This window comes from Pseudomonas viridiflava, assembly GCF_900602065.1.
Lineage (GTDB): Bacteria > Pseudomonadota > Gammaproteobacteria > Pseudomonadales > Pseudomonadaceae > Aquipseudomonas.
Window position 1 is genome coordinate 1 of the sequence record NZ_UWFN01000116.1, and the last position, 57671, is coordinate 57671.

At 53.7% G+C, this 57671-nt stretch carries 45 protein-coding genes and 12 pseudogenes; 29 read left to right on the forward strand and 28 right to left on the reverse strand.

Annotated elements, in window-relative coordinates:
• From EE949_RS30020 to EE949_RS05240, 5 genes are all read right to left on the reverse strand, one after another.
• On the reverse strand, window positions 1–192 hold a 192-nt coding region (locus EE949_RS30020), incomplete at its 3' end, for a VOC family protein (RefSeq protein ID WP_346773478.1).
• An 856-nt stretch (window positions 193–1048) separates the two neighbouring features.
• Complete coding sequence (locus EE949_RS05225; RefSeq protein WP_122663303.1) at window positions 1049–1804, reverse strand: NADPH-dependent F420 reductase; 756 nt, start codon at window positions 1802–1804, stop codon at window positions 1049–1051.
• A gap of 114 nt (window positions 1805–1918) precedes the next feature.
• Complete coding sequence (locus EE949_RS05230) at window positions 1919–2635, reverse strand: nitroreductase (protein ID WP_122663304.1); 717 nt, start codon at window positions 2633–2635, stop codon at window positions 1919–1921.
• Between the two features lie 30 nt (window positions 2636–2665).
• Window positions 2666–3097 carry a MarR family winged helix-turn-helix transcriptional regulator gene (locus tag EE949_RS05235; protein WP_162873816.1) on the reverse strand — a complete coding sequence of 144 codons (432 nt, stop codon included), beginning with the start codon at window positions 3095–3097 and terminating at the stop codon, window positions 2666–2668.
• 206 nt (window positions 3098–3303) lie between these two features.
• Window positions 3304–4062 (reverse strand): SDR family oxidoreductase, encoded by a 759-nt coding sequence (locus EE949_RS05240; protein ID WP_122663305.1) that lies wholly within the window; start codon window positions 4060–4062, stop codon window positions 3304–3306.
• 100 nt (window positions 4063–4162) lie between these two features.
• On the opposite strand from EE949_RS05240, the gene EE949_RS05245 reads away from it, so the two are divergent.
• Complete coding sequence (locus EE949_RS05245) at window positions 4163–4783, forward strand: TetR/AcrR family transcriptional regulator (protein WP_162873815.1); 621 nt, start codon at window positions 4163–4165, stop codon at window positions 4781–4783.
• A gap of 224 nt (window positions 4784–5007) precedes the next feature.
• Window positions 5008–5223, forward strand: a complete 216-nt coding sequence (locus EE949_RS05250; protein WP_122663306.1) for a hypothetical protein — start codon at window positions 5008–5010, stop codon at window positions 5221–5223.
• A gap of 295 nt (window positions 5224–5518) precedes the next feature.
• Here EE949_RS05250 and EE949_RS05255 read toward each other — a convergent pair whose 3' ends face one another.
• From EE949_RS05255 to EE949_RS30125, 4 genes and pseudogenes are all read right to left on the reverse strand, one after another.
• Window positions 5519–5704 (reverse strand): hypothetical protein, encoded by a 186-nt coding sequence (locus EE949_RS05255; RefSeq protein WP_122663307.1) that lies wholly within the window; start codon window positions 5702–5704, stop codon window positions 5519–5521.
• Window positions 5705–5727: 23 nt separating this feature from the next.
• Window positions 5728–6066: a TetR/AcrR family transcriptional regulator gene (locus EE949_RS05260; RefSeq protein ID WP_122663308.1), complete on the reverse strand. Its 339-nt coding sequence runs from the start codon at window positions 6064–6066 to the stop codon at window positions 5728–5730.
• Between the two features lie 930 nt (window positions 6067–6996).
• A complete protein-coding gene (locus tag EE949_RS30120) occupies window positions 6997–8064 on the reverse strand; it encodes a methyl-accepting chemotaxis protein (protein WP_431194213.1) in 1068 nt (355 codons plus the stop codon).
• A gap of 30 nt (window positions 8065–8094) precedes the next feature.
• Window positions 8095–8712, reverse strand: a pseudogene (locus EE949_RS30125) (MCP four helix bundle domain-containing protein); the annotation flags it as partial.
• A 491-nt stretch (window positions 8713–9203) separates the two neighbouring features.
• Between EE949_RS30125 and EE949_RS05275 the strand changes: the two are divergent.
• The 6 genes and pseudogenes from EE949_RS05275 to EE949_RS05300 all read left to right on the forward strand — a co-directional run bounded on the left by EE949_RS05275 (window position 9204) and on the right by EE949_RS05300 (window position 14162).
• Window positions 9204–10568, forward strand: a complete 1365-nt coding sequence (locus EE949_RS05275) for a chemotaxis protein CheA (RefSeq protein WP_122663310.1) — start codon at window positions 9204–9206, stop codon at window positions 10566–10568.
• 46 nt (window positions 10569–10614) lie between these two features.
• Window positions 10615–11187, forward strand: a complete 573-nt coding sequence (locus EE949_RS05280) for a chemotaxis protein CheW (protein WP_346773482.1) — start codon at window positions 10615–10617, stop codon at window positions 11185–11187.
• Window positions 11184–11429, forward strand: a complete 246-nt coding sequence (locus EE949_RS05285) for a hypothetical protein (protein ID WP_122663312.1) — start codon at window positions 11184–11186, stop codon at window positions 11427–11429. Before EE949_RS05280 ends, EE949_RS05285 begins: the two co-directional genes overlap by 4 nt.
• Window positions 11430–11440: 11 nt before the next feature.
• Window positions 11441–11809 carry a response regulator gene (locus EE949_RS05290; protein WP_122663313.1) on the forward strand — a complete coding sequence of 123 codons (369 nt, stop codon included), beginning with the start codon at window positions 11441–11443 and terminating at the stop codon, window positions 11807–11809.
• A gap of 613 nt (window positions 11810–12422) precedes the next feature.
• Window positions 12423–13052 (forward strand): annotated as a pseudogene (locus EE949_RS30130) (methyl-accepting chemotaxis protein); the annotation flags it as partial.
• Window positions 13053–13163: 111 nt separating this feature from the next.
• Entirely contained in the window at window positions 13164–14162 is a 999-nt protein-coding gene (locus EE949_RS05300) for a helix-turn-helix transcriptional regulator (RefSeq protein WP_122663315.1), read from the forward strand.
• A 636-nt stretch (window positions 14163–14798) separates the two neighbouring features.
• On the opposite strand, the gene EE949_RS05305 is transcribed toward EE949_RS05300, so the two are convergent.
• Window positions 14799–15068 carry a DNA-binding protein gene (locus EE949_RS05305; RefSeq protein WP_431194212.1) on the reverse strand — a complete coding sequence of 90 codons (270 nt, stop codon included), beginning with the start codon at window positions 15066–15068 and terminating at the stop codon, window positions 14799–14801.
• 154 nt (window positions 15069–15222) lie between these two features.
• Between EE949_RS05305 and EE949_RS05310 the strand changes: the two genes are divergently transcribed.
• Window positions 15223–15600, forward strand: coding sequence for a histone-like nucleoid-structuring protein, MvaT/MvaU family (locus EE949_RS05310; RefSeq protein WP_122663316.1), 378 nt, complete (start codon window positions 15223–15225; stop codon window positions 15598–15600).
• Between the two features lie 180 nt (window positions 15601–15780).
• Here the strand turns inward: EE949_RS05310 and EE949_RS30135 are convergent.
• Window positions 15781–16308 (reverse strand): annotated as a pseudogene (locus EE949_RS30135) (methyl-accepting chemotaxis protein); the annotation flags it as partial.
• Between the two features lie 333 nt (window positions 16309–16641).
• Window positions 16642–17778, reverse strand: a pseudogene (locus EE949_RS30140) (HAMP domain-containing protein); the annotation flags it as partial.
• A gap of 648 nt (window positions 17779–18426) precedes the next feature.
• On the opposite strand from EE949_RS30140, the gene EE949_RS05320 reads away from it, so the two are divergent.
• The 8 genes and pseudogenes from EE949_RS05320 (at window position 18427) to EE949_RS29395 (ending at window position 24073) form a co-directional block, all read left to right on the forward strand.
• Window positions 18427–19401 (forward strand): helix-turn-helix domain-containing protein, encoded by a 975-nt coding sequence (locus tag EE949_RS05320; RefSeq protein WP_122663318.1) that lies wholly within the window; start codon window positions 18427–18429, stop codon window positions 19399–19401.
• A gap of 29 nt (window positions 19402–19430) precedes the next feature.
• Window positions 19431–19868, forward strand: a complete 438-nt coding sequence (locus EE949_RS05325; protein ID WP_122663319.1) for a hypothetical protein — start codon at window positions 19431–19433, stop codon at window positions 19866–19868.
• 33 nt (window positions 19869–19901) lie between these two features.
• A pseudogene (locus EE949_RS29775) lies at window positions 19902–20159 on the forward strand (methyl-accepting chemotaxis protein); the annotation flags it as partial.
• Window positions 20160–20383: 224 nt separating this feature from the next.
• Window positions 20384–21145: pseudogene (locus tag EE949_RS30145) on the forward strand (MCP four helix bundle domain-containing protein); the annotation flags it as partial.
• Between the two features lie 135 nt (window positions 21146–21280).
• Window positions 21281–22009, forward strand: coding sequence for a methyl-accepting chemotaxis protein (locus EE949_RS30150; RefSeq protein ID WP_431194214.1), 729 nt, complete (start codon window positions 21281–21283; stop codon window positions 22007–22009).
• Window positions 22010–22598: 589 nt separating this feature from the next.
• A pseudogene (locus EE949_RS30155) lies at window positions 22599–23036 on the forward strand (HAMP domain-containing protein); the annotation flags it as partial.
• A 168-nt stretch (window positions 23037–23204) separates the two neighbouring features.
• Window positions 23205–23891: pseudogene (locus EE949_RS30160) on the forward strand (methyl-accepting chemotaxis protein); the annotation flags it as partial.
• Between the two features lie 41 nt (window positions 23892–23932).
• Window positions 23933–24073: a hypothetical protein gene (locus EE949_RS29395; protein WP_162873813.1), complete on the forward strand. Its 141-nt coding sequence runs from the start codon at window positions 23933–23935 to the stop codon at window positions 24071–24073.
• A gap of 612 nt (window positions 24074–24685) precedes the next feature.
• Here EE949_RS29395 and EE949_RS05340 read toward each other — a convergent pair.
• Window positions 24686–25044: pseudogene (locus tag EE949_RS05340) on the reverse strand (site-specific integrase); the annotation flags it as partial.
• 185 nt (window positions 25045–25229) lie between these two features.
• Here EE949_RS05340 and EE949_RS05345 point away from each other — a divergent pair.
• Window positions 25230–25684 (forward strand): annotated as a pseudogene (locus EE949_RS05345) (GNAT family N-acetyltransferase).
• Window positions 25685–25686: 2 nt separating this feature from the next.
• On the opposite strand, the pseudogene EE949_RS05350 reads toward EE949_RS05345, so the two are convergent.
• Window positions 25687–25836, reverse strand: a pseudogene (locus tag EE949_RS05350) (transposase domain-containing protein); the annotation flags it as partial.
• A gap of 72 nt (window positions 25837–25908) precedes the next feature.
• Between EE949_RS05350 and EE949_RS05355 the strand changes: the two are divergent.
• Together EE949_RS05355 and EE949_RS05360 are read left to right on the forward strand one after the other, a co-directional pair.
• A complete protein-coding gene (locus EE949_RS05355) occupies window positions 25909–26652 on the forward strand; it encodes an AraC family transcriptional regulator (RefSeq protein ID WP_162873812.1) in 744 nt (247 codons plus the stop codon).
• A 137-nt stretch (window positions 26653–26789) separates the two neighbouring features.
• Window positions 26790–27686 carry a DMT family transporter gene (locus EE949_RS05360; RefSeq protein ID WP_430735886.1) on the forward strand — a complete coding sequence of 299 codons (897 nt, stop codon included), beginning with the start codon at window positions 26790–26792 and terminating at the stop codon, window positions 27684–27686.
• 279 nt (window positions 27687–27965) lie between these two features.
• Here the strand turns inward: EE949_RS05360 and EE949_RS05365 are convergent, their stop codons facing one another.
• From EE949_RS05365 to EE949_RS05380, 4 genes are all read right to left on the reverse strand, one after another.
• Window positions 27966–29414: an NAD(P)(+) transhydrogenase (Re/Si-specific) subunit beta gene (locus tag EE949_RS05365; RefSeq protein ID WP_122663323.1), complete on the reverse strand. Its 1449-nt coding sequence runs from the start codon at window positions 29412–29414 to the stop codon at window positions 27966–27968.
• On the reverse strand, window positions 29411–29737 hold the full coding sequence (locus EE949_RS05370; protein ID WP_122663324.1) for an NAD(P) transhydrogenase subunit alpha: 327 nt from the start codon (window positions 29735–29737) through the stop codon (window positions 29411–29413). The genes EE949_RS05365 and EE949_RS05370 overlap by 4 nt, the downstream gene beginning before the upstream one ends.
• An 11-nt stretch (window positions 29738–29748) precedes the next feature.
• A complete protein-coding gene (locus EE949_RS05375) occupies window positions 29749–30870 on the reverse strand; it encodes a Re/Si-specific NAD(P)(+) transhydrogenase subunit alpha (RefSeq protein ID WP_122663325.1) in 1122 nt (373 codons plus the stop codon).
• A 187-nt stretch (window positions 30871–31057) separates the two neighbouring features.
• Window positions 31058–32122: a LacI family DNA-binding transcriptional regulator gene (locus EE949_RS05380; protein ID WP_122663326.1), complete on the reverse strand. Its 1065-nt coding sequence runs from the start codon at window positions 32120–32122 to the stop codon at window positions 31058–31060.
• A gap of 133 nt (window positions 32123–32255) precedes the next feature.
• Between EE949_RS05380 and hisD the strand changes: the two genes are divergently transcribed.
• From hisD to EE949_RS05395, 3 genes are all read left to right on the forward strand, one after another.
• Window positions 32256–33563 carry a histidinol dehydrogenase gene (hisD, locus tag EE949_RS05385; protein ID WP_122663327.1) on the forward strand — a complete coding sequence of 436 codons (1308 nt, stop codon included), beginning with the start codon at window positions 32256–32258 and terminating at the stop codon, window positions 33561–33563.
• A 107-nt stretch (window positions 33564–33670) separates the two neighbouring features.
• A complete protein-coding gene (locus EE949_RS05390; RefSeq protein ID WP_122663328.1) occupies window positions 33671–35062 on the forward strand; it encodes a GntP family permease in 1392 nt (463 codons plus the stop codon).
• Window positions 35063–35235: 173 nt separating this feature from the next.
• Window positions 35236–36018: an SDR family NAD(P)-dependent oxidoreductase gene (locus EE949_RS05395; RefSeq protein WP_205504712.1), complete on the forward strand. Its 783-nt coding sequence runs from the start codon at window positions 35236–35238 to the stop codon at window positions 36016–36018.
• Between the two features lie 86 nt (window positions 36019–36104).
• Here EE949_RS05395 and EE949_RS05400 read toward each other — a convergent pair whose 3' ends face one another.
• From EE949_RS05400 to EE949_RS05445, 8 genes are all read right to left on the reverse strand, one after another.
• Window positions 36105–37067, reverse strand: coding sequence for a 3-hydroxyacyl-CoA dehydrogenase (locus EE949_RS05400; RefSeq protein ID WP_122663329.1), 963 nt, complete (start codon window positions 37065–37067; stop codon window positions 36105–36107).
• Window positions 37060–37977: an N-acyl homoserine lactonase family protein gene (locus EE949_RS05405; protein ID WP_122663330.1), complete on the reverse strand. Its 918-nt coding sequence runs from the start codon at window positions 37975–37977 to the stop codon at window positions 37060–37062. Before EE949_RS05405 ends, EE949_RS05400 begins: the two co-directional genes overlap by 8 nt.
• A 16-nt stretch (window positions 37978–37993) precedes the next feature.
• Entirely contained in the window at window positions 37994–38572 is a 579-nt protein-coding gene (locus tag EE949_RS05410) for a hypothetical protein (protein WP_164666704.1), read from the reverse strand.
• Between the two features lie 45 nt (window positions 38573–38617).
• Window positions 38618–39868 carry a sugar ABC transporter substrate-binding protein gene (locus EE949_RS05415; protein ID WP_205504711.1) on the reverse strand — a complete coding sequence of 417 codons (1251 nt, stop codon included), beginning with the start codon at window positions 39866–39868 and terminating at the stop codon, window positions 38618–38620.
• Window positions 39869–39923: 55 nt separating this feature from the next.
• Window positions 39924–40970, reverse strand: coding sequence for an ABC transporter permease (locus EE949_RS05420; RefSeq protein ID WP_122663332.1), 1047 nt, complete (start codon window positions 40968–40970; stop codon window positions 39924–39926).
• Window position 40971: 1 nt separating this feature from the next.
• Window positions 40972–41934 (reverse strand): ABC transporter permease, encoded by a 963-nt coding sequence (locus tag EE949_RS05425; RefSeq protein ID WP_162873811.1) that lies wholly within the window; start codon window positions 41932–41934, stop codon window positions 40972–40974.
• Window positions 41931–43478, reverse strand: coding sequence for a sugar ABC transporter ATP-binding protein (locus EE949_RS05430; protein ID WP_206335692.1), 1548 nt, complete (start codon window positions 43476–43478; stop codon window positions 41931–41933). The genes EE949_RS05425 and EE949_RS05430 overlap by 4 nt, the downstream gene beginning before the upstream one ends.
• 3338 nt (window positions 43479–46816) lie before the next feature.
• Window positions 46817–48841 (reverse strand): M10 family metallopeptidase C-terminal domain-containing protein, encoded by a 2025-nt coding sequence (locus EE949_RS05445; protein ID WP_122663335.1) that lies wholly within the window; start codon window positions 48839–48841, stop codon window positions 46817–46819.
• Window positions 48842–49410: 569 nt separating this feature from the next.
• On the opposite strand from EE949_RS05445, the gene paoC reads away from it, so the two are divergent.
• From paoC to EE949_RS05460, 3 genes are all read left to right on the forward strand, one after another.
• Window positions 49411–51621: an aldehyde oxidoreductase molybdenum-binding subunit PaoC gene (paoC, locus tag EE949_RS05450; RefSeq protein ID WP_122663336.1), complete on the forward strand. Its 2211-nt coding sequence runs from the start codon at window positions 49411–49413 to the stop codon at window positions 51619–51621.
• Between the two features lie 40 nt (window positions 51622–51661).
• The gene (locus EE949_RS05455; protein WP_122663337.1) at window positions 51662–52576 is read left to right on the forward strand and encodes a LysR family transcriptional regulator; all 915 of its coding nucleotides are present in this window, start codon (window positions 51662–51664) and stop codon (window positions 52574–52576) included.
• 271 nt (window positions 52577–52847) lie between these two features.
• The gene (locus EE949_RS05460) at window positions 52848–53975 is read left to right on the forward strand and encodes a mechanosensitive ion channel family protein (RefSeq protein ID WP_122663338.1); all 1128 of its coding nucleotides are present in this window, start codon (window positions 52848–52850) and stop codon (window positions 53973–53975) included.
• Window positions 53976–54104: 129 nt separating this feature from the next.
• Here EE949_RS05460 and EE949_RS30165 read toward each other — a convergent pair whose 3' ends face one another.
• Both EE949_RS30165 and EE949_RS30170 read right to left on the reverse strand, forming a co-directional pair.
• Window positions 54105–54719, reverse strand: coding sequence for a methyl-accepting chemotaxis protein (locus tag EE949_RS30165; protein WP_431194215.1), 615 nt, complete (start codon window positions 54717–54719; stop codon window positions 54105–54107).
• Window positions 54693–55460, reverse strand: a pseudogene (locus tag EE949_RS30170) (PAS domain-containing protein); the annotation flags it as partial. The pseudogene EE949_RS30170 and the gene EE949_RS30165, both read right to left, overlap by 27 nt.
• Before the next feature lie 306 nt (window positions 55461–55766).
• Here EE949_RS30170 and EE949_RS05470 point away from each other — a divergent pair.
• The 3 genes from EE949_RS05470 to EE949_RS05480 all read left to right on the forward strand — a co-directional run bounded on the left by EE949_RS05470 (window position 55767) and on the right by EE949_RS05480 (window position 57636).
• Entirely contained in the window at window positions 55767–56090 is a 324-nt protein-coding gene (locus EE949_RS05470; protein ID WP_122663340.1) for a hypothetical protein, read from the forward strand.
• A gap of 89 nt (window positions 56091–56179) precedes the next feature.
• Window positions 56180–56620: a tryptophan-rich sensory protein TspO gene (gene tspO / locus EE949_RS05475; RefSeq protein WP_122663341.1), complete on the forward strand. Its 441-nt coding sequence runs from the start codon at window positions 56180–56182 to the stop codon at window positions 56618–56620.
• 146 nt (window positions 56621–56766) lie between these two features.
• The gene (locus EE949_RS05480; RefSeq protein ID WP_122663342.1) at window positions 56767–57636 is read left to right on the forward strand and encodes an alpha/beta fold hydrolase; all 870 of its coding nucleotides are present in this window, start codon (window positions 56767–56769) and stop codon (window positions 57634–57636) included.
• Window positions 57637–57671 lie beyond the last annotated feature (35 nt).

Sequence of the window (57671 nt, forward strand, 5' to 3'; positions counted from 1 at the left end):
GGGGGGGGGGGGGGGAGGGGGGGGGGGGGGGGGGGGGGGGGGGGGGGGGGGGGGGGGGGCGACGCGGTTGGCATCGACCACTGTGTCGTAGACGATAGCTGCATCGAAGGCCTCGTGAAAGAACCGGGTTGCTGCCTCAATGTCTGGAACCGTTATGCCTACATGATCTATGTCACGTACATTGCTAGACATTGCGCATTCCGCCCTATGGCCGATCCAAGAAGGAGTTGATCAAAGGGCTCAACGCTGGAGCGCACTCCTCTGGGACCCAATGGCCGCAATCTGGCAACACGTGCGATTCAACGTTAGTGGCGTAGCGGCGGATGTTCTCAGGCTGCTGAACACCGAACCCGCCGTTACCCCCACCGCCAACCGCGAGTACAGGCATTGTCAACTTAGTAGCCACCAGCTTCTCGTTCTGCTTAATCGATTGGGGAAGCGCACGGTAATATTCAAATGCGTGGTGGAAGGTCTGGGGCTTAGAGTATGACCGCACGTAACGGTCTACCAGTTCGTCAGTGAACACCGCTTGGTTGCTGGCATGGTGAAGAATGAAATGCGTCAGAAACAATCGCTCGTTTCCTTTGACCATTGCGTCGGCCAGCTCACCGGAGGCTGCGAAGAAACTGTGGTGCCATCCAGGTGCCTCTCCGGTCGCGGCAAAGGCTGGCAGCGAATAGATAGGGCCTTTTTTTCGCAGTCCACCTTGCCCTGGCAAAGCCATCTATACCCTGAAACTTCCGCCAACTCGGCAAGCGAGCGGGGTAGCTGAGACTAGCATGAGGTCAAAGTCGAAGAGTGGCTGGTGCATCAACGGTCATCAGGTGCGGGCATGGGATTGGATTGACCGAAAACCTACTAGTGATGGCTGGAAGAGATTGGTGCGCTTGGACCGTTCTGAAGTTTCCACGCCGATTTTTCCATGAGAGGGCTTCATTTTTCAACGAAGCCTTAGCTTGGTGTTCCCACGACGCCTCATTTTATAAGATACAAATGCTGGTTTCGCGCCTTGATTGACGGGGCGGATAATAAATAAAGATCCCGCATGTTAGGCCGTCATGGCGCGATTGGTAGCAACAATTTGCTCATGGGTGAACTGGCTCCCCGGCGCCATAAACCTTGCCATAAGTGCCTCTCGGTTTTGAGGTGCTCTCTCCTTGTCCGCCACTTGCAACGCCAATTTCAGCTGCGGCAGTGTCAACTCGGTGCAGTAAGCGGGTGTACCTGGTTGCTGACGCCATGAGTCTTCAAGGTCACCAGCAGCGAGTGCGATAAAGCCTGTATCTTCAACAAGACTCTGCGCGACCGTCTCCGCTTTCAAATTTCCCCCAGCTACAGGCAGCGCTATGCGCGTTGGGGATCCGTCTGGTTGGCCTTTGTCGGCAAGGGTCGCGGCGAGGACAGCGTTCCATGCCTTAACAACCGGGTGGCCAATTTTCTCGCTTACCCAAACGCTTTCTGGCATGCCGTCATCGACCTCCTTGATTGCACCGTCGCGTCCCGGATAATAATTGGACGTGTCAATGATTACAGTTTTTTCCGGAAGATTGCTCAGGGTCTGTTTGAGGTCAGGGTAGCTTGCGAAGGGGATCGAAAGGATAACGACATCGACCTCAGACACCGCCTGTTCCTTAGTGACCGCACGTACGCCGATTTCATTGGCAAGGTTCTGAAGGCTTTGCGGGCTCTTCGAGTTCGCCAGTTTAACTTCGTGGCCGCACGCAGCGAGCTTACGGGCAAGGGTAGCCCCAATATTGCCGGCACCAATAATTCCGATTTTCATTTCAATAACCTCGTTACCTATAGCTAATAATTCAGTGACTTCTAGGCTGGTGGCTCGAATGAGTTGAACGTATCAAGAGCCGCTGCAATCCAGGATTTGCACTCATGTCGCCTGCCTCAGGGAGATATGAGTCATTCAGCAATGAAAGGTCACGCTGTCGGTGATCGGCACACGATCCATATGCATGCGGTTGCCTGGAGCGCTCTCGTCCGGGTAGCCGAATGAGATCCCAAAAAGCATTTTCATCTTTTCAGAAATGCCCAGCGCTTCTCGGATCGTAGCGGCATAGAAACCAAGGGAGGTTTGCGGGATGCCGCCTAATCCTCGTGCAGCAAGAGACAGTAGAAAGGTCTGCCCGTACATACCAACATCACCAGCAGTTCGAACACTGTCACCAAACACCGGCATGAATAAAAAAGCCGCTTGGGGAGCATTGAAAAAGGACAAGTTCAAGGCTGCCGCACGCCGGCGCCCGTCTTTGTCTTCTCGCATCACCTCCATAGCTTCGTAGTAGGCTTTGCCTTGTGAATTCTTACGATCTCCATAGACACCGTAAAAAGCATCCATATCGAACGAAAAGTCTGGGGTGAATTCGCCTGCATTATTTTTCGCATGGAGAACTTGCGAAAGCTCTTTTAGTTTCTGGCCACGAACGATGTGCACATTCCAAGGCTGTGTGTTGCAGTTGGAGGGAGCGCACTGAGCATCCTTGAGCACTTCTTGAATGATGTGATCGGGCACAGAAGTGTCAGTAAACCCACGGAATGAGCGCCGCGTACGAGCCGTTTTTTGAAATCTAAGGGTGGCATCTGCTGCTGTATCAGCATCGAATCTAGACGTTGAAATAGCCATGATTTCCTCTTTTTGCAAACGTGAAAATATTCAGTCGATTGCCGGATGACCGAGCGCATCGAGTGTTTGTCGAAGCTCATCGATACCCTGCTCATCAAGCTGGCAAGCTGACTTAATTTTGCTAGTGATTCCCCGGATGTCAGCTTCCAACATGCGGCTGTTAGGCGTCAGGTCGATCATCACGCGGCGCTCGTCGGCAGGATCTCGTGTGCGACTGACGAGATCGGCACCCTCAAGCCTTTTCAGTAATGGCGTTATTGTTCCAGCATCCATCGCAAGCCGAGCTCCGAGGACACCCACAGTTATTGGGGAGCCATTCAGAAGCTCGAGGATGACCAGGTACTGAGGGAAGGTGAGGCCTAACGGCTCCAAGTAAGGTTTGTGCAATCGCACCATCCTGTTTGCCGCCGCATATAGCGCAAAAGAGAGCTGCATCCCTACGTGTTTCCGATTGGAGGTCATTATATAGCTCGCTATTGTATAGTGCGCTATATAATGATGAAGACAGTCTCTACCGTCAACCGCCGTTGCTTGCCTTCGACGAATGGCTTGTCTAATCAATTCAAATAGGGAATGCATACCGAGGGTGTGGAGTGGGCGCGAGGTCAGGTAGGCAGACGCAACCTGGCTACCTGAGCGCGAGAAGTGTTACCCACAAAATCAACGTCTCACTCTGCCGGTGGTTTGTATCCCGCAAGCATTTTCAATACGTCACCATGTGATCCGCTCGCTTCAGCAAATCGTAATGGCTTCGCGCGTTCAACGACGAGTTCAGACGGGGTCGGAGAGAGCTTGAGCAGTTCGAAGATTTCATCCAAAAACTCCTCCAGAGGCATAGCGTTTTCATCGTTTTCCTGCCCAAGCAGTGTGGTACGTACCCCCGGCGGCGCAAGCTCAATCACTTCAACCGACGAACCCTCAAGTTGCACTCGAAGACTTTGAGTGAACGAGTGAACTGCCGCTTTGGTTGCGCTGTAGGTCGGTGTAGCTGGCAGCGGTACGAAGGCTAACGCCGAGCTGACGTTCACTATCGTTGCATCGGGCTGCTTGAGCAGATGCGGAGTAAATGCGTAAACCATACGAATCGTGCCGAGTAAGTTCGTCGTCACGATTTTTTCAGCCGTGCCGAGGCTGCCTGGATCAATCAAATCCTCCCAGAGCATGATCCCGGCGTTGTTTATGAGAACGTTCAGGTTCGGGTGGCTGATCGTAAGCGCTTCGCTGCTACGCTGGATGGATTGCGGATCGGATACGTCCAGCACCACCGATTCAACACCCGGATTTTCCGACGTTATCTTGTCGAGCAGAGCCTTGCGACGTCCCGCGATGATGACTTTGTTGCCCGCATTGTGCAGCCTGAGGGCCAGACCAAGACCGATGCCTGAGGTGCCGCCAGTAACCAGAATCGTGTTGCCAGTGCTGTTCATAGTAAACTCCAGAAACGCCGTATAAGCGGACAGTTGTCCGCATTAGCAACCGTACCGGACAAATGTCCGCTTAGCAATGCAGTTAAGGAAAATCTTGTTCATGACTGACGAGTTGGTGATGCGTTCTGACGCCAGGAAAAACCGGGAACGTATTTTGGCGGTCGCGGTAGAAGAGCTGACAATCGATCCTGCGATTCCGTTAAGCACGATTGCGAAGAAGGCAGGGGTAGGGCAGGGCACGTTCTATCGCCACTTTCCTACCAGGGAGAAGTTGGTATTCGAGGTCTATCAATTCGAAATGCAGCAGGTGGCATCCTTGGCGGAAGAGCTACTCGCGGCAAAGCCACCTAAGGAAGCCCTCCGAGAGTGGATGGACTGTCTCGCTGAATACGCAATGACAAAGGCCGGTCTCGCTGCTGCGATTCAACAAGCTGCGTCTGTTTACGAGTTTCCAGGGAAGTCTGGATATGCTCCAGTCCAGACAGCTGCAGAGCTGCTTTTGAGGGCAAATGAAAAGGCCGGAACGATTCGTAGCGGAATTACTAACGACGACTTTTTTCTAGCCATCGCCGGAATATGGCAAATGGATGCCCAGACAGACTGGCGCCCCCGTCTCGCCAGATTGATGAATCTGGTAATGGATGGTCTATGCGCCGGCAGCCCCGAAAGCCTGAAACAAAGTAACGCCTGGCTGGCAGCTCATGAGCTTCATAAGCCTTGAACTAATCTTCAAGCCCGTTACCAAGGTGTGCACGCCTTCATCTGACAGCGTGCACCTACATGTCTATGCAGTCTTTTCCAGTATCTGGTAGCGCCGGTCCATATCTAATACAAGTGGCTTTTTTGACCTGAGTGGACACTTCGGAATAAACGTTATACCCACTAGGTTTAAAGCCAACCGCACTACCGGTCTAAGCTCATATCTCAACCCACGAGGGTTCCGATATGACCGACAAGCACGCAATGGAACTGAAGCAGGCGCTAGTAGCTGTATTCGCAACAGCAGCGAGCATGGGTATCGATATCGACGAGCTGTCAGAGCAGGCGGCGAGTGATCTAGGCGAAGAGGAGGCGGGGTGGATCGATCAGTTCAAGCCAGGTGCGGTGCATGAGATTCGATACTGCCGCGACTTGGTGAGGGGTGATGTAGACTGCCCCTGATACGAGCCCGTATGGAGTGGTCTAGGCTAATGAATTAGCAGTTTTACTGCTCGCTTAATCTAGGGGCCAGCTCGTCGCCTCTGTTTGACTGCTGCGCAATTTGGAAAAATATCTAGCATCTTACCGCCCATTTACATTCACGCTGACCAGTCGTTTGCGTTGCTATTGACCACCTGTTTGCATTCGACTTGACCAGTGAGTTGCATGAGTCATGACCGCTCCGCGATTCGGAGCAAAGGCCGCTACGCTTGCAGGCGTCTACAGTTAGGATATGCGTAAATTCCCGCAGGAAAGTTCAGGTGCGGCGCATACCGTCCAACATCAAGGCCAGCATCCTCTTGGGGGTAGACACGCTGGTCTCGCCACCCGTGCCGCTTCGAAGCGCGGTCAGCATGGCAACCAGCGAACCTATATCGATGATCGTGACCGCGGGCTTGCAGAGACCCGCCTCGATAGCTCGCACCAGGAGCGGGCTCATCATCTCAGCGAAACGCCTGCGCGCCGCTATAAAGCCGATGTGGTTCGGATCGACGACGCCGCAGCAGGTGGCAAGCGCGAAGTGCTTCTCGATCTGACTTGCGTAGAATCGAGCACCCGAAACATCGCATCATGATCAGTTTGTTGCGCTGCAAAGCACTCCAGATTGTCCATGGATCGCTCCAGCAGTGCCTGGATCAGCGCGTCACGATTGGGGAAGTGACGGTAGAGGGTGCCCTGACCCACACCGGCCAACTTGGCGATCAGGTTAAATGCGACGTCGACGCCATGCACTGCCACTGCGGACTCCGCCGCCGCCAACAACTCCGCACGATTGTGGATCGAATCTTTTCGCTCAATCTGCATGCAATTAATATCGCATATTTTCGCACCATCTGCATTCAATTAAAGTGGACAATCGTGTCCGTTTAAACAATAGTAATGTTTTGGCGCCTTTTGATCGGCGCATCACATGCAGGAGAGAATGAATGCAGGAGTTCCGTATCCGCTCAACTTACCGGGATTGATGCGTTTGACAGGAAATAGTGATCTGACAATAAGCGATGGTGTCCACACGTCACGTGCACACCATCACCCACAATGATTGGATTTTGAAGGTGCGTTCGCCGGGCGCTTACCAACCATATACAGCTTTGCCATCAGACGAATTCAGCCCATGCGCGAGCTCAGTAAGACTCGCTTAACCGATATTTATGCAATGAGCCCACGGCATCTCACAGTCACTGCGAAGTGGGCTGGCGAGGTGCCACAGAGTATATTAAAGCCCCAAGAGATTGTGGCTGCCTGCCGGCACTTTTTTACGGATGAGAACATCGAAAAGCTGACGCACTTAGGTGCAATTCGGACTTCGACCGCTGCTAGGCGCTCGAGCACTTGCCGCCAGAGAGGCGGGAAGTCCTTGGACGGGTCAACTAGGTGAACTAACTTGATGGAGCTGGCCGTACGCACCCATACTCTGCGTCACCAGGTGCTAGAACTCGGCCTCTCCGCGCGGCAGCGTTTCGAGATCTGCAATTTTCAATGGAAGCAAGCTCTTGGATTCGCGAAGGATGCTCTGGATTTGCGCTGCCGTCCCAACCGCCAAGCCGCCACTCGTCACGCCAAGTCAGGAGGCGCGCGGCCGTAGTCTTTTATAGCGTACGCTCAAATACCCAAGGACAAATAGTTGGTTAATTCTGGAAAAAAAAAGACCGGGCTGGATGTTAGCAAATCTTGCCCGGCCGTTAGCTTCAAGAACGGTCTCCAATCGATAAAATCCTAAATCATCCTGACTTATTAGCTCAGTCGGAAACGGCCTACAATAGCACTAAGTTCTGTAGCCAAACGCGATAGCTCTTTACTTGCTTCCTTCGTATGAGCAGCGCCTTGAGCTGACTGAGCAGACAGGTCGCGAATATTTACCAAATTGCGATCTACCTCTCTCGCTACATGCGCCTGCTCTTGCGATGCGCTGGCAATAACAAGGTTAAGATCGTTGATTTCATTTACAGCCGAATTAATTCTACCCAGCGCTTCGTTGGCGCCTTCTGCAATGCTAAGTGTTTTTGTTACAAGTTCAGTGTTGCTGAGCATAGAGCCGACGGCAAGCTCGGTGCCACTCTGAACATTAGTTACCAAGCGTTCTATCTCAGTAGTTGATTGTTGTGTGCGATGGGCAAGCGCGCGGACCTCATCGGCTACCACCGCGAAGCCTCGACCTGCTTCCCCGGCTCGCGCTGCTTCGATCGCAGCGTTTAATGCCAGTAGATTTGTTTGTTCTGCAAGACCCCGTATGACATCTAGAACCTTACCTATATCACGAGACTGCTCCGCCAAGACCCCCAGCAAATTCGACGTCTTCGCTATATCGCCCCCCACATTGTCGACTGCTTTAGAGGTCTGCCTAACTAATGCCATACCCTCATCGGTTGCGCCGGTAGCGCTTCCTGAGGAACGAGCAGTATGTTCAGCATTCCGAGCCACCTCTTCGACGGCACTGGTCATCTCATTCACAGCCGTTGCAGCCATATCCAATTCATCATTTTGCCGCTTCATGCTACTAGCACTAACTTCAGTAACTGTCGTCAGTTTTTCTGCAGCGTCAGAGAGTTGTGCCGACGAATTAAAGATTTGCTGTAGCGTTTGTCTTAGCTGTTGCTGCATTACGCCTACTGCGAATGCAACACTTCCTTCATCGCCTTTCGAAACTGTGATTGATTTCGTGAGATCCCCTTGAGCAATATTGCGAGTGAAATCAGCTACCATACTAGGCTCGCCGCCGATTGACCCAATAATACTACGCGTGGTGAATAGTGTGATAATAACGCTGAGCACCACTATCAATAGCGTCGTAGCTAAGGCCATTGTGCGAGTGAAATCAGCGCTTGCTAATTGCTCCTTATACCTTTGGCCCGCTTGATTCTTACCCAGTTCGCGCATCGAATGAAGCGTCTGAAAAACCCGCTCCGCAAAAGGTTTCACTTCTTCGCGGTTAACCTTTGCAGCACCAGCAATATCACCCGACTCAATAACAGCCGTTTGATGGCGCATACCATCACGCATTTTTTCATAATCACTTTTAAGTTTTTCAGCATCATCACTTGAAGGCGCGCCGGATGATTTCCCTGCCAGCGAAGAAACTAAACTGTCAATCTGAAGAAATGAGCTTTCGTTCTGCTTTTTCCATTCTGGAATCTGCACGGGATCACCGATTGCGATCATTCGTAGAATATTGATATCCGCCCTGGTGAGAAGCCCATCAATACCGTCTACTTTTTCCATATTAGCGAAATCCTGATTAAACAACGCTCCCGTATTATCAGTCGCCACTTTCATCTGATAAATAAGATAAGCCGACAACCCAAAGAAAGCAGCAATGATAATAAAAGTGGAGAGCATCAACCGCCACTTAACGGTTAACCCGGAACGAACCATATGATTGCTGTTGGTCATGATCTTCTCCTGGCGAAGCATCACTGGATGATGGGGCGTTTCACGCTGAGCACGTGACATTTATTATATCGACGAACGATGAGCTATCTTGAGCTTAAAAGCAATCATGCCCAAAAAAATCTAAGCGAGCTAACTCAAAGTGGTTTTGACAGAATTTCCATTCTGTACCTTCCATGACGCATGCCGCTATAGAGAAAAAAATATTTTTATAGCGTGGCAAATATTTATTGATCAAACAGACAAAAAACGCACCAGGTTTTGAATGGGGGCATCAAACCCGTGCGACGCTTTGTTTGCTAGGTAGTGATCGTCTGCTTGCTTTGTTGGGCGCTGAGTGAACGGTTAATAATGTAAATTGGCGTTGTGTTTTTAAGAAAAAGCGAAAACTTAAAAAAAAACGAAACTTAATTGTACAAAAGTAGATTGATTGCATCGTTTTTTGATTGACGGATGAAAACCTCAGCCACAAAATGATACCAAAATGATATCGCGGCTTGATTTGGGAAATATTTCCTCGGCATAGTTTGGTAGGAGAAAGGTGGCTCTTCGTTTTGTTTCACGTAACGCGTTCTCAGGAAATCGCCGGTTTGCTACGGGCGTTGTTGCCTGACGTTCCTGACCCAGACGAGACGCTGAACGAAGGCACCAGTTTCTTTGAAGGCGCCGAGATTGACAGTCGGGAGCACGTCCTGGCATTTCGCGAAGAGGAGAGGGCGGCAGCATGGCGTGCAGCCTCGAAGGGATCTGCCCTGTTTGTTGTCATCTATCGTCCCGATACCGACAGCTTCTATAAAGGCGAAGACCCCTTTTACAGCGCGCGCCATACACCGGGACTGATAGCCGGAAAAATCGTCGCAGATACGCCTTGGCCTCCCCTCGCAACATTCGACTGTTATCAATCCGTGCTCGAGTTCCGAGTGCTGCTTGCGTCGCCACGCCCTGAGATTGAGGAGCATTTTCGCTATACCCCTGAACAAGTAGAAATCATTGCAGTGGCGCCTGCCGCATTGATCATTCCGGAGGGCGACTGCAGCGGCAGTCCGGCGTCTGCAGCGTTCATCAATGAAGCGATTGATCTGCTCAATAAAAAAGACTTGGCGCGTTTGCATGATATCGCTTGGGCAATGTTGCAGCTTTGTCCGCCAGAACAATGGTCTGCGTCGGTACTGCGATGGGTGTTGCTGATCATCGAAACCGCACCTGAGGCAACGGCGCAGATACAGGCATTGATCCTCGCTCTGGAGAGTCTCGAGTTGCCTGATCTGACACGCTTACCGGCTCCCGACGCCCCCGTGGTACCTGCAACTGATGTCGAGCACGAATCGAGCAAAACCGACCGTGCTTATGGGGGGGGGGTAAATGGCAAACTGTTAAAGGTTGATCAAGCGAAAGTCGATGTATTAATGGACCTGATCGGCGAGATGGTCGTTGCAAAAAATTCGCTTCCCTACCTTGCCAACCGTGCCGAGAGCGAGGTCGGTGTACGGGAGCTTTCACGAGATATAAAAGCGCTGTACGCGCTCATTAATCGCATCGCTGAGGATATGCAGAACACCATCATGCAGGTGCGCATGACCCCGATATCGTCAATCTTCCAGCGCTTTCCTCGCCTAGTTCGCGATATTTCACGAAAGCTCGACAAGCAAGTTGAGCTGGTGATCGAAGGGGAGTCGACCGAAGCGGACAAAAACATCGTAGAGGCGCTCGCCGAGCCGTTGATACACATCGTGCGCAACAGTCTCGACCACGGACTTGAAACACCAGAGGTCAGAGCGCGTTCAGGCAAACCTGCGCGCGGAGTCCTCAGCATTCGGGCACGTCAGGAACCGGACCGCTTCATTGTCGAAATCAGCGATGACGGCCAAGGCATCGACCCTTCCAGAATAAAGCGTAAAGCCTTTAAAAGGGCTGATTGATCAGGATCAACTGGAACGTTTATCCGGCCAGCAAGCGCTGAACCTAATCTTCTCCGCCGGGTTTTCCACGGCTGAAGTTGTGACCGATCTTTCGGGCCGTGGTGTAGGGATGGACGTCGTCAAAAACGCGATCGATAAACTCAGCGGTTTGGTAGAGCTTTCCAGTGAAATCGGACGCGGCACGACGCTGCGGCTAACGTTGCCATTGTCGATGGCCATAAGCAGCGTAATGATCGTTGAGGCGGATCAGCAGATATTTGGTGTGCCCATGGACGGCGAGGTTGAAACGGTAAGAATCAACACTAAAGACATACATAGCATTAAAGACAAGAAAACGGTCATTCTGCGGGACCGCATCGTGCCACTTGTCAGTTTGCATTCATTGCTGTCACTGACGGCTGAACCTCTTGTTAACGAGGAGGGCGAGCTGGCAGTGTTAGTTATAAAAGTCAATCACGAAGTGGTCGGGCTATTGGTGGACGTTTTTAGCGAGGTGGTGGATGTGATTCTCAAACCTATGCCCGGAGAACTCGAGAAAATTGACTGCTATTCGGGAAGTGCACTGCTCGGCGATGGTTCTATTCTAATGGTGCTCAATCCAAAGGAGTTATTTTCATGAGCATTGTCTATGAGAAGAACAAGGCGACGTTTACAGGCTTCATCAGCATTGAAGAAGCGGACCAACTGCTGGCATGGGTGCACGCCCACCCCAATGGCAAACTTAATTTTGAACACTGTGAACACCTCCATACCGCCACTTTGCAAGTGTTAATGGCCGCAGCCTCTCTGAACGTGCTCAGTTGGCCATCGGATACGCCGTTCGCCTCATGGCTAAAAGGTTCACTCAACGTAATTGGATAAGGATTAATGACATGGCTAAAACTATCTTTGTGATAGATGATTCGAGTGTAATGCTTGCGAGCGTCAAGCAAAATTTGGAGCTGGCCGGTTTCACCGTAGAAACAGCCAAAGACGGACTTGACGCTTTTCAACGTGTCAAGGGCGGTCTTAAACCAGACTTGATTATCACCGACATTAATATGCCCAACATGAACGGCATCGAGTTCATTCGAAACGCACGCACGGTACTCCGTTTCACTCCGATTTTGGTGCTGACCACCGAGAGCCAGACGGTTAAACGTGATGAAGCCAAGAAACTGGGGGCCACCGGCTGGCTGGTAAAACCCGTCAGTGGAGGCGACTTGCTAAAAGTGATCAAACAAGTACTGCCGGGCACTTGAGGCAGAGGGAATGGACATGAATCATGCTGCAGACTCAAGCCGCAGTCTTGAAACCCGAGTGAGCCGATTGCGCCAAGTTGCAACCGTCGGGCTCCTTGTCATCGGGGTGTGCGCAATAGCTGCGATGCTGCAACCTGGCAACATCGAGCTGTTCGGGCCGGGCATCGCAGTTCTTTGCCTTTTGGTGGGTGTTCTCCTCTGGACATGCATTAGCGCCATTGGCACGCAAGCGACTCAACTGATTGCATCCTTAGAGCAGTTGAGGGCAGCCGTGCCTGCGTCGCAGCGTTTTTGCCACCAACTGGCGGAGGTCATCAATACCGATCAGCAACTTGAGAGAAAGGTGCAAAAAAATCTCGATGATGTGATTCGCATCACTAACGAAGCTGCGCATCACATCATCGGGCGCGTGGGAGGTTTGGCTGCTACGGCAAACCAACTGGTTGAATACCTGGAAAAGGCTAAGTTTGGCGGGAACCTTGAAGAGGAAGTCAAGGAGCGTTCAAGCGCTGTCGAGAATCTGGTCCGCATGTTGAAGGGCAGGCTCGAGTCTGACCTTGAAAAGGTCTTCAGCATGACTCAGAGTATTCTGACCATGACGGGTAAGACTGCCGTGATATCTGCCATTGCTGACCAGACCAATTTACTCGCGCTCAATGCGGCCATCGAAGCTGCCCGCGCCGGTGATGCTGGTCGTGGCTTTGCCGTGGTTGCCGGCGAAATTCGCAAGCTTGCCCAGGATGCCGCAAGTGCCGCGCAAGATATTGAATTTTCGATGTTGAAAGCACGCGCGGCACTTGAAGAGGGGTTTGATGACGGGTACAGAAAACGGGTGGAAAGTGATACCCACGAGGCACAACGAGTTCTTGAAACCATCCAGAAACTCGGAGGGAATTACATGGAAACTCAGGCGTTCTACAATGCGTTGATGGCTGTCATGACAGAATGTAACACCGAGCTCGTGCAGGGTATTAGTGAGCTACTGGGAGATGTTCAGTTTCAAGATGTGATTCGACAGTCCATAGAACGCATGCAGGCGATACGGCATCAGCGTGACAGCATTTTTGAACGGACAGCAAAGCAATTGAGCGCCTTGGATTTATCGATGGTAGACCTGCCATCGTTGAAGGAGGCACTGAATAAACTGCGCCTCGAGTTCGGGCAAGAAGAAGAGCGTCATCAGTCGGCAGGTGATGACTTGAGAAGCGCGGGTACACCAAGTTTAAAAATAGAGCTTTTCTAATGGTACGTCTTTGGTAGTTATTTATTGCGCCCGAAACTTGATAAGCAATAAAAAGAAAAACACTTTTCTGGGTTGCCTTAGTTTCTGTTTTATTGATGGGGGCTCAAAGCAATGATTAAAAGTCATTCAAATATCATTATCAGTAGCGCGGAATCGGCGTGGGCGCATTTCGCGGACAATAATACGTCGGTAGTCATAAGGCCTGGAGAAAACGGTTCCTTTGATTACCGAAAGAAAATCTGTTTTATCGGCAGTTTTTTTGTCAGCTCTTCCTACACGTCAAGTGGTTGGGGGTTTGAAATGACGAGTGAAACTGATGGATTTATGCTCTCCCTGCCGAAGTGTGGATTAAGTGAGTGGGTGACAAAAACAGATAGGCTAAGCCACACCACAGGCTCCGTGTTAGTGTTGGACAGCCAGCTGATAACGTCGGGGGGATTTTCGATGGGCACTCAAAACAACACGGTGTTCGTTCCGAATTTAATTCTGGTCGAAGAACTTTCCATGTGCCTGGGGTTTCCCGCACGTCAGAGAATAAGCTTTAAAAATCATCAAAACCTCAACAGAGAAGCTAATGCGCTTCTGAGTTACCTGATCTCTTCGGTTTTACTAGGTGCAACAGGTACAGCACCGTTATTGAAGGCACCGCTAGCGGTTAAAAACCTGCAGCAGGCGTTGATCACTGCCATGCTTCACGTACTGCCAAATAATTATTCCAAGCTTTTGCTGGATGATTCGACCGTTATTCCGCCTACCCCCAAGCTGATTAAGTCAGCCATCAGCTTTATTATGCAAAATTCGGAGTGCCCTATCACTTTGAGTGATATTGCAAAGCACTCCTCGGTGAGTGTGCGTGCGCTACAGTTGGGATTTAAGAAATATAGAGGTATGACGCCGCTTGAATACATTAGGGGGGTCAGGTTAGAGAGTGTCCACCTGGCATTGTCTGACCCTTTAAACTTAATGACAACCAAAGAATTGGCCCTCAAAGCTGGTTTTACTAACTACTATCTATTTTCAAAATATTTTTATCAAAAATATGGCGTTTTCCCCGATAAAATCAGGGAGCGAGCGAAGCTTCAATCTCCTGTTATCGATAACAAGACGTAGGCGCTTAGGGAGGGGAAATTGGATATTACTTTCGTCTGCGGCGGATTGGCCCTCAGATGTATCGGTAACTAGGATAAACGCCTCGAGACAAGGAGAATCATGGATGAGCGCTACCGCAGCCTACCACCTGCGAGCGCCGGTCGTGCAGAGTGGAGTGGAAATTTAGAAGGTTCCTCTCGGAGCCCAGTCCACGCCATTGGTTTACCTACCGGTGGCAAGGAACAAGGTGGGCATGAATCAGACCACCGCAGCCGATGCATATACCTCCGGTGCTACAGCTTTTCTCTCACTTCAGAATTTGGTTATTCTCCAATCGGCACATATTGTGAAGCTCAACGCTACCCTCGCAGTCGCGTTGGGCTTTCTTGACGGGGAGCAGCGCCAGAGGCTGCTTCGGAGATCCAACCACAGAGATCTAGCAGAAAGGTCGGAAGCTCATTACCCATCACCGGCTTGTCAACTCTCGAGAGTGACAAGAGGTCATGAAAACACGCATTCGCGGGTGTGATTGGCCTTAAGGCATTTGTAGAAAACCGTCTGCAAAGTTTGATTGATTCCTAAAGAAGGTTGCCTGCTAATCAATACGTCAAAAATTGTGTTGATGTCTCCAGCATCCAACCTACTTTGAGACCCAGCCTAGTTACCGGGCCCCCGAATTGCAGAGTGACTGTGCGAAGTGGGAGTTAATATGTCTTTCCCGGACAAGTCTTCCTTGATGCCTAGTGCGACTGCGGCGTCATGCGCTTTGCCGCGCAGGCCCTTTTTACGACCATCAAGCAGTTGGTAGCAAGTAGCTGCATCCAAGTCATGGGCCTGCGCGAAGGCCTGCACTGAAACCCCATGACTTTGTAACCAAAGCTTGGCTTCAGCGGGTGTTCGTAATCTACTCATAATTGATACTTCCATCTGATGATCATTTTTTCAAAGCAGTCAGAGTGCTCAGATATTTCGCCAGACGTTGCGATGAAAGGAGCCCTCATGATTTCCTCGGATATTTGATGACTGACCTGGTTGCATCCCTTAGTATCCCGACGCACTAGCTCATAATCTAAGGATCACTATGTCTCGTTTAGCTGAATACCGAAAGCTCGAACAACAACTAGCCGCCCAGCTCGCAGAGCTAGAGTCGATGAAAAGTGATTCTGGGCTCCAGACTGAAATGGAGTTTGAGACCAAACTGCTCGGTCTGTTGGCTGAGTACGGCTACAGCCTTCGTGACGTAATCGGCCTGCTGGATCCGATTGCAGCTACCCGTCGCAAATCTTCGCCCCTGCCTGCGCCTGTAGAAAAAGGTACTCGTAAGGCACGTGCGATGAAGGTTTATAAGAATCCGCATTCGGGCGAGATCGTTGAGACGAAGGGCGGGAACCACAAGCTGCTGAAAGCCTGGAAAAATGAGCATGGTTCGGATGTTGTAGAGTCTTGGCTTTCTAAGTGAATTACAGTTAGCAGAAGCAAAGGCCCTTGATAGGGCCTTTTTTTAGCAGTCCACCTTGCCCTGGCAAAGCCATTTATACCCTGAAACTTCCGCCGACTCAGCAAGCGAGCGAGGTCTGTTTACAAGGACGTGGAGCATCCTTAGGGTAATGTGTAGTTAACGGCAGGCTCGACATCCGATTTAGCTAACCTTGAAGCGCTGAACTAGCTCAATCAGTCGATTGTTCGATTCGGACAGCGCCACCGTACTTCTTTCATTGCTGGATCCGCCCTCTACTAGTTCCTCGACGATGTGCCGGACAGCGATGATGTTGCGGCTGATTTCTTCGGACACAGCGCTTTGCTCTTCGGCCGCTGTAGCGATTTGCGTGCTCAGATCGTTGATGCGCACCACTGAATTGGTCATATCATCCAGCCCTGCCGTAACGGCAGTGGTCTTGCCAGCCGTTGCCTGACAGCTCTGACGAGTTATTTCCATCGCTGCGACAGCATCACCTACGCCTTGCTGCAGGTTACCGAGCATCTTATTTATTTCCGAGGTACTAGCCTGAGTGCGGGCGGCGAGGGCGCGAACTTCATCTGCTACAACGGCGAAACCACGGCCCTGTTCACCGGCGCGAGCTGCTTCGATCGCCGCGTTGAGCGCCAAGAGGTTGGTTTGCCCAGCGATTTCGCCGATTACTGTCAGCACTGCGTTGATGCTTTTGGCGTCCTGCTCCATCGACTGCACCTTGCCGGTGGCCGAGTCGACTTCACCGATCAATGCGGTCACGCTGTCCGAAGCGTCCGCCACTACTGATTTGGAAACCTGGGCGTTTTCGTTTGCTGACTGAGTGAATCTCGCAGTCAGTGCTGCGCTGCGAGCCACTTCGTCAGCGGTGGAGGACATTTCGGTAATTGCAGTCACCGCCTGATCGGTTTCATTGGCGTGGCGGATCAGAATCGCATTGGTAGCACTCGCCTGGCTGCGCAATTGGTCAATGCCGCTCGCGATGTCACGGGTCGAGCTACTGACTTCAAGCATCATGCGTTGCAGGTAAGCGATGAAATGGTTGACCGACTCTCCCACCTGGTCGACTTCGTCATTGCCTTTAACGGTAATACGGCGGGTCAGGTCGGCATCCCCAGCGGACAGCGTATCGATACTGTTTTTGAGCACTATCAGGCGGTTCATCAGCTTGCGTAACGCGAAAATCATCAGCAACAGCAGCACCAGAACCATAGGGATCTGCAGCCAGGCCAATGTCTTGAGTACTGCGACGCTCTGGCTTTGCAGCAGCGCCGTATTTTGCGAGACAGCCAACAGCCATGGAGTGCCCGCGACCGGTATCAGGAATAGGGTTGACTCTTCGCCGTCCTTGTTCTGATATGTCAGGCGTGCAGTGCCGGTGCCTTTGGCGGCCAATGCCGCCTTTATGCCGTTGATGAAAGGTGACTGTGCTGCCAGTTCGGAGATGTTGCGCAATACTATCCTGTCACTGCTACCCGGCACGTTGGAGAGTATCTTGCCGTCCGCCTCGATGATCATGATCCGGCCGTTTACTTCCTTCTCCTTGGCTTCGACCAGTTTGTTGAAAAAGCCCAGTGTCACGTCGATAGTTGACACGCCCCATGGTTGGCCATTTTTAGTGATAGCCATCGCGCAGTTGGTGCGCGGCTCTGGGCTGGCCGCATCTTGATATGCAGGTGCCCACGCGCATTGACCTGCTGGGGAGTTCAAGCCGCCCTTATACCAGCCCTGTTCAAAATAGTTGAGCGATTCTGCGGAGTTCCAGTGAGTGTTGACGACCAACTTGCCCGATGCATCCCGGTGGTAAAAGGTGCTGTGCTTGGTACGCCCTGGCGTACGTGCATTAGGCAAAGGCCAGATCCCACCACCGAATATCTTGGCTTCACCGTACTGGTTGACCATCATGGGCAGCAGCCGGTCTATATCATCGCTGGCTAGCTGCGACACGAGTTCTGTAATTACCCGGGCCTGCGCCTGCACACGGGCAAGTTCGGTCTTGATCTCATTGCTGATGTCGGCGGCCTTGACGGTCAGCATGTTTTCATCAGTTGCCGTCAGCCTAGGAGACACGAAATGGTTGATGCCTAAGATCGTCAGGACGATCACCACCCCAATGAATCCAATGAAGGTTGCGGTGTAGCGGGCTTGAACTGTCTTGATCGAGGCCATTTCTGTATACCTGCGGCATAGCTAAAGGGTTGAGTTAAGTATTTTTAAGTGCGCTGAATAGTGCTCATTTGAAATAAATCTTTATTTAAACGCTTTGTTCAGCTGCTTCCGCCGCGCCTAATTTGATTTTGAATTCCTAAGCTGAAGCTCTGAGCTGATTATTGCGCATGACGTTAATTCTCTCCGATCATCCCATGAGAATTCGGCCAGCAAAAGAGATTTTAGGATGCGGGTCGTGGTTTTTTTTGTAAGTCTCAATAAAAAAGCATTAAGGATGAGGCCTTTAAATAAAACGAAGCTTTTAAAAGAAAACGAAAATTAATTTTAAGCGACGCTGTGAAACTCATCGATTACTGATTGACGGATGAAATTCTCACGCACTTAATGACGTCATGGCTTCTATCAGCGAAATTTGCTAAACATGCAGCCAGCCAGCACGAAATCCAGTACATGAACAAGGCTATGTGCGAGAGCAGATCAAGAAGCAGTTATACGATAACCGACAAGAGGGGTGATCCATTGGCTGAAGAAAAAATTTCGTTTTTGAATGTGCGTGCGTTTTTTTTGTTGTGGGCTTACCAGTTATAAGGCAGTTTGTATTAAGGGGCCAGATCATGTTTTTGCGGGAAACCTATATGAGGGAAAGTAATGCGAGCGCATTATTACTTTAGCTTGAAAACTCAAGATATCGACGTACTGGGTGAGCGCCTCAGCGTTTGTGATGAAAAAAAGGTTGTTAGACCGGTATCTCAGGGAAGTTTTGATTATGCCACTTGTTTTTGTATGCTTGGAGATTCATTTGTAAGCTCCTCCTGCAGCGGATCAGGCTGGGCATACGAGAATTTCGGCGAGATGGACGGTGTAATGTTTATGATGCCTGAAGTGGGGGCGATCAGTTGGAAAAGTTTCGGTGGAAGTCAGCTGGTGAAGCCAGGGCAGGTTGCTTTGACTGATTATCGATACAGCGACAGCGTGAGTTACGAACCAGGGGTCAAGTATAGAACCGTATATATTGATAACGCGGATTTATTTAAAGGGCTCACAATGCTGCTAGGTCAACCTCCAAAAGCGAGAGTGTATTTTAGTGGTGTTAGGGGAACTAGTGTTCAGCGTGACTTCATGACTAATATTGTCGACAATGTGATTTCGTATGCTAGCAGCGCATCACTGCCTATTGCGGGGGTAACAGCGGGTCTAAAGGAAAGTTTAGTTGCTTTTGTTTTGTATGGCTTCGCGAATAATTATTCGCACATTTTAAATGACCAGAGCTCGGTTTTGATACCTACACCCTACACCATAAAAAAGGCTGAACTGTTTATGATTGAGAGCCTGAGTCGTGATATCACCGTCAGCGAGATTGCTTTACAGGTCGGCATCAGCATTAGATCCCTCCAAATGGGATTCAAGAAATTCAAAAACACAACGCCGATGAGATTCCTTAGAGGGATACGGCTACAGAGATCACGCGAAATGTTAGCGAGTGCTGAGTGCAAGCAGACACCATTGGAAATAGCCATGGCTTGCGGTTTCACCAACTACCAGCTTTACCAGAAATACTATTTCTCGCTGTATGGGGAGCGCCCAACAGATCTTCTAGCTTGTAAAGGCAAGTCTTGTCGATAATTCCTATGCCGAGGGGGAGGGAGGCTGTCATGGTTATTTCAGAGCTGTTGGCGACACTTAGGATTGCCATCGATAGGTCTATCGTCGAAGCCGATACTATTTTTGATAGTTCGTGTCGATTACTGGATGGAACTGATACGCTAGGTAGGGTGTTGAAGACAGCATATTACTGTGAATTATCAACTTTAGAGCGTGAGAAGTTTAGATTTTTTTACGAGGCCGAGTACTCCTCGCTTAAAACACTGATCTGGGAGCAGGAAAAGCCATTAATTGATGTGCTTGGAAAGTGTGGCGTACACCTTGATAAGGCGAGAATGGAGTTGACAGCGCTTATCGGTCAATCTAACGTTTGGAGAGCTCATCGGGTAGAACTGATTAAAATGGTTAAAGATATCGACGCTGCGTGCCAAAAACTTCATCTGGCAAGTATTCAATACTCAAAGTTTTACGGTTTGTTTCAGGCATAAATTCCAAAAAAAACTAGGGCGCCCGCCCATCGACTAGCTGAAGGCGCAAACGAAGCGCTGAACAAAATCAACACAGCTGTAGATGAGATCAACGGACTAAACCAAGTCATAGCAAGCGCTTCGCAAGAGCAAGCGCATGTAGCGCGGGAAGTTGATCGCAATCTCGTAAATATTCGAGATCTAGCGATCCCATCCTCAGAGGGGGCGGCGCAAACAAGTAAATCGGGCCTCGAGTTATCGCTGTTGGCTGAGAAATTAAGCGGGGTCGTGGGCCGGTTTAAATTGCTTTGAACTGACCAGTAAATAAGGCTTCAGTGCCCTGGCGACTAGTCACAACCCGAGGCGGGCATGATGCATGCCGACGCCGCTAGCGAAAAGTAGGACGTGCGCCATCCAGTGCAAGGAAGCTCTATAAAGCTCCTACGTGAGAAAACGTAGAACTTCTACCTATAGACTATGGCTACCAGCACTGAGCGGATGCTTCAGCAAGCCATTGCTCTTCTCGAGATTAGAACATGTTTACTAACCTAACCATTCGCATCCGTTTAGCCCTTCTCGTGATAGCGCCGCTTCTGGTGCTGATGACGGTCATCCTCATCGCTTCGATCAACGCACAACGTATAAATAATAGTGTTGAACGCCTTTTCTTCGACAGGATGAAGCCTATTAGCCAGTTGAAGATCGTGTCGGACAGCTATGCAGTCACCATGGTCGATACACTTCACAAATACCGTGCCAGTTTGATCAATGAGGCGCGCCTGAACCAAGAATTCGAGTCCGCGACGCGGTGGGGAAACGAGGCTTGGAAGGAGTACCGGGACACCCAACTGACAGATGAAGAGAGAACCTTGGCCGGCGAGGTGGACGGCACGCTGCAAAGCGTAAACCAAGTCTCCCAGACGTTCATCCGAGCCGTAAACGACGGTAGCTTACGGACGATGGACGCTCAGCGTTTTAATAAAACTCTTTATGACACCTTCGACCCACTGGGGGCCAAGCTTTCCAAGTTGATTGATCTACAGCTGAGTGAGGGCGAGGCGCTCTATGTAGCGTCTGATTTACAATACCAGAAATTGGTGAAAACGTTTTTAGTAATCGGCGCAGCATCGCTAGTGGGCCTGCTGCTCGCAGCTGTGCTAATCAGCGTCTCCATCCTCCGTCCTCTTTCGGGGCTGCGTGGTGTCATCACAACGGTCCAGCAAACCTCGAATCTCACCCTGCGTGCCAATGAGGTCGGTCGGGATGAAGTAGCGGATACCGCCAGGGCTTTCAATTCCTTGATTCAACATCAACAGGCCCTGATTCTTGATCTGTCCGCGACGGCGACACAGCTGTCCAGTTCCTCCGAGGAGATGAACGCGATCAGTGACCAGGTCAGCCAAGCAGCAACGCGTCAAGGAGACCAAACTCACATGGTCGCCGCCGCTGTGCATGAGATGAGCTTGGCGGTTCAGGAGGTGGCAAGCAATGCGCTTTCTACCGCAAGCAGTGCAGCTAATGCGGACCGGCAAGCTCAGGAAGGTGGTCTGCTGGTACAGACGAGCGTTGAGTCTGTGCAGGAAGTATCAGCCTCTGTGACTCAGGCTGCTGATGTGATCGACAGCCTGCACACCCAAAGCGGTGAAATTAGCAAAGTGCTAGGGGTGATTCAGAGCATTGCGGCACAGACTAATCTGCTGGCCCTAAATGCTGCGATTGAAGCTGCCAGAGCCGGCGAAGCGGGACGCGGCTTTGCGGTTGTTGCCGACGAGGTCCGTGGCTTGGCAAGTAATACCCATACTGCGACAGAGACGATAAGGAGCATGATTCAGGCACTTCAAAGCAGCGCTAGTGCGGCGGTTGCGGTAATGCAGGAGTCACGGGAGCACGTTAAGAATTGTGTTCAGCGGGCCAGCGATGCGGGTCAAGCTCTGTTTTCTATCACTAGCGCTGTTAAAGAAATTGCCTCTGGCAACGAGCAGATATCGACCGCAACAGAGGAGCAGACCTCAGTCGCCAACGAGATTAGTCAGAACGTCACTCAGCTCAACAACAGCATCGGTGAGGTAGTCAGCGGCGCTCAGCAGAGTCTCGCCGCCAGCCGCGAGCTGGCACAAATGGCGAACCGGCTGCATAAACAAACACAGCATTTTGTGGTGTAGTTAGGATTAAGCGAGACTGCTTGATCGACAGCCACGCTGCAGTGTTCCCATCGCCTGAGTTTCATACGGTAAGCCGCTGCACCTTCAAGACCGCGAGGTTCGGTTGATGCCGGAAGGGCTAGAATAGCTAGGAGAATCGGCCAGCGCGCCCACGGGCGTGCTGGCTGCTGCCATCAAGGGCGATAAATGCGTCCGGGTTACTTTCAAATGAAGGTGTGTTTTCGAACGTCTCAATTCTCCTCGCCTAGCAAGTATCCCCAACTAGGCGTTAGCACGCCCTTAACAAACTGGAATATCGAGGTTGTCGTCTATGTCGCACGGATTTGCACTCAAACATCTGACGGTCACCAGAAAACTGGGATTGGGATTCGGATTGTTAATGGCTTTGGCCATATTACTCGCCTTGACCGGCTTCTATGGACTACGTGCCGATGGGCAATCCTTGAAGCGGATCAATAAACTTGGCAGTCTGTTCGATCAAACTGTCTTCGCGCGCGACGCCAATTTCGTCTATGCCTTGACGGCGGACTCAGAGCAGCTTGCCAAGCACGATGCCAACCTTAAAACCATGCAACAGATACTCTCCGGCATGTTGGATGATATTCGCTCTGGTGGTTGGCCGCTGGAGGATAGGGATCCAATAAAACGCTTGGACGAAAAACTGCGAACCTACATCGGTACACGCAATCAGGAACAGGCGAGGGCAGATGTCACGCAATCCGTGCTCAAACTGAATGAATCTCAGTCCTCCCTGCAAAATGAAATCAATGAGTTGTATGCCGCCGAAGAGATTCGCGCCAAGACGAGTGTGGATCTCGTTATCGCGATTCTTGGGGGCGTCACATTATTTGCCTTGGCACTGGGGGGGCTGATTTCCTGGATTATCGGCCGCCAAATCGTGATCCCGTTGCAACAGGCTTTGCAGGCTTCGGAACTTATTGCCAACGGCGATCTGACCGTGGAACTGCAAAGCGATCGCGCCGACGAATTGGGCCAGCTTCTGCGTTCGATCAACAACATGACTCAACGCCTGCGCGACGTTATCTCGCAGATCGGCAGCAGCTCGCATCAGCTTGCCGCATCCTCAAGCCAGTTGGCGACTATCACGACACAGACGCAGGCCGGTATCGACAGCCAGAAAAGCGAAACCGACCTCGTAGCATCTGCAATGAGTGAAATGACGGCCACCGTGACGGAGGTGGCTCGCAACTCAGAAGATGCAGCGGGTGCGGCAAAAAAAGCCGACCACGAGGCCAGCAATGCATTGGAAGTATCGCAGCAAGCAGTGGCCCAGATAGAAACACTGGCCCGCGATGTAGGCATGTCAGCCGAGTCGATGACCCGCCTTCATCAGGAAAGCGAGCGTATCGGCGGCGTGCTCGATGTTATCAAAACAGTCGCAGGGCAAACTAATCTGCTGGCGCTCAACGCAGCCATTGAAGCAGCCCGCGCCGGTGAGGCCGGTCGGGGTTTTGCTGTGGTCGCCGACGAAGTGCGCAGCCTGGCGCAGCGTACTCAACAGTCATCGGAAGAAATCGAAAATCTGATTGAAGGCTTGCAGAGTATCGTCCAAGAAAGCTCGCGAATGATGCAAGCGAGTGTGCAACAGACTCAATCGACCGTCACCGGAGTGCGCAATACCGGGCACGCCTTGGCAACCATCACGCAACAGGTATCAGACATCCAGCAAATGAGCATGTTGATTGCAACTGCTGCGGAAGAGCAGACCGCTGTGGCAGAAGAGATAAACCGTAGCGTTTTGAGTGTTCGTGAAACCGCCGATCAGTCGGCGACAGCCAGCGCCGAGATCGCGGCCTCCAGTGTTGAGATGGCTCAACTCGGGGGAGAACTGCAAAGCCTAGTTAGACGATTCAAGGTGTAAGGCGCGAGCAACTCTATTGGTATGGTCAAGGCGGCGGGCATATGTACGTGACTACCAAACAACCGAGTGACGGTGTGCCGGTTAAGCTGCGCTCCGGTGCTCAGGCGGGAACCCAGTTGGGTGACGTCGCTCCTGTTGAATATGCCGCCTTCCACCGTGCTGTTGGTGACTTGCACGGATGAGTTGATGTCCTGCCTACCTTCACGGAGAGATCGTTGCCTGTTGTGGCTGATTGAAAACTGACCTAGCCCGTCGATCGCAATTTGATCTTGGGCGGATTGTGGATTCCAAATTTCATAACCGTATCCTCCTGCTCGAAAGCTGACTGGCAGCAGCTGAAAACTTGGGGCAGTTTTCGCCAAAAGGAAAGCGTTTATAAGGTTATTTTCGGTCAGCGGAACAGGCAGGTAACTGCCATCCCTACCGCAATCCAAGAACCTACCAAGGGTGAAAAGTGATTGATGCAGGAAACGTCCTAAAGATCGTGTGGATTTTTCATTAAAAAATGACGGGAGTAATGCAAGGGGCCGGAGAGCATACACTTCGAACCCGGCCAATAAGGCAGATGGTGTCCGCGTATTGGCTAATTTGGAGGGCGATCAGGAGAGGGGCTGGCCGGACGTTTACGAAAAGTGTGCAAATTCGCACAGAAGGCTAGAACGGGTGACACTTAAATTTAAGTGCACACCATGCCTTGGCTTTGCGGAATGGGTAGATGACTTGGTCGGATGGTTCAATCACTACATTAGACGTCGCACGCGGAACGCTTTAGGGAACCTACCGCCCGGGTTTGATCAACTGCGTTCCTTCATCGGCAGACGCTTGATTGAGTGAGCTCTTTTTTCATCTTCGGAGTTGTAGTACACATTTTGCGTAATGCTTAGGCTGTTATGCCGAAGATCAACCTGCAGGTCCTTCATATCTCGATACGGAGCATCGAAAGTTGCTGAAGCTTGACGCAACCAGTGGAGTGAAGCCGTGCGCAGCCGACTGACATCCTCGTCAGCCCAATTCTCAGCCTGCATACGCTCTAAAGCACGGTCAAATACCTCTTCAGCAGCCACCTGACATGTCGATCTGACAGACCGGCGCGTTCGCGCTGGGTGGCAATTAAGGGCGTGGTTTCCCTGAAGCCGGGTAGGGGAGATAGGCCTTAATGTAAGCGCCCCCGACACAGACACATATATGCCCCCGAACTCGCTGACATTTGTCGGAGTGCTTTCGAAGAGGAATTGTACTGGCGTTCTAAGCCGTTACGCCGCTGCTGGCAAGTAAGCGTCCGGGTAAGGCACGTTGCGATGAGCTGGGCTGTGATCAATAAAGATTGAGGTTCCCAACATGGAATGTCAGGTTCGCCTCGCAAAAGGCGGAGATACAGCAGCGATTAACCGTGTAGTGACTGCTGCTCTGCGTGAGTCAAACTCACAGGATTACTCACCTGACGTTATCGCTCAGGTGGAATGGAGCTTTGATCCTGGAGCCGTCAGCGCACGGCTCGATAAGCGCAAGATTTTCGTAGCCTAGCTAGGCGAAAATATTAGCTGCACTGCAAGTCTCGACCGTGATGTTGTTAGAACCGTTCTCGTTGATCTTTGTACCAAGGTAGCGGTATCGGTCGGCAGCTGATGAATGTCATTCATGCTACTGCTGCCAGTACTGGTGTTGGAGCTTTGCGGGTGCCGTCGTCGATTACAGCGGAGAATTTTTACGCTGCGCTGGGTTATCAGAAAATTCGCGACGAGTTTTATGGGGCTGAGCGCACCATCGTTATGGAAAAACGGCTTGAGGATTAGTCCTAGCCTTTCACCCACTTATGCGGCAGCAATTCAGTGATTTCACTCGCCCGCTGCGTCGGCAGCCGCGTGAGCACATCCTTTAAGTAGACGTATGGGTCATGACCATTCAGCCGCGCCGACTGGATCAAAGTTATGATTGTGTCTGCTCTGCTTTAAGGGCTAGATTCACTTATAGTTGTATTGGATTGGTAGGTTTAGCGGGAAATAGCCAAGGAGAGCCTTTGGACCCAATTGTTTCACTCAAGTCATATGCTGAGGGCACCAGCCTGCATGTGCACGACTTTCATCAGTTGGTCATTCCCACCTCAGGCACGATGGAAGTAGAGGTCAATGGTTCTGGGGGGTACTTAACGAATGCCAGGGGTGTGGTGATACCCGCCGCGTCCAGTCATGAGTTCAGCGCATCTCCAGGTAGTCAGTACGTCGTGGCCGATATATCCGCCGATTTCATATGGGGGGACGGAATCGATTTTTGGACGTCTCGTATGGCGGAGGAGCAATTTTTCACGGTGCCCTCGTCTTTTAACCATCTTGTCGCCTACCTCAAGGATGCCATTCAGGAGCAGCGAGCGTACAACACTGATGCTTGGCTGAGGCTAGCCTTGAGCTCTATCGCTTCAGACATACAAGCGACGTGCATTACGAAATCAGCACCGTTATTGAAAGCCACGGCGTTTATGCGTGCCAACTTAGACCAACCTATCACCTGCCAGAATGTGGCCAAGGCTGCTGGAGTCAGTGAAAGAAAACTCAATTACCTGTTCAATCAGTTGATGCAGGCGACGCCCCACGCTTACCTGCTCGAGCTGCGCATTGAAAGGGCTAGCAGACTGCTCTCGAGTGGATACATGCCGATTAGCGATATCGCGCACGCAAGTGGTTTTTCCGATCAAAGCGCGCTCACTCATGCAATGAAACGTACCCGCGGCGTTACGCCGGCGAAGCTCCGGCGTGCGAGCATCTGACCGACTCGCAGGGCAATGTTTACTTCGGGTCTACAACCGGTATGCAGTCGGCGACAAAAAAAAAGCAGAATCACGCAAGCCCTGTAAGGACGGGAAAGCGTACGTTTCGGTAGTCAACCGAAAGTACGAGCACTCCAATGTCCGAAATGCTGCATGCTACCCCCACCAAAAACACCGGCTTGCGAAAGACAGCAAACGCTTGCGGGCTATTAGCTATCGTGATGTGGGCTGCACTGGCGTTGTTGACTGCGCGGACGCAAGGCGTGCCTCCGTTTGAACTGTTGTTTTTATCTTTCTCTATTCCATTTACCTTAGCATTTCTGACAGCTCTTTCAGGCTGGCGCGGCGGTTTCAGAGCGTGGCGACAGCCGCCGCAGGTTTGGTTGTCTGGCTTCGCTGGCATCTTTTTCTACCACGCATTCTACTTTTTTGCCCTTAAAGCCGCGCCTCCAGCTCAGGCCAGCATGATCGCGTATCTGTGGCCACTACTGATCGTGCTATTCAGCACCGCGAAGGCTAAAGTTCGGTTCAACAGGATGTTCCTGTTAGGAGCCAGCCTAGGTTTAGTCGGGACTGCTTTGATAATCCAACCTGAGAGCATTGCTCTCACTCCTCAGACGTTGCTTGGCTACGCTGCGGCGTTTTGCTGCGCGCTAGTTTGGTCAAGTTATTCAGTTTTCAACAAGCGTTATGAAGGCGCACCGGTAGGTGTGATTGGCGGTATTTGTGGGCTGGTGTCTCTAGGAGGGCTCGTCTGCCACATGCTGCTGGAACAGACGGTTATACCCGATGCACAAGCCGCCCTGGCGATTTTGATGCTAGGGCTGGGCCCGGTCGGCTTGGCTTTCTTTGCCTGGGATTTCGCCACAAAAAGCGGTGATGCGGGATTTCTTGGAGCGATCTCGTACTTAGCGCCGTTGATCTCGACGTTGCTCTTGGTAATTGCCGGTGTACTGACGTTAGACCTGAGAATCATCGCCGCGGCCGGGCTAATAGTTGCGGGCACCCTTGTGGCCACTTTCGGCGCTCGCTAATGCAGTTATGACTAGCGAGCAGGGGGACAGCCACATTTTTTAGATAAGGAAATCAAAAATGCTGAGAGTTCTAGCGGTTAGTGCGCCGCACTGGCAGTTTCATCCTGGCGGTGAGGAGCAACACCTCAACAGCAGCACCCCATTCAGTCTGCAAAATGCTATCAGAGTGTGTACCCATGAAGCCACCCAAGGCATAGGGGTATGGGGAAACAGCAACTGGAATAGCGCAGAAGGCCTGGAGAGCGCTGTGTTCATGTCGGACTATCTACACGAGACCTTTTACTCCACCGCTTTGACCATGTCTTCGATGACCTTCTTGGCGTCACCGAACACCATCATAGTCTTGTCCAGGTAGAACAGTTCGTTGTCTAGGCCGGCATAGCCGCTGGCCATGGAGCGTTTGTTGACGATGATGGTCTTGGCCTTGAAGGCTTCTAGGATCGGCATGCCGGCGATTGGTGACTTGGGGTCGCTCTTCGCGGCCGGGTTGACCACGTCGTTGGCGCCCAGCACCAGTACCACGTCGGCCTGGCCGAACTCGGAGTTGATGTCGTCCATCTCGAATACCTGGTCGTATGGCACTTCGGCTTCCGCCAAAAGCACGTTCATGTGGCCAGGCATACGGCCGGCTACTGGGTGGATCGCATACTTCACGGTCACACCCGCATGGGTCAGTTTCTCGGTCAGTTCCTTCAGCGCGTGCTGGGCACGAGCCACGGCCAGGCCGTAACCCGGGACGACGATCACGGTGTCGGCGTTAGTCAGCAGGAAGGTCGCATCGTCAGCCGAACCGGATTTCACCGGACGGGCTTCCTTGGCGCCTGCCGGGCCTGTGTCGGCCTTTGCGCCGAAACCGCCGCCAATCACGTTGAAGAACGAGCGGTTCATGGCCTTGCACATGATGTACGACAGGATCGCGCCGCTCGAGCCCACCAGGGAGCCTGCGATGATCAGCATCGAGTTGTTCAGCGAGAAGCCGATACCGGCGGCCGCCCAACCCGAGTAGCTATTGAGCATCGATACCACCACTGGCATGTCGGCACCACCGATCGGGATGATCAGCAGCACGCCCAGCGCGAACGCCAGGGCCAGCATGATGGCGAAGGCCAGGTAACTTCCGGTGAACATGAAGGTCAGGCCGAAGAACAGCGCGCCCAGGCCGATCATCAGGTTCAGCTTGTGCTGGCCGGCGAACTGCACCGGAGCGCCCTGGAACAGACGGAATTTGTACCTGCCCGACAGCTTGCCGAAGGCGATCACCGAACCGGAGAAGGTGATGGCGCCGATGGCTGCACCTAGGAACAGCTCCAGGCGATTGCCCGAAGGAATCGCGTCGCCCAGATGTGCGACGATGCCCAGCGATTGCGGTTCGACCACGGCGGCAATGGCGATGAACACCGCTGCTAGGCCGATCATGCTGTGCATGAATGCCACCAGTTCGGGCATCTTTGTCATTTCGATGCGCTTGGCCATGATCGAGCCCACGGTGCCGCCGACGAGCAGGCCTACGATTACGTAGCCAATGCCGGTGATGGCTACGCCTTCAACAATGGAGAGCGCGCCAAGCTTGTAGATCAAGCTGACGGTCGTCAGCACCGCCAGCGCCATGCCCAGCATGCCGAACAGGTTGCCGCGCCGCGAAGTGGTTGGGTGCGACAAGCCTTTGAGCGCTTGGATAAAGCAGATGGAGGCGATTAGATAAAGGAGGGTGACTAGGTTCATGCTCATGGTTTGGCAGCCTCATCCCTCGCTTTTGGAGCTTTTTTCTTGAACATTTCCAGCATGCGGCGGGTGACTAGGAAGCCACCGAACACATTGACCGCGGCCAATGTCACAGCTAGGGTGCCCATGGTTTTGCCCAGTGGGGTTATCGTCAGGGCGGCGGCGAGCATGGCGCCGACGATGACGATGGCGGAAATCGCGTTGGTCACCGCCATCAGCGGCGTATGCAGCGCGGGGGTGACGTTCCAGACCACGTGGTAGCCGACATAGATCGCCAAAACGAAGATGATTAGGTTGTAGGCACCGTGAGAAATCAGCATGTTTTCCATTGTTTTTATACTCAGCCGTTCTTGCGGATGACCGAACCGTCGCGGCACATTAGGCACGCGGCGACGATGTCGTCTTCGAGGTTGATGGTAAGCGTACCTTCCTTGTCGAACAGCAGCTTGGTGAAGTCCAGCAGGTTGCGGGCGTATAGGGCCGAGGCATCGGCGCCGACCTGGGCAGGGAGGTTGGTCGGCCCGACGATGGTCACGCCGTTATGCACCAGCACCTGGTCAGCCACGGTCAGCGGGCAGTTGCCGCCCTGCAGGGCCGCGAGGTCGATGACCACCGAACCGGGCTTCATCTGGGCGACGGTCTCGGCGCTCAGCAAGATGGGTGCCTTGCGCCCTGGAATCAGCGCGGTGGTGATGACGATGTCCGACTTCTTGGCGCGCTCGTGCACCACCTGCGCTTGGCGCTGCATCCAGCTGGGCGGCATGGGGCGTGCGTAACCGCCGACACCCAAGGCGCACTCGCGCTCCTCGTCGGTATCGAACGGCACGTCGAGAAACTTCGCACCCAGGGATTCGATCTGTTCCTTCACCGCCGGGCGCACGTCCGAGGCCTCGATCACCGCGCCCAGGCGCTTGGCCGTGGCGATGGCCTGCAAGCCAGCAACACCTGCGCCGAGGATCAGCACCCGGGCAGCCTTAACGGTACCCGCGGCGGTCATGAGCATCGGCATGAAGCGCGGGTAGTGATGGGCTGCGAGCAGCACGGCTTTATAGCCGGCGATGTTGGCTTGCGATGATAACACGTCGAGGCTTTGCGCGCGGGAGGTGCGCGGGGCGGCTTCAAGGGCGAAGGCGGTAATGCCGCGCGCGGCCATTCGGGTAATTGACATGAGATCAAACGGATTCAGCATCCCAATCAGCACGGTGCCGGCTTTCACCAAACTCAGTTCAGTTTCGTTAGGCGCAACTACCTTCAATATCACTTGAGCACCGAATGCGTCGTCAGCAGTGCCAATGGATGCGCCTGCTGCCTGGTAGCCATCGTCAGTAATGCTGGAAAGCAGGCCGGCACCTGCTTGCACCACAACCTGATGCCCTTGAGCGATCAATTTCCTGACTGTTTCAGGAGTCGCTGAAACCCGTGTTTCTTGAGGATGCGTTTCGAGAGGAACGCCTATGTGCACTTTCCACCTCCGGAATATTGTTTTTGTGTGTGATGCATCTGCGCAACCAGCGCTGGCTGGAAAGGGCATTTGAAGCGTAATGCATACGTATGCATTACGACAACTGTTTTTCTTGTCTTGGCCGGATCGTTTATCAACGAGCACAAAAAAGCGGGCCGCCGGCCCGCTTGATTTCATCGAGCAGATGTCAGAGGGCGGGCTGCCATATGGTAAAACCGTCCCTGAGTACTAGCCCACTCTGAGGGCGCTTGGAGCTATCTCGAATGATCAACCCCCCAGGAAGTATTTCCTGAATTGATGGCGTTGCTGAGTCATGGAGCTGAGCACTGATAATGTCGATCGTGCGTTGCGCCAGTTGATCTATTGGCTGCAGATAGGTAGTCAACCCGACAAGAGGCCACTCGGCCATGGCGATGTTGTCGAAGCCTACGATGGAAATATTTGTCCCTGGCGTAAGTCCGAACTCCCGGGTAGCCACATTGAGAGCGGCGATTGCCATTAAGTCGTTAGCGCAAAAAATACCGTCCGGGCGATGTTCACTCGACATCAGACGTCGCATGGAAGCCATCGCCTCCTCAAAACTGTAATTGCCGACTTCACGCTGCGGGGCAGGGTAGCCAAGACTTTCCAGCCGGCGAGTGAAGCTCTTCTCACGGTCCCTGCTAGTGGATGAGCTTTCGGCTCCGGCGATGAACCCCATGGATCGGTGTCCTGTGGCCACCAGATAATCCGCGATGACTGTCCCTCCTTGGACATTGTCGCTGGTAACGCTTGAAACCGTTTCATTGTCGTTTTTGCGATTGAGTAGAACGACTGGCAGGCCCGTAGTTTTGCACTCCTCGGCGAAGTGCGAGGACAGGCTTGCCGACACCAGGATGACCGCCTCTACCCGATGACGCATGACCTCTTCTAGGATGGGGTCGGAATTTTGGTTGTTCACCGTCGAAAACAGCAGGACACGGTAACCCGCTGCCTCGAAGCCTTTTGACAGTGCCTCCAGCACCTGCGAGTAGAAAGGGTTGGCCATGCTCGGTACTACCACGCCGATGAGATTCGACCGGCGTGTGATCAGCGACCGAGCAACAAAATTGGGCCGATATCCAAGCGCTGCCGCTGCAGCCTCGACTTTTTCTCGCGTCTGGGGGGCAACACTTGCCCCTTTGGTATAGGTGCGCGATACGGCCGACTGAGAAACGCCGGCCAGCCTTGCTACATCGTGGGCCGTGACAGGGCGACGAACAGATTCAGCCATGGGTAAGAGATCCTGCACGAGAAGAAAAAAGCAATCCTACCCATCAACCCCTTTCCAAACCACCAAAGAGTCCTCTATGATGATCATGCATACGTATGCACTCATCCGAAAAAAACAATCCTGGAGAATGCAAATGGCTAAGTGGCTGAAAAAAGGCGCTGAAGCGGAAGTCGTAAAATCTGCGGACCGTCAGGTGCGCGACACCGTTGAGACTATCCTTGCGGATATCGAGGCCCGTGGTGACGCCGCGATCCGTGATCTCGCCGTGAAGTTCGACAAGATGGAACGCGATAGCTACCGTCTGACTGCCGCGGAGATTGATGCCTGTTATTCACAGCTCACCAAGCGTGACATCGCCGATATCGAGTTCGCCCAGACTCAAGTTCGCAATTTTGCCCAACACCAGCGCAACAGTATCCAGGACATTGAAGTCGAGACCCTTCCTGGCGTGATCCTGGGCCACAAGAATCTGCCGATGAATGCGGCGGGTTGCTATGTACCTGGCGGCAAGTATCCGCTACTGGCCTCTGCCCATATGTCCGTCATTACCGCCAAGGTCGCCGGTGTCCCTCGGATCATCACCTGCGCTCCTCCGTTCCAGGGCAAGCCCGCCCATGCCATCGTTGCCGCGCAGCATATGGCCGGGGCTGATGAAATCTATTGCCTAGGTGGCATCCAGGCGATCGGCGCAATGGCTATCGGTACCCAGAGCATCGCGCCTGTCGACATACTGGTTGGCCCAGGCAACGCCTTTGTCGCCGAGGCCAAGCGCCAACTGTTCGGTCGCGTAGGCATCGACCTTTTTGCCGGCCCAACCGAAACGCTAGTTATTGCGGATGACACCGTAGATGGTGAAATCTGTGCGACTGACCTGCTCGGCCAGGCTGAGCATGGCCCCGATTCCCCCGCGATCTTGCTGACCACCTCGCTATCCCTAGCCCGCGATACGTTGGACCAGATCGAACGCCTGCTGAAGATTCTTCCGACTGCCGAGATCGCGAGCAAGTCGTGGGCGACCTTCGGTGAAGTCATCGTCGCCGACAGTGACGAGGAGATGCTGCAGATCGCCAACGATTTGGCGTTCGAACACGTTCAGGTAATGACTAAAGACCCCGATTGGTTTCTGAAAAATATGCGTAACTATGGCGCGCTGTTCCTTGGGCCACGCACCAACGTCGCGTTCGGTGATAAGGCCATTGGCACCAACCATACCTTGCCAACCAAGAAAGCCGCCCGCTATACAGGCGGGTTGTGGGTAGGCAAGTTCCTCAAGACCTGTACCTACCAAAAAGTATTGACCGACGAAGCTTCGGCATTGGTCGGCTCTTACTGCTCGCGTCTGTGTGCGCTGGAAGGTTTTGCGGGGCACGGAGAGCAGGCCAACATACGCGTACGCCGATATGGCCACAAAGAAGTCCCGTACGCGGGTATCGCTGAGTAAATCGTAGCAAAGCGGGGGCTACATATAAGTAGCCCAATAATAAAAATAAATGAGCCGCGCCAACGCTTGAGCGAGCGTCAGCGCGGTACGGCTTTGTGAGTCCAGATATGAGTGTTTTGATTGCATTGCTTGCGTTGTGCGGCCTTATGTTTGTCGCCTATCGCGGCTACAGCGTGATTATTTTTGCTCCCATCGCGGCGATGTTCGCGGTGTTCCTTACAGAACCTAGCGCCGTGGCCCCCGTGTTCACCGACATCTTCATGGATAAGATGGTCGGTTTCGTCAAGCTCTACTTCCCAGTGTTCCTGCTCGGGGCCATCTTCGGAAAGCTGATCGAGATGTCGGGTTTTTCCCGGTCGATTGTCGCTGCCTTCATCAATGTGCTCGGCAAGGAAAAAGCCATTCCCGTGATTGTTCTGGTTTGCGGACTCTTGACCTACGGCGGGGTATCGCTCTTCGTCGTCGTTTTTGCTGTCTATCCGTTCGCTGCCGAGATGTTCAAGCAGAGTGATATTCCCAAACGGCTCATGCCAGCTACGATCGCATTGGGCGCTTTCACGTTCACGATGGATGCAATGCCGGGCTCCCCGCAGATTCTCAACATCATCCCCACCACCTTTTTCGGCACCACATCTTGGGCGGCGCCCTGGCTGGGGCTGGCTACCTCCATCTTCGTCGTCGGCTGTGGGTTCATCTACCTTGATTTCCACCGCCGCAAAGCCCGCAGGACAGGGGAGGGTTATGGCACTGTGCTGCGCAACGAGCCCGAAACGCCAGGGGATATAGCGCTGCCTCACCCGCTCATTGCGGTGCTGCCGCTGGTGTTGGTCGGAGTCATGAACCTGGCTTTCACATATTGGATTCCACACTGGTATGGGGCCATTTATGACATTACTCTTCCGGGATTGAAGGCGCCCATCCAGACGCAAGTGTCCAAGATGATCGCGATCTGGGCGGTGGAAGCGGCGCTGATAGTCGGCATCTTGATCGTTCTGCTGTTCGCCTTCAAAACCGTGGTCGCCAAACTCGCGGAGGGCAGCCGCGTGGCCGTCGGCGGTGCGATGCTGGCGACACTCAATACAGCGTCGGAATATGGCTTTGGTGCAGTCATCGCCATTCTTCCTGGTTTTCTGGCGGTGGCCAGCTCGCTGAAATCCATCCCCAACCCGTTGTTGAATCAAGCGGTCACTATCAATCTGCTAGCCGGTATCACCGGCTCCGCATCAGGAGGCTTGAGCATCGCACTGGGTGCAATGGCAGACACCTTTGTGACTGCAGCCAGTGCGGCGCATATCCCCTTGGAGGTGTTACATAGGGTGGCATCGACCGCAGCAGGCGGGATGGACACACTTCCACATAACGGAGCGGTCATCACGCTGCTTGCGGTGACAGGGTTGACGCACCGTGAGGCCTATAAGTTCATCTTCGGGATTACGGTGTTCAAGGTGTTGAGCTCGTTCTTTGCGATATTTATGTTTTATACCTTCGGCATCGTATAAAACCACGCTTCGCCAACCTGGCCCAGCCAGACAAGGCCCTCTCCACGGAGCAGACGCTGAATGTATGAAAGGGATGCGCGATGACCATGAATGATGTCTTCAAGAACCATTCGGTGCTGTCCGTTTCTGCATTCAGGCGTACGACTCCCAAGAGGGTATTCAGGAGAGCAATAATGAGTAGTGAGTTCGAGAACTGGGAAATGCCGTCCTTTCGGCTGGACGCAAAGGTGGCCCTTATTACCGGTGCTGGCGGTGGCATAGGCGCCGGCGTGGCGCTGGCTTACAGTGCGGCCGGGGCAGAGGTCGTGCTGCTGGCCCGGACCCAGAGTAACCTGGATGCCGTTGCCAATATCATTCGTGCTCGAGGCGGTAAAGTCACGACGGTGGCATGTGATGTCACTGACAGTGCTGCGATCCGAGCAGCCATACATGCGATTCCCGTGCTCGATATTCTGGTCAATAACGCGGGTACCAATTACCCGGAGCCTATGCTGGAAGTGACGGACGAACACCTTGATACGATGTTGAACCTCAATGTCAGGGCCTGCTTCGTCACCGCTCAGGCGGCGGTCGAAAAGATGCTGGCCAATACCGACAAGGACGCTGGCGTGATCATCAACGTTTCTTCCCAGATGGGGCACGTAGGTTCGCCGAATAGAACTGTCTATTGCATGACGAAACACGCGATAGAAGGGTTGACCAAAGCGATGGCCGTGGAGTTCGCTGCGCGTGGCATTCGAGTGAACACCTTGTGCCCTACCTTCGTCGACACCCCGATGATCCGCAAGATCGTGGACACGCCCGAGAAAGAGGCCTTCCTGGTCTCCAAGATCCCCGTAGGACATATGGCCAGGATGGAGGACGTCATCGGGGCTGCCCTCTACCTGGCCGGCCCCTCGGCAAGGATGGTCACTGGCACATCCTTGAAGGTCGATGGCGGCTGGACTGCGCAGTAATGTAGCCGGCCCCGGAACGGGCTGGTGCCGCACCTTTCTCTGTGCGCTCGACAATGCCAGGGCCTCCTGGGCCCTGGCATTTTTCGTTAACGCAGTCCCAATTTCCGACGTTGGGCGCTGAACGCCATCAAGGCCCGATCGCGCCACGCGCGACGCGACTCCAAGTCACCTTGGCTCAGGTACTGACGCCGTTGGCCTTCAACTTCCTTGACCAGTTTTGGGCTCCACTCCTGGCTATGGCAGCGCGAGTCCGCAATGCTACGGTAGAGTGGGCCGAGGCGTTGGGCGTAGTCGGCAACTCCGCCCACCGCGTTCAGGTCGATGGTCTCAAACGGCCCCATGAACGACCAGCGCCAGCCCAGGCCGTCACGTATGGTTTTATCGATGTCTTCACAGGATGCCACGCCTTCTTCCACCAAGGCCCAGGCCTCGCGCAGCAGCACGGCTTGAAGGCGATTCAACACGAACCCTTCAACTTCCTTGTGCACATGGACGACGCTCTGGCCAACAGCTTCCATCAGCGCAGCAGTGAAATTGACGACCTCTTGAGCGGTCTGCGGGGAGGGCACGATTTCAACCACCGGGACCAGATAAGGCGGGTTCACCGGGTGCGCGATGATGACCCTAGATGAGATATTCAGCCCTGACGCAAATGCAGAGGCGGGGATGCCCGAAGTGGAGCTGCCGATGATCAGGTCAGAGGAGGCAATCTCCTCCAGAGCAACCATGAGGGTCCGCTTGACATCCGTGCGCTCCAGAATGGATTCTTGGACATAGACAGCGCCTTCTACCGCTTCGGCCAGCGTGTCGCAGACGGTCAGCCGTGCGAGGATTTGTTCGGCCGAGTCGGCGAGCAGCCCGAATTCGGTTAGGTCGCCAATTTGCTTCGCGATCAGCGGTACCGCGGCTTGTGAAATAGCGGGGTTGGCGTCATAGATTCTGACCTGGAGTCCTGCTCTGGCGAACACCAACGCCCACCCCGCACCTACGAGACCGGCACCTACGATCGCGACGTGCCGGCCTCTAGTTAGGGTTTCAAGTTCACGCATTGTTAGTTACCTTCGATAGTTGGTTTTGGCCAAGGCAAATTTCTGTCAAACGAAGGCCTTGGGAAGTTATCCGCGAGGGGAACACGTCTTTGAGACGCTCCTCGTGAATCGGAATAAGGCGTTTGGGTTCGTAGTCGACGGACTTGAGCATTTCTTCGGTGGCCATGACCAAGTTGTTCTGACTGCCCACCGCGAGCCCTACGGGCGTGATCGCCAACTCTCCCCGCAACTGGCCATCGACGACGTCCGAGCCGGATAAAAAGTTGTCATAGCTATAGACCAGGTCCCCCGCTAAGACCCATGAGTCTTGGGACTGAGGGGCCAAGTCGTTGCGCACATGCACCCACATCGAGGCATAGGTATGGCTGTCGTACGCGACATGCAGGTCGATACCGGGCAAGAAGTCGGCCATCGGGCCGTCGATGCATCTCAGGCGACCGTCCTTCGCCAGGGTCACGGCGCGCAGGACATCCGAAGGGTCGGTGGCAACCATCATCCAATGTTGCTGGCGGGGGGGCAGGGACATCACCCAAACCCATTTGGCGAGCTCTTTCTCCTGAATGTAGAACGTGGCATTGGGGAATGCATCGGTGTTGCCCAAGTGATCGAAGTGAGCGTGGGTGAGGATGACAGTATCTACTTCCTCCGGGGTGACACCGCACTGCGGAAGCACCACTGCCGGTGAGTGCCAGTTCAGGACGCCAAATTTTTGTTCTAGGTAGGCCCCGTAGTCTTTGCTGTTGTAGCCAACGTCGATCATGATCGTCCTTCCATGACCTTTGATGACCACGTAGCAATATGGAAGCTTTCGAGTCCCCTGATTATGCGCGCCGTACACGATCCCGCTTGCGGCATAATCTTCTACGTAGCTGTATTCCAATACCCAGATGGAGTAAGCATTGTTGGACATAGGTCACCTCTTGTTTTTATATATTTTGTGAAGATAGATGGATTTGCGGGGCATCGGCTTCGTCCAACCGTGAGCAGCATGCGCAACCGTCCGCAAAGTCGATAGTCTGCAGGCGCACCATGGGGTCCGCAGCGCATCGCAACATTGAGCACACAGCTTCAAGGGACAAAACCATGCTCGGAATGGCGATCCTGAGCTGGTCCGGATTGTTGACCGAGCGGCGCAGGCTCCGGGCGATTTCATCGATTGCCGATGCAGCCTTGGTCAAATGCGCATAGTGAGCAGTGGCTATCGCGGGTGGTCGTATTTTGAGCAAGCCTTCGCGACACTCTTCAATCTGATCCAGTGGTGTGGAAGACAGGTTGTAGTAGGCCTCGAAACAGCTTTTTGCCTGGCCAAGGATGAGCAGCCCTGCCAGCTGACCGATGACACCATTGATTTGATCGTAGTAAGGTCGAATGCGTGCCGCGTAGAAAACCCAGTCGTCCGTTCTTTGTCCAACGCCCACTTCTTCAAGGTGATTGAGGTCGACCTTCTTGTAAGCCTGCTCGGAAATTCCAAAACGCGTGGATGTGAGTTGGATGGTCATTTTCATTGCTCCCGTGCAAGCCTGAGCCCATGGGCCCAGGCTTCATCCAGATTATCGCGCGTCGAAAGCTTTCACTTTCGTCAGGCGATAGAGATCGGCAGGCGCATCACATTTACTGCAGTTGATCCCGGGTTCGTTCGCCGCAGGTCGTGCCGCATCCGCCGGTAATGGCTGGATCGTGGCGCCTGGCGTTGGCACACCATCAGTGGCGGATTGCAGCGATATTTCGGGAAGCAGGTTTTGATCGAAGACTTCTGTTACAAAGGAGTCGGGAACCTTACCTTCGGGCAATACGTTGCACTCGGGCGTTACCTTATCACCGGCACACACCGTGACTTTGTCAGCAGGTACCCAGGGCAATGCATACTCAATATTATGAGTTTTCATTTCGCGCTTGTCTTGGAGCTGCTCCATCATCAATTTGAATGCCAGGCCCGCTGCGGCGGGCGGTGAACCGGCGGAGACGCCGCGCAGGCCTTGCGATTTATACTCAGGATTGGCCAGCCCAAGGCGGAAGCCGTTCGAGTTTTCGCCCGTGATAGGAACCAACTTGTGGTTCGCGGCAATCAAGGCTTTCAGGGCGCCGTTCTCGCCTGCCTGAGCCCAAATGCCTTCGACATCCGGGTGGGCGGCAAGGGCCTTGGCCGTCTCTTGTTGGGTAGTGCGGTCATCCCAGTAACCGTAGTATTCAGCTACCACCTGTATGCCGGGATACTTCTTGAATACCGACATGGCACCATCAAAGTGGCGTTTGTCGACGGAGTTACCAGGCACGCCCCGGCTCAGGAAAATCTTGCCTTTGCCGTGAAGTTCGTTGACTAGGGCCTGCGCCGTGTTTTCACCAAAACCCGCAGTGATGTAGCTGACGTTATAGGCACAGGGTTCCGTGACCGTCGAGTCGTACATGTAGAAGAGAGTGCCCTTTTCGCAACCTTTCTTGATTGTCCGGTTGAGGGCGGTCGGCGAAACAGGGAAGCTCACGATGCCATCAGCACCGGCGGCGACCATACTTTCATACGCGGATATCTGGGCTTGGACATCTGTGCCGGAAATAACCTCCCGGAGCTCCACCAACTTGTCGTAGGGGGGCGTTTTAGCTAACGCCTTGACTAGGTTAGCCGCCTCGGACTGCCATGCGTTGCCGCTATAGCTCAAGCTAAGGTAGATGAGGTAATGGTCTTTCGGAGCCGCGCTGATGTCGGCCGCCATGCCACTGAGCAGCATAGGGGCAATAACCCCGAGGAATAAAACCTTCAGTTTGCGGCGGAGCTTAGAGGCCTGCTTTTCGAATGCGCTCTTCATTTTCATACCTTTTGTTGTTCTAGTGGTTATGAATTTCAACGTTGACGGACATTGCTCAGGTTTTACGTCTTACACCCTTCAGCGAACGTAGGTAATCCATTGCTCCATCGTGCTGGAGTAAAATGGCGAACAGGATGATTGCGCCGGAGATGACAGTTCTCCAGCCTTGGGAAAAACCTAGGCTGGAAATGATCATGTCGAGAATCGTCAGGAGCAGGGCACCTGCGAGAGTTCCTACGAAGCTGCCGCGGCCACCGTTGATGGCAGAGCCGCCGATCACCACCGCCGCGACTGACGGCAGCAGATATGGCTCCCCCATCCGCAAGGTCGCGCCATTGGAGTATCCAACCAGCAGCATTCCGGCGATGCCGGCCAGTAGCCCACAGAGGCCATAGGTCATCACCGTCAGGCGAGTTGTGTGCAAGCCGGCGAATTTCGCCGCGACGGCATTTGAGCCAAGCGCATATAGGCGGGTACCGAAGCGTGTACGGGATTGGATGATGAATGCTATAACCGCGCCGATCAGGGTGAGTATGACGATCACCGGAGTGCCTGCGATGCGTCCGTTCATTATCCAGCTCAGGACTTTGGGCGAGGCCCCATTAGGTGAGCCGCCAGTAGCGCCAAGGCACAAGCTGTACACGATAATGCCCATGGCCAGCGTCATGATGAAGGCCGGCACTTTAAAAACCGCTACACCCAATCCATTTAAGGCGCCCACTCCGGCACAGAGTCCAAGGACGGCCACGATTTTCCACAGGCTTCCATCCGCGCCCACCCATACGGCGGTCAGAATTGCGCCCATGGTCAAAACCGACGGGATCGAAAGATCCAAGCCGCCGATCAGAACCACAAGGCCTTGGCCGAACGACACAACCACCAGAAACGAGCAGAGGATCAAAATCGTTTCAAACTGCTGGTAGCCCCCAGCGTTTGGATTGATCCATTTGGCAGCCACGAGCGCCAGTACACAAAGAATGAACACGCCTGCAGTATTCAATGTTTCGCGGGAAAGACGTGCCGAGGTGCGGCTGTCTTTAGTAGCTTCCTTCACGGTAGGCGCCTGCACGGGTTTTGCCGAGTTAATCTGTATTCCAGTCATGTCATGCCCTCTTCACGCCAAACCTGTCACCCGCATTCATGAGGCCAACTGCCAGGATCATGACAACGCCCTGCAGCAAGCCGATATAGAATGACTGAACACCTACCGAGAACAGTAGCTTCTGCAGCAGCATCAGGCTGGCTGCGCCAATGATGCTGCCGGTCAAGCCACCTTTGCCGCCACGAAACGAAGTACCTCCAAGCGCGATTGCCGCAAACGTCAGCAGCAACAAGGAGTTCCCGGCCGTCGGGTTGCCCGTTGCGGTCTGGGCTGAAAGCATGAAGCCGCTCAAGCCGTAGAGGGCCCCAGCAAAAACAAAGGCCAGGCAGCGAGTCCGTTTCACTTCAATGCCCGAAAGCGCGGCGGCATGTTCATCCTGGCCGACCGCATAAAGAGAGACGCCAAAATTGGTTTTCCGGGCTATCGCCCATAGCCCTACCACTGCCAGCATGACCAGCCCCGACACCGGAAAACCCGCCACAGTGTCCGTCAGATTCTCACTGAGCCAATCAGCGACAGCCCCGCCCGGTGCATCGAGCACCACAAGGGCCAATCCACCCGTCATGATCATCGTCGCCAAGGTAATGGCAATGGATTGGAATCCACCGTAGGCGATGAGCGCCCCATTGATCAGACCGACCCCTGCGCCTACTGACAACGCAAGTCCCAAGCTTCCAAGAGCCCCCAATGCGTCATCCATGGGATGTGTTGCTAGGATGACATTCACCAGCGAGATGATCCCTGCCACGGAAAGGTCGAAGCCGCGCAACAGTACGATCAGCGTCCCGCCGGCAGCGGCGATAGCCAAGGGCGCCGCGTTGTTGACCAGATCGCTGAAGGCAGAGACGCTCAGCGCACTGCGCTCGATGCTTACGTATGCAACTAACAGCACGATGTATAAGAGCGCCGCGGTGCCTGCGCTGCTCTTGGCGAGAGTCGAGAGTGAGACATTATTCGCTGTCATGCGGCTTCCCCCGCGCCATGGCGTTGGTGCCCCGTTGCCGCCGCGACAAGCGCTGTTTCCTCGATGTCCTCGCCTTGGAGTTCGGCGGCTATACGGCCTCGATAGATGACCAGGCATCGCTCGCTCAACCGCACTAGCTCCGCCAACTCCGAGGAGTACAGAAGGACGGCGCCCCCTTTGCTGGCAAAATCTTCGATCGCGAGGTACAGCGCCTGTTTTGTGCCTACATCCACTCCACGAGTAGGGTCGAACAGCAGCAACGTATTCGCCTTCGTCAGGAGCACTCGCCCAAGTAGCGCTTTCTGCTGATTACCGCCGGACAGGTCTTTGATCTGAAAATCAAGGTAGCGCTGTTGGAGGTCTACTTGCCCAGAGACATCTCTGGCCAATTCCCGTTCACTTTTACGAGTGGTGAAGCCCAGCAGGCCGATCAGGTGCAATGCGGACACCGCCATGTTGGACCGTACCGACAAGTCGCCGAAGATCCCTTGAGTCTTGCGCTCTTCTGGGAGCAACGCGACCTGAACACCGGCGGCGAGCGCGGCTGCTGGCGAGTTGATGACGACCTTCTTGCCTTCGATTTCAATCGTGCCGCTTCGTTTGGCGATCAGACCATAAAGCGCATGAAACAAGTCGCTCTGGCCTTGGCCGTCGAGACCCGCCAAGCCGACAATCTGCCCAGGGTAAAGGGCTAGGTCAAGATCGTTAACCATGCCGGCACTGAGGCTCGTTACTCGCAGGCGTGGCGTTTGTTGCTGGGTCTCGGCGTGATCGCGACGTAAAGGTTTCTGTTTAGACGCCATGCGCTGGCCAACCATCATTTCGAAGATTTTCGCGTCGTCGGTATCACGAAGGTCAGTAGTGCCGATGCTGCAACCACTGCGCAAGACAGTTGCCTGGCTACAGAGCTGGCGGATCTCATTCAACCGATGAGATATGTAGAGCACCGCAGTGCCCTTGGCGGTTTCTTTGCGGATCAGGTCAAACAACCAGTCAGTCGAGGGTAGAACCGCAGTAGGTTCGTCAAGAATCAGCAGGGAGGGCTCGTGGCTGAGCGCTCTGATAATCTCCAGCCGTTGGCGATCTGCAAGGGACAGGTCACTGACGAGTGTGGACGGACGGAGCTCGGACAGGCCAAACTTGAGCAGCGTGGCAGCTGCAGTGTCACAGCTTCTGGCGTCGGAATTCAATCCGAACCAGTTTTTTTTGAGGCACGGCAATGCCAGGTTTTCGGCCACCGTCAGGTTGGGTAGCAGGCTCAGCTCCTGGAACGCAGTGGTGATACCGGTCGCCCGTGCCTGAAGGATCGATCGGGGGGAGTAGGGGGTCCCTCTGAACGTCATGGAGCCGCTGTTAGGACTGACCACTCCGGTCAATATCTTTACCAAAGTAGACTTTCCGGCACCATTTTCACCCAGGAGGGCGTGCACCTCACCTCGATTGATTTCGAAGCTGACACCACCCAAAGCATGCGTGGGGCCATAGGACTTGCGCAGGCCGACCACCTGCAATATCGGAGTTTCTTGGTGTGCGGACGCCTGCATCTTCATCACCTGCTGTTATTTTTATTTTGAGTCGGCTGATGATCGAGGCCTTGCCTCGTTTCTGCCGTTTCGTATCGCGTAAACCGCCTTTTTCAGGTGATTGCATACGCATGCACTTGAGTCTATGACCAAGCTCTGGGGGTGGTCAAGCGAAATCAGGTTTGCGTCGTTTCCCGCCTGGGAGGGCGCCCTTGAGGCTATGAATTGCCATACGCTAAGTCACCAAAGGGCATCCTGGCTCCAAGCTTAGCTCTTTGCGATCGAACCACTTGATGCTCGGGCTGATAGGTGGGTGATATACATGCGGATCATCGTGACCTTCATAGCCTCAACGCAAACCTCGTCCACAAATCGATTCGTCTGCAAGCCCTGAAAAGCCAGGCGCTCCCACCTGCATTTATTCCGTTAGCCATGCCGCTGGATGCGTCGCCGGTCGCGCTGAAGGGCCAGAAGGTGAACTGGATATTGGATGCGGATATCACGTCGTTCTTCGATGAGATCGACCATGATTCTAGAACACCGTATTGCAGCCGGCGTCTGCTCGGACTGATCTGCAAATGGCTTCAAGCGGGTGTTATGGAGGATGGCCGTAGGTTGGCTGCGACCAAGGGGGACTCCCCAAGGCGCAGTGATTGTCGTGCGTTACGCGGATGACAGTGTGGTGGGTTTCAGGACGCAATGGTAGGCTCAGCAGTTCTTGGAGCAATTGCGGGAACGGCTAACCGGGTTGTCCGTGGGTACTTCAATTACCACGCGTTGCCGCGAAACCTGATACGTCTTGGCAGTTGCCGGTATGCCGTCTATGGCGGCAAGCCCTCAAACGTCGCAACCAGCGTCATCGGCTTCAATGGTCACGCTACGGACGCCTTGTCTCTATATACCAAGACCCAGAAATGCACATCCTTATCCTGAGGGTCGCTTTGCGTCACGTACCCAAGGCAGGAGCCGTATGCGGCAGTTCCGCATGTAGGGATCTGGGCGGGGGGCGGCAGGTAACCAGATAAGTCACGGCATTAATATCAGCGAAAGTGGCTACTGCTTTATCAAGATCAAGTGCCCGCAACACTGCCGGCGTTCGTTACGCTAAGGGATGACCAATCAAGCCAGTACCTGTCGCCAGACTGGGTGGGCTTCAGTTTATCAAGGCTCGTTTCAAAGAAATGTTAGTCACCAATCGAATTCAGCCCATGCGCGAGCTTAGTAAGACTTGCTAACTGGAGCTTGCATGGAAGCAATTCCCCAAAGGAGTTACATTGAGGAAGTTGCAATTGCAGAATTTGTGAATATGGGCGCGTGTTCAAATGGACGTAACGTGATAAAGGTCATCCTGAAAGGGTAATGGAGCGTTCCCTTTAAATTAGCTAAGTATTGCGTAGAGTCCGGCCCGGACTTAGGGCCGGCCTGCCTCAAGGCACCATCCTGAGTACCTAGCCTCTGATGATCTCAGGCTGGTTGCAAGGGACGAGTTTTTAGCCGTATTTTTAAGCGTCAGGCTGAAACAACCCAGCGCGGAGAAAACTTATGAAAGGACGGAGAAAAGTCAAAACGCTCAAGTGGCATTTGAAATCCACCATCGAAACTGAAGCTCGGGAGATCCTTCGGAGCCGGTCCGCAAGGCAAAGTAGATTTCTCGACCTTGCACTACAGAGTGGCAATGACAGGGAGCCCATCGGACGCCTAGCTGGCTGATCATAACCGTGCCAGCCCTCAGTTTTCGATTGAAAAAGCATCGGTTGCTCTAGCTAGGAATCGATTAGAAAAGAACTGTTTGCGTCACTGCCTGACTGTAATTATCAATGATTACTGGAAAAGGCCACAGCCGGAGCTGAATACCAGGCCAGACACAGTCCAGACGATATTCCTCTAAAATTATGGCCTTGGCGGTTTTTCATCAATTTGGCGAAGCTTTCGCCGCAGACAAATTTAGAAAGGATATGAAGCAATCAGCTGATAGCGCGCTCATAAACCAGATTCACGGAAGCAATCATCTGATATTAGTTCTGCGTTCTACGACCTAAAAGGGGATTCCAGTTATCTGTAACCGGCGACACCTAAGCACCCAATTTCCGATTTCCGCCAACCCCCATTAGCGGAAATTGGGCTGAGGGGAGGGTGGTCACCCCATCCGTCCTAGGGCGGAATTTGCAGTGATAAAGGTCGAGGTAGATGACGTCTTGTTTTACCGATTTGCCACCAAGTCAACGACCTTACCTTTGCCGGCATCATTGAAGATGATGGCATGGACTACTGATGGATTTTCGTCGTTCCCCAATACGAGGGTTCGAGCAAACCGGTAGGCAGTTTTACATCCTTTCTGTTGAGCGAGTACTGACGGTTGCGGGCATTTTGAATGCGGTTTCCGACTGAGCCGGATGCCACATTGGCTTAGCGTACGATATTGTGCAATTTCTGCGAGCGCCTCTAGATGTGCTGCCCGTGGCCACTGGCACAGCAGCGCTATATATCTCAAACCTGCCTGGCCAGTGGCAGGTCCAATTGCGCGTCGCTGCATTGGGCGTTGCTTACTACCTAGGTCATTGAGCAGGAGTTGACCACATCGCCGCTTGCCATGGACAGCACACCTAGGGTTTTGTTAAGCCGCATGCTTATCAAATCGTGGAGCAATCCTTCCGTTTGTGGACCAAGAGTAAATGGTCGAATGCCGAACTCAAATCCTTTGCTACTCTTGGATTTACCTATCGCTTAGAGATTCTGCGCCATGCCTGACTCAAAAAATACCGAGCTTGATTCCTATTCAGCCGACACTCTTGTCCATGCGACCAAATGCGAGCCTGCCAACCCTGTCGTTTACATCATCACCGACTCTGCAAGTCAGGCCGTGCTTGGTTGTGCGGTTCAGGTAAATGGTAGGGATCATCGATTTCATTTCGTCCAGACGGATTCATGTGAGCATGAAAATTAATCACAGGAATGGCGTAGGCCTAGTGTTAAGTCTCGAATGTAAACGACTGATTTTAATGAGTTCCTGCGATTAATTAGATAATTCCTGCGATTTGTTAGACGCGACACCAGAAGCACCCACAGGGTTAAACCCATGGGTACGCATAATGTATATTATGTTAAATCGTATTATAGGTTCGCTGACACCTTGATTCATTCCAGCCCAAAGTACCTGCTCCGAATCCAGGGATGCTGCCCCTCTTCAGACATTTGCTTTGTCAGAGCATCCATTAAGGATTTCACACTTGATGCCATCGCTGAGATGATCTGTTCTTCTTGCGTCTGTGCGCAGGCACGTCGCTAAAAAAACCGGCAGCCGGCAAAGCTACCGGGGGTCTATGTCCCACAAGAGCTAACAGCAGCTCAAAAATAGAAACTCAGGTAAAAGCCCAATCCTGCGCTGGCACAGGTTGCGCGCCTATCAGTTCTACCTCTGTAGAAACGGCGGCGACGTTTTGCGGCGCAAAGATCACGGTATCTTGCAGCTCCGTCAACGGCCAGTGCTCGTCCAGAGTTAGCTCGAAACGCTGCCCCCACTCGTTGGTTTCGTAGTTCTTGAGGTAAGTGCGGCCCAACTCTTCGTTGTAACTCAGTTTGAGTGTATCGCCGCGACCATCTCCGAACCCGGTAAAGCCAAGCGCTGAGACATCAATGTGATCGACCCGCTTGTCGAAGTTTTCGATGACGTCGGAAAAACTGTCCGTGGCCGTGCGGTAGCTATCGCGGATGGAGGTGTAGAGGAAAGTGTCTGCGCCCTCTCCGCCGTCCAGAATGTCGCGACCGGCACCACTCTGGATAACGTCATCTCCCCCGCCGCCATTGATAGAGTCGTTACCGCCCAGTCCCTGGATTATCTCGGCAATAGCCGAGCCGTGGATCACGTCAGCGCCTGCGGTGCCTTTGATGTTCACCGGTTCGAACACCAGGTTGTCGGTGTTCAACTGATCGAGGTAATTCCCCTCAAGCACCAGCTCGAAGCGTTGCCCTTGAGTGTTGGTTTCAAAGTTTTTCAGGTAGGTACGCGTACCTTCAGCGTTTACCTGAAGCGAAAGCGTGCCGTCCAGACCATTGCCCAGGCCGGTGAATCCAAGGCCAATCAGGTCGATACGATCTTGAGTCGCGTCGAAATCAATAATGCGGTCGCTGCCAGTGGTGGTGCTGGTACGGAAACTGTCGCTGACCGCGTCGAACCTGAAAATGTCAGCGCCAGTGCCGCCGATCAGAACGTCACGCCCGCCGTTGCCCTGCAATACGTCATCGCCGCCCAGACCCTTTATGATTTCAGCCTGATCGTTACCCACCAGGTCGTCCGCGCCGGTCGAACCATCGATGTGGCGATTGCCGTCCTGGCTACCGAACGTAGTGTCCAGAGAACCGTCAGCATTAAGCCGGGTAATGGCGTAACCACCTTGGCCGACCACCACGATTTTTCCGTCTTCCTGCACGGTGACGCCACGCGCAGCGTAGCCTTCATTAGCACCTAATGCCGGGTGCACGACACCGTGGTCGCCAAAGCTGGTATCAAAGCTGCCATCTGCGTTGAGGCGCACTACTGTAGCGGCGTCGAAGGTTGTGCTAGTGCCTGCAACGATGATCTTGCCATCGGGCTGCACAGTGACAGCAGATTGCCCTTCTAGCCCAAAGGACTGTTCGAACACCAAAGTGCCGTTGTCAGCAAAGCTGGTGTCCAGTTCGCCGTCAGCAGAGACTCTGACGATGCTGTAGGAGTAGTCACTCATTGCCGAGTAATTTCCACCAAACAGGAAGCTGCCGTCCGGTTGTACAGTCGTCGAATTGTATATCCCGATGAACTCACCTGCACCGGTGAAGGTGAACTTGCCATCATCACCAAACTCAGTGGCCATTGAACCATCGGCGTTGAGCTTGGCCACAGCAGGGTAGTCACCCTCCATGCCCGTGATGTAGAGGGTCCCGTCCGGGTTTACCGTGATATGTCCACCGTTGTCGGCGGGCGGAATATCGAGGTCAACAACCCCGGTGCCACCAAAGGTGGTATCCGCGGTGCCGTCCTCACTGAATCGCTGAACACGTACGCCCATCGGCCCGGCGATGGCTGACAGAATATGGCCGTCCGGCTGCACCGTCATATAGATGCCCTGATCCTGGTCTACCGTCGCCTGAACCATTAACACACCGTCGTCACCAAACGTCGTGTCCAGCGTGCCGTCCGCATTGAGGCGGATCACCGAGTAATTGTCGCGTGTTTCGTGCTCTTCATAAGGATCGCCCAAACGGCCAAGGACATAGGTACTGAAGCCGGCAACCAGGATCTTGCCGTCCGCCTGCATGGCGACGCTGTTGGCCTTATCACTCAGAATTGAGGGATCTACTGAAACCTGTCCAGGTGCTGTGATTACGGTATGCGTGCGTTGCTCTGCCATGTTGCCAATCCTTTAAACGTCATGGGATCCACCTCGAAGTGGAGTAAGGGCGCTCGTCGAGATGTAGGACGACCGAGCAAAACTCTGACCTCGAAACGCGCAACATGTGCCAGAAAGCTGTTCAGCGTGGAATTGAAATGCATTTTCTGTAGGAGCTGCCGAACGCTGCAAAGCGTTTCTCCTGACACACCGCGACCGCAGCCTTCGGCAGCTCCTACAGGCCCGGTGTTTGCCGCGAGACTGGCAGGACCGTGTTTATCCGGGAAGCGGCATTCTGGACAACAGTGATGTGTCGGATGTACCGACCTTTTCCCGAATAAATTCGGTCCCACAGCTTCTGTGTGAACTTGACGAAGTACTACTGAGCCCTGCTCATGGCTTCATGTTGAAAACCCCGGTTATCAGCGCAAGCCCGGTGCCATAGGCTCCAGCCATGAAAAGCCCACCCTGCCTGTTTCATCCAGTGCACCAGCGATTATGGCTTCGCACCAGGATGGAATTATTGAGGAACATCTGGCGTCAGCCACCCAAGACACTAGATGGCGGTCGATTGACAAGGAGCAAGCCCCATGAAGTTTGATACGCCTGCGAGCAGCAACCCGATTGATCAAATGAAGGTGATTGGACAACCCAAAGATCGCGTTGAAGGCAAACTGAAAACCACCGGCACAGCGACCTATGCTTACGAACAACAGGCCACTGTTAGCCCCCCTGCTTACGGCTATGTAGTAGGTTCATCAATCGGCAAGGGGCGGATCTCATCAATTGATTCGAGCGAAGCACGCCGAGCCAACGGCGTTATTGCAATCGTCACCTATGAGAATGCAGGTCAACTGGACAGGGGCGAGTTTTACGTCGATCGAGCCCTCGCCGGTCCTCAGGTGGATCATTATCACCAGGCAGTAGCAATCGTCGTTGCGCACACGTTCGAGGAGGCCCGGGCTGCTTCAGCATTAGTTCGGGTCCATTACGTCAGGGAGCCTGGGGCCTACGACCTGGCCGCGCAACGAGAGTCAGCCAAGACACCCGCACCGGGTGCGTTCGGCCCTCCTCCACACACGGCAATCGGGGATTTCGAAGGCGCGTTCAAAAAAGCGGCTATCGCACTCGACGGTCATTACAGCACCCCGGATCATGCCCACGCGATGATGGAGCCCCACGCAACCATCGCGCAGTGGCAGGGAGAGAAGCTGACGCTATGGACGTCTATTCAGCAGATGAACTGGGGTGTCAGAGATCTTGCCAAAACACTGGGGATCCCCAAAGACAGCGTTCACTTGATCTCGCCATACATTGGCGGCGGCTTTGGCGGTAAAGGCACCATTCTGTGTGACGCCGTGCTGGCGTCTCTCGCGGCGAAAGCGGCCGGGCGCCCTGTAAAAGTGGCACTTCCCCGCCCGCTCATGTTTAACAACCTGACGCACAGGCCCGCGACGATTCAAAGAATCCGCCTGGGTGCCAACCCGGACGGCACGCTTACCGCAATAGGCCACGAGAGTTGGTCGGGCAACCTGCGTGGTGGTCGCACCGAGGCTGCTACTGCGTCGACCCGAACGTTGTATGCGGGTGCGAACCGTATGACCCGTTTATACCTTGCCGAACTCGACCTTGCTGAAGGCAGCGCGATGCGTGCACCAGGTGAAGCGCCTGGCATGATGGCGCTGGAAATTGCCATGGACGAAATGGCTGAAAAACTGGGTATGGACCCTGTGAAATTTCGCGTCATCAACGACACCCAGGTCGACCCGGAGCAGCCTGATCGCCGTTTTTCTCAGCGTCAGTTAGTCGAGTGCCTGAATACGGGAGCTGATCGTTTCGGCTGGGCTCGGCGCAACCCCCTGCCCGGCAAGGAACTGCAGGACGGCTGGTGGGTAGGCATCGGCGTGGCGTCCGCCATTCGTGGCGCACCCACTACGAAATCGGCTGCACGTGTCCGGCTTGACCGTAAAGGCATGGTCACCGTCGAAACAGATATGACAGATATTGGCACCGGCTCTTACACGATCATTGCCCAGACTGCTGCTGAAATGATGGGCGTTGAAATGGACAAAGTGAACGTCTACCTGGGGGATTCAAGATTCCCGGAGTCTTCAGGTTCTGGCGGCCAGTGGGGAGCCGCCTCATCCACGGCAGGCGTCTATGCGGCCTGCGTTAAACTCAGGGAAGCCATTGCTGAGAAGCTGGGCCTCGACCCAGCGAAAACAGAGTTTGTTGGCGGCCACGTTCGCGAAGGTTCGAACAACTTGCCATTGGCAGAGGCAGCAAAGGATGGCGACCTGTCAGCCGAAGACGTTATGGAGTTTGGCGACCTGGCAAAGCAGTATGCTCAGCAAACCTTTGGCGCACACTTTGTCGAGGTGGGTGTAAACGCCGCGACAGGAGAAATTCGCATTCGCCGTCAGTTGGCGGTGTGTGCTGCAGGCAGAATACTCAACCCCAAAACAGCTCGCAGTCAGATCATCGGGGGTATGACCATGGGCGCAGGTGCAGCCCTTATGGAAGAAATGATTGTGGATCATCGCCTGGGATTTTTTGTTAACCATGATCTAGCTGGCTACGAAGTACCGGTGCATGCCGACATCCCTCATCAGGAGGTCATTTTCCTCGATGAAGTGGACCCTTATGCGACACCTCTTAAAGCTAAAGGTGTCGGTGAACTCGGTATTTCCGGTGCAGCAGCGGCGATTGCCAACGCTGTTTATAACGCCACCGGCGTCAGGGTTCGCGATTACCCCATCACGCTCGATAAGCTCATTGACCGGTTGCCCGCTCTGGGCTGACTTTTCCCCATAACTAACTGTTTTGGCTTCGGAGTAACAAATGCAGCTCAGCCGCACGAATCTGGCAGATATTGTTTATTTCCTCGCCATCGCTCGGCATCAAAGCTTCAGAAAGGCTGGTCTGGAGGCGGGAATCAGTGCGTCGGCGCTGAGCCATGCCATGAAAGGACTTGAGACCCGGCTTGGCGTTCGACTGCTCAATCGCACGACGCGGAGCGTGACGCTCACCTCGGCTGGCGAGGAACTGCAGAGCCTGATCAGCGCTCCGGTCAATGATATCGGACAAGCACTGGAAGCCCTGAACAGGCTCCGCGATGAACCCGCTGGACGTATCCGCCTGAACGTCTTGAGCGACGGTGCCAAACTACTGCTGGGTCCGGTGCTTCCGGTTTTTGTAGATCGCTATCCGGATATTGAGATCGATCTGACCGTGACCAATCGAATGGTCGATGTCATCGGCGAGGGGCATGATGCAGGCATTCGATTTGGTGGGACGGTTCCCGCAGACATGATCGCTCGACGACTGTCTCCCGATGTTGCGTGGGCAGTTGTTGGCTCGCCTGATTACCTCAAGCGATTCGGCACCCCGAAACACCCGGAAGATCTACACCATCATCGTTGTTTACGTGTGCGTCTGGGCAATGCACACATCTACCATTGGCAATTCTCTAAAGAAGGCCAACAGCTGGAGATTGACGTTCCCGGAGCCATCACGATCGATGAAGCCCGTGTTGGTGTAACGATGGCGATGCGCGGCGCTGGATTGATGTACGTTCTAGCCTCGGTAGTCGAGCGACAGATCGCGGAAGGCTCGCTGCAGCGAGTGCTTGAAGACTGGACTCACTACGACCCGGGGTTTCACATTTATTACTCAAGTTTCAGGCAGGTTCCTGTAGGCCTTCGCCTGCTCATTGAGCTGATTCGAGAACTTGAACCTATGGGTCCAATCCCCTAGCGAGTCCATCTCGCCTGCCGCTTGATGGAACCTCACTGAATACCGGCGATGCGCCTGTTCACGAGCAGTCTTGCGCATTGTCGGTGCCCAAAGCCTCAGCCGGCCTGTAGTCCTTAAGGTAGTCGAGCCCGATTGATTGAACGCTCACGACTCGACACCGACTAACCCCCTGAGAGCTGCCTGACCCAAACCATATCAGGCAGTGTTAACTGGCTAGGAACAACACTTGTCTTGAAGACATCAGTCGTTCACAGCACTTATTGGGGGATTCATGATTGAGGATTTGACACGGCTTTTTACGGATCACGCGATTCTGGGTATTTCGCTGGCAAGCTGGATATTCGCCCTGTGTGCAGCGTCGCTGAGTTACGTGTTTGCCAGAACTGCGATCAGCTTCGTTTTAAAAAGAATTCAAGCAAGATCGGCCGTGGGTAACGGCCACTTTAACCACATCGCGGCCCAGGTACTGTCAGGGACAAGCAATACACTGCTGATCCTGGCCTCGATACTGATTGGCGTCGGGATTCTTGATTTGCCTGAGCGCTGGCTCGGCCGGGTCAGCAGCCTCTGGTTTGTTGTGGCAGCCTTGCAGGTCGGGCTCTGGCTGAACCGGGCATTGGCGCTGGGTTTGCACCGCTATTTTGCCCGTCATAGCGCAAACCAGACTTTTCAAGCGGGTGCGCTTGCAACACTCAGCCTCTGGGGTGCCCGAGTATTGCTCTGGGCTGTCGTGTTGTTGGCCATGCTGTCCAACGTGGGTGTCAACATCACAGCCTTTGTTGCCAGTCTCGGTGTGGGTGGTATTGCTGTCGCGCTGGCGGTTCAGAACATCCTCGGCGATGTATTCGCATCGCTGTCCATCGCCGTCGACAAGCCGTTTGAAGTGGGTGACTTCATCGTTGTGGGTTCGCTCTCCGGTACTGTCGAGCACGTCGGCTTAAAGACGACGCGGATCAGAAGCCTTGGCGGAGAACAGATCGTGATGGCAAACGCCAACATGATTGCGAGCACCATTCAGAACTACAAGCGGCTGCAGGAGCGGCGCATTGTCTTTGAGTTTCGCCTTACTTATGACTGTTCAGCAGAACAGATCAAACAGCTCACACAAAAGGTTGAAGACATCATCAAGAACGAAGACAAGGCGCGCTTCGACAGGTGTCATTTCAAAGGCTTCGGAGAAAGCGCACTGGAATTCGAGACGGTCTATATCGTCCTGGATGCGAGTTACAACGTCTATATGGATGTTCAGCAGGAGATTAACCTGCAGATCATGACGGCGGTCACTGATCTGGATGCGCAGTTCGCTTTCCCTTCGCGAACCGTCAATGTCGCTTCATTGCCGGGACACAGCGAGACGGATTCGATCAAGCAGCTGTCACCCGCTTCCGAGCCTGCATAAAGGGTGCCTTTGAGCGCTGCCGGGTGGCGCTCAAAGGTTAAGTGCCATCGGCATGTGATGGTCAGCGATCAAGCGGATTGCCGCTGGGCAGCAATCCGCAATGGCCGCACGCCGTTGCCTTGGTGCAGGCTACCCGACCCAACTGACGGCGGTTTTGGGAATAACTTCAGACTCGTCGAGCTTGGAGGCAAACATGCTTACTGCCTCTACGGCGTCGCTGGTACCGCTGCGAATCTGCAAAATCACCGAGCCCGCTTGATCGGCCAGGCTAACGCCGCGTTTTGCGCCCTCCTGAGTGGCGTTCATGCTGGCGACTGCATCACGGGTTTCAGTAAGGATTTTGCCGATCATTTCGGCAATCTCAGCTGTCGAGCGACTGGTACGTCCCGCCAGTTGCCGGACTTCGTCGGCCACAACCGCAAAACCTCGCCCCTGATCGCCCGCGCGCGCCGCTTCAATAGCGGCATTGAGAGCCAGCAGGTTGGTCTGATCAGCGATACCACGAATAGTATTGACGATGGCTGTGATCTGTTCGGAGCGCTCGCCCAATTGACCGACAAGCCGGGCTGACGCGCCAATATTGTCGGCTATCTGGCGCATTTCCTGGGCGGTTTCCTGAATGACCTGGGCACCCTGCTCGGCAACTTTCTCGGTCTCCGCAGAAATATGGTATGCCCGTGAGGCACCGCGAGAGTCCTCTTCAAAGCGCTCGACACGCTCGGTGATATCACTGGCAAACTTGATGACCTTTGACAATTTACCGTCGGCGTCATACACCGGGTTATAAGTCGCCTCCAGCCAGACTATTCGTCCGTTCTTACCGAGACGTTTGAACTGACCGCTGAAAAACTCACCCGCATTCAACCGACGCCAGAAGTCGCTGTATTCGGTGCTATTGACCAGGTCTGACTCGCAAAACAGCCGGTGGTGCTTACCCTTGAGGTCGTTCAGGCCGTAACCCATGGTCCGCAGAAAGTTGTCGTTGGCCGAAATAATGTTGCCAGCGAGATCGAACTCGATGACGGCCATTGCCCGATCCAGTGCGGCGAGTTTGCCCCGCGTCAGCGCTTCCTGGGTAACTTTTTCAGTCACGTCCAGCGCGTATTTGACGATCCTCAGCACTTGGCCACGTTCGTCGAGCACCGGGTTGTAACTGGCTTCAAGCCAGACATTCTGCCCCGCTGCGTTGACTCGCTGGAACGTACCGGAGACGAATTTACCGGCCTGCAGTTGCGACCAGAACTGACTGTAATCGGCGCTACGGGTCAACGTCGGGGTACAGAAGTCCCGATGCGATTTACCGGGTAACTGCTCTGCGCGATAGCCCATTGCGGTAAGAAAATTGTCGTTGGCCCGAAGGACTTTGCCGTCCAGACTAAACTCGACAACCGCCATGGAGCGGCCCAGTGCTTCAATCAATCCCTTATAACCCACGACTTCGGCCGTCCTGGCCGCCAGTTCATCTTTAAGCGATTTATTGAACATGGACCTGCCCTCAGTGCTGCCTCAACGTATATATCTTCAACAGGTATCGGCGGACAAACCGACAACTGGATTGCGCTGGTCATAATTATGTTTTGACGTCAACAAACTGAATGTTGACCCGCAAAAAAACGACGCAGCGTCGAGTCAAGGTGACCGGCAGGGTTCAAGACCCTGATATGTATTCATCTCCAGATAACCTGTTTGTTGTGACGCCTTTGCTCCGTGGCCACGGTCGATATTACTGAACACCGGTCACTGATGTTTGTCCCACAGGCTAATGAAGAATTGCTCCACGGAGTTACCGAAATGAATCCTGTGACACCAGACGGTCGTTACTTTGTGGTCAACGGACAACTGTGGCGCTGCTCCAACCCCAATCTGGATGAAGGCAAGCGACAGCGTCTGGTAACAGACCTGATGGCGGCCCGGCGAGCGGTAAAAGCAGCGAAAGCCTCGGGCGATCCCGAGCAGATGAAGGCAGCGAGATCGGAGGTTCAGATAGCCAAGGTGGCTCTTGGGGAGCGAGGGCCGGTTTGGTGGGAGGATGGTGCGTCAGACTTCAACCGATACAAGGTTACTAACACGCCATATGAGCAATGGTATCGAGCCCTGGACGTCTCTGATTCCTGAACCAGCGTGGACTTTTTCAGCGCACAAGTATCCAACCCAGTTACAGCCATCGCGCTTTCAGATCAATTTTTCTCAGCCAAGGGGTCACTATGACTTTCTATATTTTTCTGCTCGCCTGCTGTGCAGCCGCTGCAACAGGGATCATTTTCAAGCCCGGCGCCTGGTACGAATCGCTGCAAAAACCGGGTTTCACGCCGCCCAACTGGGCGTTTCCAGTAGCGTGGACCACGATATATTTACTGCTCGCATGGGCCGGTTATCGCTTGACGCTACTCCCCGGCAGCGAGACTGTCCTGGCGCTGTGGGCGGCTCAAATTGCGCTGAATACGTTGTGGACACCGGTATTTTTTGGCGCCAACCGCATCGCCGTTGCCATGGTGATTCTCATCCTGCTTTGGCTTGTTGTCGCCACGATGGTCGTGATGGCATTGCAGTTGGACATCATTACAGGGTTGATTTTATTGCCTTATCTGGCGTGGCTTTCAGTGGCAGCTGCGTTGAATTTCTCCATTCTGCGGCACAACAAATGAGGCAGTAAGCGCGATCAAGGGCTGCACGCTATGATGTTGATCGCAATCAAAAGCGTTGACAGCTTTGATTACGGTCGACATCATAATCGCACGAACGCAAGTCACTAAGACTGCGCTCAGCGTGTATGGGATCGAATGGTGCGCACATGATCGTTGAAGCCAAAAATTATCCCACTGAATCGCCAGCGGAGTTCATCCGCGCTGCAAATCGGTCGGTGAATGTCGAAGGAACAGCATTTGCTTACCGTGACTTGGGGCCCAGAGACGGGCTGCCGCTCATTCTGTTGAATCACTGGGGCGCTACCCTCGACAACTTCGACCCGCGCATCGTCGATGGGCTGGCTTACACCCGACGGATCATCGTCACGGACTATCGCGGCATCGGCGCTTCTGGTGGATCCGCCCCACTGACCATCAGTGAGATGGCCAATGATGCGATCGCCGTAATACGCGCGATGGGATTCCAGAAAGTCGACTTACTGGGTTTTTCATTGGGTGGGTTCGTCGCACAGGACATCGCGCTTAAAGCCCCTGAGCTAGTGCGAAAACTTATTCTTACGGGTACCGGGCCAGCGGGCGGCATCGGTATCGACAAGGTGTGGTCTGTGTCGTGGCCTTTGATGATCAAAGCGTTGCTGACCTTACGAGATCCGAAGTACTACCTTTTCTTCACTCCCTCGGCCAATGGCAGGCAAGCCGCGCAGGCTTTTTTAAAGCGTCTGAAAGAACGCGAAAAAGACCGTGATAAAGGCCCAGGTCCACACGCGTTCTTGAGGCAGCTAAAGGCAATCACTGCATGGGGTCGCCAGCCACCTCAGGACCTCAGCCGCCTAAGCATTCCGACCCTGATTGCCAACGGCGACAACGACATCATGGTGCCTACTGTGAACTCGACTGACATGTCCCTGCGTATCCCTGGCTCTCAGTTGATTATTTATGAGGACGCCGGGCACGGGGGGATCTTTCAGTACCACGCTGACTTCGTCTCCAAGGCTCGGGCGTTTCTGGAGTCCTGATTCAAAACTTCAGAACTTCAAAACTTCAAAACTTC

Bases quoted from the DNA above. Each gene is read 5' to 3' on its own strand.
- EE949_RS05255 (WP_122663307.1), bottom strand. From the start codon at position 5,704: ATGATGAGCCCGCTCCTGGTGCGAGCTATCGAGGCGGGTCTCTGCAAG.
- EE949_RS05460 (WP_122663338.1), top strand. From the start codon at position 52,848: ATGATTGAGGATTTGACACGGCTTTTTACGGATCACGCGATTCTGGGT.
- EE949_RS05235 (WP_162873816.1), bottom strand. From the start codon at position 3,097: ATGACCTCCAATCGGAAACACGTAGGGATGCAGCTCTCTTTTGCGCTA.
- EE949_RS05405 (WP_122663330.1), bottom strand. From the start codon at position 37,977: ATGTCCAACAATGCTTACTCCATCTGGGTATTGGAATACAGCTACGTA.
- EE949_RS05310 (WP_122663316.1), top strand. From the start codon at position 15,223: ATGTCTCGTTTAGCTGAATACCGAAAGCTCGAACAACAACTAGCCGCC.
- EE949_RS05250 (WP_122663306.1), top strand. From the start codon at position 5,008: ATGACCGACAAGCACGCAATGGAACTGAAGCAGGCGCTAGTAGCTGTA.
- EE949_RS05285 (WP_122663312.1), top strand. From the start codon at position 11,184: ATGAGCATTGTCTATGAGAAGAACAAGGCGACGTTTACAGGCTTCATC.
- EE949_RS05415 (WP_205504711.1), bottom strand. From the start codon at position 39,868: ATGAAGAGCGCATTCGAAAAGCAGGCCTCTAAGCTCCGCCGCAAACTG.
- EE949_RS05240 (WP_122663305.1), bottom strand. From the start codon at position 4,062: ATGAACAGCACTGGCAACACGATTCTGGTTACTGGCGGCACCTCAGGC.
- EE949_RS05400 (WP_122663329.1), bottom strand. From the start codon at position 37,067: ATGCGTGAACTTGAAACCCTAACTAGAGGCCGGCACGTCGCGATCGTA.
- EE949_RS05365 (WP_122663323.1), bottom strand. From the start codon at position 29,414: ATGAGCATGAACCTAGTCACCCTCCTTTATCTAATCGCCTCCATCTGC.
- EE949_RS05470 (WP_122663340.1), top strand. From the start codon at position 55,767: ATGAATCCTGTGACACCAGACGGTCGTTACTTTGTGGTCAACGGACAA.
- paoC (WP_122663336.1), top strand. From the start codon at position 49,411: ATGAAGTTTGATACGCCTGCGAGCAGCAACCCGATTGATCAAATGAAG.
- EE949_RS05325 (WP_122663319.1), top strand. From the start codon at position 19,431: ATGGTTATTTCAGAGCTGTTGGCGACACTTAGGATTGCCATCGATAGG.
- EE949_RS05290 (WP_122663313.1), top strand. From the start codon at position 11,441: ATGGCTAAAACTATCTTTGTGATAGATGATTCGAGTGTAATGCTTGCG.
- EE949_RS29395 (WP_162873813.1), top strand. From the start codon at position 23,933: ATGTACGTGACTACCAAACAACCGAGTGACGGTGTGCCGGTTAAGCTG.
- EE949_RS05430 (WP_206335692.1), bottom strand. From the start codon at position 43,478: ATGCAGGCGTCCGCACACCAAGAAACTCCGATATTGCAGGTGGTCGGC.
- EE949_RS05420 (WP_122663332.1), bottom strand. From the start codon at position 40,970: ATGACTGGAATACAGATTAACTCGGCAAAACCCGTGCAGGCGCCTACC.
- EE949_RS05395 (WP_205504712.1), top strand. From the start codon at position 35,236: ATGAGTAGTGAGTTCGAGAACTGGGAAATGCCGTCCTTTCGGCTGGAC.
- EE949_RS05320 (WP_122663318.1), top strand. From the start codon at position 18,427: ATGCGAGCGCATTATTACTTTAGCTTGAAAACTCAAGATATCGACGTA.
- EE949_RS05300 (WP_122663315.1), top strand. From the start codon at position 13,164: ATGATTAAAAGTCATTCAAATATCATTATCAGTAGCGCGGAATCGGCG.
- EE949_RS05480 (WP_122663342.1), top strand. From the start codon at position 56,767: ATGATCGTTGAAGCCAAAAATTATCCCACTGAATCGCCAGCGGAGTTC.
- EE949_RS05455 (WP_122663337.1), top strand. From the start codon at position 51,662: ATGCAGCTCAGCCGCACGAATCTGGCAGATATTGTTTATTTCCTCGCC.
- hisD (WP_122663327.1), top strand. From the start codon at position 32,256: ATGGCTAAGTGGCTGAAAAAAGGCGCTGAAGCGGAAGTCGTAAAATCT.
- EE949_RS05230 (WP_122663304.1), bottom strand. From the start codon at position 2,635: ATGGCTATTTCAACGTCTAGATTCGATGCTGATACAGCAGCAGATGCC.
- tspO (WP_122663341.1), top strand. From the start codon at position 56,180: ATGACTTTCTATATTTTTCTGCTCGCCTGCTGTGCAGCCGCTGCAACA.
- EE949_RS05370 (WP_122663324.1), bottom strand. From the start codon at position 29,737: ATGGAAAACATGCTGATTTCTCACGGTGCCTACAACCTAATCATCTTC.
- EE949_RS30120 (WP_431194213.1), bottom strand. From the start codon at position 8,064: ATGGCCTTAGCTACGACGCTATTGATAGTGGTGCTCAGCGTTATTATC.
- EE949_RS05445 (WP_122663335.1), bottom strand. From the start codon at position 48,841: ATGGCAGAGCAACGCACGCATACCGTAATCACAGCACCTGGACAGGTT.
- EE949_RS30150 (WP_431194214.1), top strand. From the start codon at position 21,281: ATGGTCGCCGCCGCTGTGCATGAGATGAGCTTGGCGGTTCAGGAGGTG.
- EE949_RS05305 (WP_431194212.1), bottom strand. From the start codon at position 15,068: ATGGAAGTATCAATTATGAGTAGATTACGAACACCCGCTGAAGCCAAG.
- EE949_RS05380 (WP_122663326.1), bottom strand. From the start codon at position 32,122: ATGGCTGAATCTGTTCGTCGCCCTGTCACGGCCCACGATGTAGCAAGG.
- EE949_RS05390 (WP_122663328.1), top strand. From the start codon at position 33,671: ATGAGTGTTTTGATTGCATTGCTTGCGTTGTGCGGCCTTATGTTTGTC.
- EE949_RS05260 (WP_122663308.1), bottom strand. From the start codon at position 6,066: ATGCAGATTGAGCGAAAAGATTCGATCCACAATCGTGCGGAGTTGTTG.
- EE949_RS05425 (WP_162873811.1), bottom strand. From the start codon at position 41,934: ATGACAGCGAATAATGTCTCACTCTCGACTCTCGCCAAGAGCAGCGCA.
- EE949_RS05410 (WP_164666704.1), bottom strand. From the start codon at position 38,572: ATGAAAATGACCATCCAACTCACATCCACGCGTTTTGGAATTTCCGAG.
- EE949_RS05360 (WP_430735886.1), top strand. From the start codon at position 26,790: ATGTCCGAAATGCTGCATGCTACCCCCACCAAAAACACCGGCTTGCGA.
- EE949_RS05245 (WP_162873815.1), top strand. From the start codon at position 4,163: ATGACTGACGAGTTGGTGATGCGTTCTGACGCCAGGAAAAACCGGGAA.